This window comes from Paenibacillus sp. LX16 (assembly GCF_036252815.1).
GTDB lineage: Bacteria > Bacillota > Bacilli > Paenibacillales > Paenibacillaceae > Paenibacillus > Paenibacillus polymyxa_B.
Genome location: NZ_CP141152.1, coordinates 1,604,321 through 1,661,991 on the forward strand (window position 1 = coordinate 1,604,321; position 57,671 = coordinate 1,661,991).

A 57,671-nucleotide genomic window follows, 5' to 3' on the forward strand; every position below is an offset into this window, starting at 1 on the left:
CCATGTGAAGAAGGTGGAGCAATCATTTCATACGCATCTTTATCTGGATGGAGAGAGCGGAGGCTTGCAACTGGCAGAGGGTGTACAAGGGGAAGTTATGCAAGTTGTCACGGAGATCATCGAACGCTTACGCGCTAAGGATGGACTGGCATTTTTATTCGATGAACTGCTGTGGCTACATGGTAGGGGACCCATTGAATTAAACCTTTTCAATAAGAAGGATGAAATGACCCCAAGTGGCAGACAACTTGCTACGAAATAAATGATTCTTATGCTCTATATCATGGAACTTGTAGAAAAAAAATTATGATTTCAGTGAATGTACCAGTTGTTGACTGATGGAAATGAGCGGATATCGAATCAATATGGTCAATTCCAGCATCACAGCATCGGCAGAAGGACTAAAGCCCCAATCACCTCCGAATAAAATGTTTTGCTGCTGCTCTAATATAGGTGACTGAGGTTCTTCCAAGCCATATTGTTCTTTGATTCTCTCTGTCGTTTCATGATCTATGACAAGGTTATCCTGTGCAAAGGTATAGCAGATAGGAACACTTAACTGTATTAAAAGAAGTAATGCAATGGGTATAAGTAATTTTTTGCTTTGCATGGTTAGCTCCTATGATCTCTGTTTTTGACTTCTTAACTTTTGTATCTACCATAAAGAAAACAACTTAAAAATGCAACGAAAGAATGAGGAAATAATCCCTTTACAGGATTTTATGACCAGAATATAATGGTAAATAACAGCATCGATCTACATACACTGGGTTATCGGGGTATAGCGCAGCTAGGTAGCGCGCACCCTTGGGGTGGGTGAGGTCGTGGGTTCGAATCCCGCTACTCCGATTTCAATCAAAATGTCCTGCTGATGCAGCTAATGCGTCTGCCGGGCGTTTTTTTTTGAATATTACATACCCTATCGGTCTTTGTCTCAACTGGATTTTGATGAGCTAGTCGTATGCAACGAATGCATGTACTTGTGGAGCATTTGAGAGGAGATATGATGAAGCCACTTCTGCACTGGATTCGGAGGCAGAAGTGGCAATTCAACAATCACTGGCGGAATGGTCTGCTGTATGACTTTTTTTAATTTGCCTATAAAGATCCCTGAAGGGCCTTAGAAGAAGTGCTGTAATCAGCATAACGGGGAAGCACAATAGTGTAGTATATTCCTACAATAACGGTACAGACCCCAACTAATAAAAACAAGAACTCAATTGAAATAAATGAAGGAAAGCTTATAGCAATGAAACCTAATGTAAGAGATTGGGACAGCATCATTAACGGATTAATCAAGCCTTGCACACGTCCCATCATTTGAGGATCTACAATACGAGGAAGCCATCCTCCTATGCCAATGTTAATGAACGGAAGTATCAGTGCAATGACAAAATTGATAATCAGAAAAGCATAGAGGTGGTTAACAAATCCAAGTATGCACATACCTATTCCGGCTACCAGAACTCCCGCTGCAATCATTTGGTGTAGCTTTAGCTTGGCGGAGATGAGAGAAGCGATTAGGGTACCAAGCAACACACCAGCTCCAAAAATAATACCTGTCCAAACCATATACTGCTCATAGTTGCCTGGAGCTAGCTTATATTTAAGAATAAACATCGGTAAAACGCTAAAACCACCATTTAAAATACCGAACATAAAAAAGCCTGAAACCAACCAAAGCAATAGTCTGTTGCGTAATATGTAAAGAAACCCTTGTTTAAAATCGATCATGACAAGTTTGAATTTTAATTGTTTAAATTGATGTGCCCCGTTCGGAAGGCGTACTTCCTTTGGAATTTTGCAGGAACGAATAAGCAGTGCAGATACAATAAAAGAAATAGCATCAATTAGGATGGCTCCAGTAATTCCAAAGTGCCAGTAAACGACGGCCCCCAGAGTTCCTCCAAATAACATGAAAAGACTCCCCATCATTTGATTGAGGCCTGCGGCAATGGTGTAATCATCTTCGCTTAATATCCCCTGTATAATGGCACTTTCAGCTGGGAAGAAAAATTTGGAGGCAGCACTACGGATAAAGAGGAGGGCAAATATCAAAGGAATCGAATCGATCCAAATAAAAATAAGCAAACATAAGGATAAAAAAGCGCTGATCCAATCACAATTAACAGCAATTTTTTGTCGGTCCATCCGATCTGCCAGCACTCCTACCACGAGAAATACTACCAGCATCGGGAGCGAATACATTAACTCGGCAAGCGTTGCATAGTATGGCTGGTTTGTAAACCGTTTCAACAAATAAAACATGAATGCAGTAACCCCGATAATTCCTCCCATTTGTGAGGCGAAGGTTGCCAGAAAAAACCTGACATAATTCTTGTTTCTGAGTACTTGTTTTAATCCAGTCACAGTTCCATCCCTTTCGCTTTCAAAGCGGTTTTTAGATGCCTAATTAAAATAATAGTGAAAAGTAGGAATATTGTACAGAAAAGTGACTTTAATGTCACTTTAAGTTTGAATTTGCATCGTATCGGACCCTCTGCCTTCTAAATTCTGCTGTTAACGAAAATCATAGCAGGGTGGACTGGGAAGTTGTTTTTAAAATGGTTTAGTGTAGTAGGATGTGCAACATAACTTAAATAACCAGCCGTCAGTTGATATCCGACGGCTGGTTATTTAAGTTGCCAGGTGTTTGATTCCTGACTCACAAATGGGCGTCAGTCTCCAATCAAGCTAAATCCTCGCCATTTGGAGTGATTACCTTTCTATAAGTCAAAGCTTTTCTTCTTTTTGTAGAACGGCTTCTTTTAATTGTCCGATATGTTATCTGAAATAATCCATACGGTAATCGTCTATAATGGGGGGGAGAATTACAGAATGACCCGATTCATCTCATTTACGCATGGATATGTTGAGAAAAAGGAAATGCTCATAGCTAGAAAACTTTATACAATGGAAGAGGAATAAGAACTGTGAAATTCGACTTTTGATGAAGGATTTCATATAATGTGAGCATATTGTGAACAACTTAAATTGAAGATTAATAAAAAAATGAAAATGATTTCCGTCCAGCTATGAATTTCAAAATTTGACGGAGGGAACGAGATGACAATGGAAGAGAGCAGCAGACAGGTACCTTGGCAGGCGTATTACGGACCTAATCTAGGTTATGTGCAGGACCAGTATGAAAAGTATGTAGCGGACCCCGGAACGGTTGACCCGGCTTACCGCGAGCTATTTGATCAATGGGGTGAGCCGCCACAATCCGAATACTCGGCTGCTTCCATGATAGACAACAAATTGCAAGGCCCCCCCACAAGTGCTTTGGGGCACCTTGATTCGAACACATTACAGAAAGCGGTTACAGCGGGGAAAATGGTGTGGAATATCCGTGAATACGGACATTTAGCCGCCCAGATCGATCCGCTAGAACTGGATGCAGAGCAGGATACACGCTTGCTTAATCCAGCATCCTACGGTTTAACTGAACAAGACTTGAAGGCTTTTCCAGCCTCTTTAATATGGGATAACGCTCCTGCGGGAACACTTAACGGATGGGAAGCCATTCAACGGTTACGTGTAGCATACACAGGTCCGATTGCCTATGAATTTAGCCATATTCATAACGAGGAGGAACGCCGCTGGCTGAACAGCTATGCAGAATCCGGCTGGTCCTCCAAGCCACTCACAACACAGGAGCGCAAGTCGTTGCTGGGCAGATTGGTAGAAGTAGAACAGTTCGAAGAGTTTTTGCATAAAACATTCGTCGGACAGAAACGTTTTTCCATCGAGGGTAATGATGTGCTTGTCCCTGTTCTCGACGAGATTATTCGTCTAACGACAAATGCAGGAGCAAGTCATGTCCTGATGGGTATGGCGCATCGCGGCCGTTTGAATGTACTAGCTCATGTGCTGGGCAAGCCTTACAGTAAAATTTTCTCTGAATTTCATCATTCGCCGAATAAGGATTTGATCCCGTCGGAAGGTTCCACAGGAATTAACTACGGCTGGACTGGCGATGTGAAATATCATCTGGGTGCTGATCGTTTTGTAAAAGATGGGGGAGCGGTGCAGGCCCGTCTGACATTGGCGAATAACCCGAGTCACCTGGAATATGTAAATCCGGTGGTACAAGGATTTTCACGAGCTGCACAGGAAGACCGCAGTGAGGCTGGATATCCGAAGCTGGATGTGAGCAAGGCAGCTACCATTATTATGCATGGTGATGCGGCTTTCCCAGGTGAAGGTATCGTGGCAGAATCACTTAATTTCACGAATTTGCGTGGCTTCCGTAATGGCGGAACGGTCCATATTATTGTGAATAATCGTTTGGGCTTTACGACAGAGAGTGTCGATTCGCGTTCGACCCGTTATGCCAGTGATTTGGCTAAAGGCTATGAAATTCCAATTGTGCATGTGAACGCGGATAATCCTGAGGCCTGCATTGCAGCGGCACGTATGGCTGGTGAATATCGCAATCGTTTCAAGAAGGATTTTTTGATTGATCTGATTGGTTACCGTCGTTATGGTCACAATGAATCCGATGACCCGGAAACAACACAACCGCTGGTATATCGTAAGGTGAAGAATCATCCGACGGTGAGCAAATTGTATGCTCAAAAGCTGATGAAGCAGGGGATTGTGGATGAAGCGTTTAGTGCCGACCTCATTGAAAAGGTCCAAAACAGACTGAAGGAAGCGCATGAGCATGTGAAGAATCAACCGGAAAAAGAACCGGAAATGACTCCTGTGAAGGCTAAAAAGAATGAGAGTTCTATGGTACGTACTGCAGTGGAATTGAAAAAACTGCGCCAAATCAATGAAAACTTACTCAAATGGCCACAGGCTTTTCATGTATATCCGAAGCTGGATCGAATTTTACAGCGTAGAAAAACCGCTCTGAACGAAGGGGAAAAGGTAGATTGGAGCTTGGCGGAGACGCTGGCTTTGGCCACCATTCTCGCAGATGGCAAGCCTATTCGTATGACAGGTCAGGATGCGGAGCGAGCTACATTTGCTCACCGTAACCTTGTGCTGCATGAGCCTGAAACAGGCCGTACACATTGCCCGTTGCATACATTGCCGGAAGCACGTGCTTCATTCAGTATTCATAACAGTCCATTGTCTGAGGCATCTGTCCTCGGCTTTGAATACGGTTATAACGTGTATTCTCCTGAAACGTTAGTGATTTGGGAAGCACAATTCGGCGATTTTGCCAACTGTGCACAGGTTATTTTTGACCAATTCATTTCCGCAGGCCGTGCCAAATGGAGACAGAAATCGAGTCTGGTGATGCTGTTACCGCATGGTAGCGAAGGACAAGGACCAGAGCACACGAGCGCACGTCTGGAGCGTTTTCTCCAGTTGTCCGCACAAAATAACTGGACTGTCGCTAATTTGAGCAGTGCCTCACAGTATTTCCATCTGCTGCGCCGTCAGGCTGCATTAAGCGAAAGTGAGGAAGCCCGTCCGCTTGTGATGATGTCGCCGAAGAGCCTGATTCGTAATAATCGTGTCGCTTCGCCTGCTTCTGAATTCAGCGAAGGAGCATTCCGTCCTGTGTTGGAGCAGCCTGGTCTGGGTGCACGTCCAGATCGTGTAGAGCGCATTGTACTATGCAGTGGCAAGATTGCCATTGATCTCGAAGAAGCATTGGAAAAGGATAAGAATGAGGCAGAAGAGCGTCTGCATATTATTCGTGTGGAGCAGTTATACCCTTTCCCAGAAGAGGAAATTCGAAATATTTTCGGCCGCTTCCCGCATGTTAAGGAGTTCGTATGGGCTCAGGAAGAACCTAAAAATATGGGGGCTTGGAGTTACATTGAACCTCGTCTGCGGAATGTAGTGCCACAGGGAGCGGAAATTCGTTACGCAGGCAGACCAGATCTTTCAAGCCCGGCCAGCGGTTATCAGCAAGTACACAGCCTAGAACAACAGCGAATTATTCAATCGGCGTTGAAGCAGGATTCCAAAAACAATATTACACTTGGGAGGTAGCGGCTGTGAGCGATATTATAGTGCCAGCAATGGGAGAATCCATCACGGAAGGAACAATCTCCAAATGGCTTGTGAAGGAAGGGGATTCCGTAGGACAGGGAGATGTTCTACTGGAGCTGGAAACCGATAAGGTCAATCTGGAAATTAGTGCGGAAGAAGCAGGTGTGGTTCAGAAAATCCTTCGTCAGGAGGGAGATACTGTAGTCATCGGTGAAGCTGTTGGCTTGATCGGAAGCGGCAGTGGTGGTGCGGAATCAACCGGTGCTGGAGAAGTAGCAGCGACTCAAGCGCCAGAAGCACCGTCCGTAGCGACTTCACCGTCTTCCGTAGGAGGCGCCCTTAAAGCAGAAGAAAAGTCTGCACCGCCTATTTCATCGAATGGCGACGGGAATGGCCAGACGGCATCACCATCCGCCCGGAAGTTGGCGCGTGAGCGCGGGATTGATCTTGAGCAGGTACAGGGAAAGGACCCGCTCGGACGTGTTTTCCAGGAGGACGTAAAAACGCATAACAGCGCTGAAGTGTCACGTGCAGCATCTGTACCTGCGTCTCCCGCTACTAGCAAGCCTGCGCCTCCGTCTCCAGCACAAACGGAGTACAGCAAGCCTGTGGAACGCCAGCGGATGTCTCGACGCAGAGCGACGATCGCGAAGCGTCTTGTTGAAGCACAGCAAACAGCTGCTATGCTCACCACTTTTAATGAAGTAGATATGACCGCCATTCTCGATGTGCGTAAACGCCGTAAAGATAAATTTAAGGAAAAACATGATGTAGGCTTGGGTTTTATGTCCTTCTTTACAAAGGCAGTGGTTGGCGCACTCAAGCGCTTCCCTACCGTGAATGCAGAAATTAACGGCGATGATATCGTACTGAAAAAATACTATGATATCGGGATCGCTGTATCTGCCAAGGAAGGTTTGGTCGTGCCAGTTGTACGGGATGCCGATCGTCTCGGCTTTGCTGAGATCGAGAAGAGTATTGCAGATTTGGCTGGCAAAGCACGCTCCAATTCGCTTTCTCTGGCCGACTTGCAAGGAGGAACTTTTACCATAACCAATGGAGGTATTTTTGGTTCCCTGCTGTCTACGCCCATTCTCAATACGCCGCAAGTGGGTATTTTGGGAATGCATAAAATCCAACTTCGTCCGATTGCCATCGACGAGGAACGTATGGAAAATCGTCCTATGATGTATATCGCCTTATCCTACGATCACCGGATTATTGACGGTAGCGAGGCGGTTCGTTTCCTGGTAACGGTCAAAGAATTGCTGGAAGATCCAGAATCATTGTTATTGGAAGGATAAAATAAATCGGGCAAAAGCAGACTCTTGCGAGTCTGCTTTTTTTCCTGCATAGTTATAACATAAGGCAACTGATATTATAGGCAGTAGATGTAGAGAAGGGCGGGAACTGTTTTGGACAAAGACTTGCGCTATCCGATAGGATCATTCGTTGTTCCAGACACCATTACAGAAGAACAGCTTATCGCATGGATTCACGACATTGCTGAATTGCCTGCACAGCTGCGTCAGGCGGTCGAAGGACTGAACGAGCAGCAGCTAAATACGCCTTATCGCGAAGGGGGCTGGACGATTCGGCAGGTCGTTCATCATGTGGCAGACAGCCATATGAACAGCTATATCCGTTTTAAGCTGGCGCTGACGGAGGATACACCAACGATCAAGCCATATGATGAGGGGCGTTGGGCCGAAATACCAGACGCCAGGGAGCTTCCACTGGAACCTTCGTTGCAATTGCTGGAAGGACTGCATGAACGGTGGGTGACCGTGTTACGATCGTTGGGAGAGGATCAGCTACACCGAACATTTATTCATCCTGAATCGGGCCAGACGATCCGCCTGGAACGAAACATCGGCATCTATGCTTGGCATGGCAAGCATCACACAGCTCATATTACTTCCCTGAGAGAACGAAATGCATGGTGATTTTTAAAATTATACCCAGATGAATATAACGGAATAGAAAAGAAACCTTTAATCCCACTTTAATCGTGGTTTTAAAGGTTTCTTTTCTTATTTCCTCATAAGGCTGATGACTTGGGCGAGTTTGATTGTCCGGGTGCCTCGGAGTCTCCAGACAATGCGGAAACGGAGGTCACCCCTGTGTTAACATGACGATCGAGCCAGTCTACGATGTCACTCATCACCTCGTCGCGGTTTGTTTCATGAAGCATCTCATGGCGACCGTCAGGGTAGAGGCGATATTCGATGTCCTGAAGCTCTAGGCTTCGATACATTTCCACTAGTGACAACACACCTTTACCGAACAAACCCACTGGATCACGATCCCCGGCAAAAATATAAACTGGCAGTTTGGGATTGATGTGTTTCAGCGAGGAAGGCAAGTGGATTTCTTGCAATAGCCTGAAAAAATCCAGAAAAAAGCCTGTCGTGCAAATAGCTCCGCATAATGGGTCGTGTACGAACTGATCTACTTCCTCAGGATCACGGGACAGCCAGTCAAACGCCGTACGCACCGGACGAAAGGCGCGGTTAAAGCCGCCAAAGACCATAGCGTTAAGAAGCATGCTGCGATGATCCATTCCTTGCAGCTTGGCTTGCAGTAGAGCAACTTGCTCTCCGAGTTTTAGAAGACCACGTCGTCCGTTGGTTCCCGATAAAATAAACCCGTGATACGTCTGCCGATCATCATACATAATTTTCTGGGTTAAAAAGGACCCCATGCTGTGACCCAGCAAAAAACGAGACTGATCAGGGAATTCCTTAGCCGCAATTTCGCCTAGCTCCAGCATGCCGTTTGCCATTCGATTAAACGCATTGGCTCCCGGCCTACCCAGCTTATCAGGATCACCAGCCGTGCGCCCGTGACCGATATGATCGTTGGCATACACACCATAACCGCAAGCTGTAAGCTTTTCGGCCAGTCGGATGTAGCGATAGGACGTCTCGCACATACCATGCGAAATTTGAACAATCCCCTTAATGGGCAAATTCTGATCAGGCAGCCAGCGGTAGGCAAAAAGCTCTGTTCCGTCATTTTCAGCGATGGTGAAGGTGTATTCCCGCATAATTAGACATCACATCCTTTAAGCCTTAAGGAAGATAAGATCTAAGTACGGTCATTCCGCCATTCAGCGTGTAACCGTTCAGGTTAGCCGGCAGCAGGAAGCAATCTCCAGCTTTACAGGAAAGAGACTCCGTATTATGGTTCCATGCTATGGACCCACTGCCTTCACAAATCACGAGAATGGTGAAGCTGTCTTCCGTTGTAGAAAGTGCCCAACTTCCATCTACGATACCCTTTTCCACAATAAAATACTCACAGGCTGCCAGCTGGAGCCATTTTCCAGGCCGTAAGCCGTCCGTTTTCATCGTTGTTGCCCCTGCACCTTCGTAGGAGGTTACATTGAGGGAATCCTCGATATGCAACTCACGAGGCTTGCCATCCAGTCCGGGGCGGTTGTAGTCATATAATCGATAGGTAGTATCCGAATTTTGCTGGATTTCAGCAACGACAACGCCTGCACACAGTGCATGTACGGTTCCAGCGGGGATGAAGAACGTATCGCCTGCTTCGACTGGAACCTGGCGCAAACTGCCGAGGATATCCCCACTTTCAAGAGCTGTGCGCAGACTCTCGCGGGTTACACCTTCGGTCAGACCATAAATAATCTTGGCATCTGGCTTGGCATCAAGCACGTACCACATTTCAGTTTTTCCTAATTCTCCGGCTGGAAGTCCTGCGTAATCATCTGTCGGATGCACCTGAACGGATAAGTCATCATTACAATCCAGTAGTTTGATCAAAAGTGGGAATCGCCCGCCTTTTTCCGATACACCCTTGGCCCCGAGCCAATCTTGCCCGTAGGTCTCGCGGATTTCATCCAGTCCTTTGCCTGCCAGCTCACCATTGATGACCGTTGTTGTTCCGTTTGGATGATCGGCAATCATCCATCCTTCCCCGATATGTCCTTCTGGTGGGGTTAGACCAAATTGCTCTAAGGCCCGTCCTCCCCAAACTCTCTCTTTGAACTCAGGTTGAAATTGCAGCGGGTATGGCTTTAGCATAATTTCTCTCCTCCATAATGAGTAATGAGTGCGACCTAACAGAATAGGGAAATCAATAACGTGCCGCTGGGGCAATAAACTGGGATGAATAGCGCCCAAACGAGCTAAAAAAATGATATATGTAAGGCGGCTAAAAAAGCCGCTCATAACCTGAGTTTAAAATCCAACATTATTTCTTTTCAACTGCCACTACGTAAGGCGAAGCGGCTCGTTGTAATTGACGATAAATAATGCTTTGACCGCTGGAGACCGGGAGAGCAGAAGCCCATTGAAGAACGGCATCTGCTTCTTCAATGCCTCCAGCATGCCCTGGATAGAGTACGGCAGTCAGAATGCCGCGTGGTCGCAGCAATTGTAAGGCAGCATCAAGCGCGACGAGCGTACTGTCCGTATGCGTGATGACCGTAGGATCGGCGCCTTCGGATGGCAAGTAGCCGAGGTTAAACATGACCGCAGCGACTTTGCCATGCAGCATATCCGGAACGGCCTCCCGCATTTGCTCATGACCTTGTAGCAGTAGCGATACTTCTGCTAATGAAGGCGAAGCGTTTTCTTCCAGCCGACGACGGGCGCAATGCAGTGCTTCTTGCTGGATATCGAAGCCGTAGACACGACCCCGTTTGCCAGCGGCTTTTGCCAGAAATAACGTATCTGCTCCTGTGCCGACAGTAGCGTCTATAGCAGTATCGCCAGGCTGGACCCGCGCAGCCACCAATTGATGAGCGTAGCTCAGGACGGATAGGAACCCCATTTAAGGCTGCCTCCAGTATTTTCCTTGCCACGTTTCACGTGACTTCAGTTCATTATCTATGGAGTTAAGCACTTCCCATTTTTTAAGCGACCACATAGGTCCCACTAGCAAATCGCGTGGTGCATCTCCGGTCAGCCGATGAACGATCATTTCGGGAGGTAAAAATTCCAGCGTATCAACAATCAGCTTAATGTATTCGTCCTTTTCGAGAAAGCGTAGCAATCCCGCTTCATACTGCTTGACCATGGGCGTTTTACGCATGAGATGCAGCAGGTGGATTTTGATGCCCTGCACATCCATAGCCGCTACTGCACGCCCCGTATCAAGCATCATTTCATGCGTCTCTTGGGGCAGACCATAAATAATGTGGGCGCATACACGTATATTCCGCTTGCGTAGCTTTTCCACCGCCTCCAGATAGCATTGAGTATCATGAGCGCGGTTAATCAGCTCTGAGGTCGATTCATGGACAGTTTGCAAACCCATTTCGACCCACAAGTACGTGCGTTCGTTTAGCTCGGCAAGGTAATCCACTACATCGTCAGGCAGGCAATCAGGACGTGTAGCGATGGACAGACCGACAACACCAGGCTGCTCCAAAATAACCTCAAAGTATTCTCGCAGTTCCTCAACTGGGGCATACGTATTCGTGTAGGCTTGAAAATAGCCAATATATTTGGCGTTTGGCCATTTTAGATGCTGCCGATCCCGAATCGTATTGAACTGGGTGACCAGATCATCACGACGACGCCCGGCAAAATCACCCGATCCGCGTGCGCTACAAAAGGTGCAACCCCCTTTAGCGATGGAGCCATCGCGATTCGGACAGGTAAAACCCGCATCCAACATGACTTTGAACACTTTATTTTGAAATTGCTCACGCATTTCGTAATTCCAAGTATGGAACCGTTTATCTCCCCACAGGAGAGGAGCAGGCAATAAATCTGTTTTCATGGGTGTACTCCTTTTTTTACGATCATCCTATTGTAACAAAAATCAGTCTTCATTGGGAATCATTTGACCGAACAAGTCAATAAAATGTGCGGATTTTATGGCGTTGCGGATTGAAAAAGGTTACACAATGTGTTATATTGTAAGCGGTACCAGACATACAATAAAAGGACTGTTTTCGATCCTGAAGATAAAAGTTATCCGTGCTAATGACTATTCTTCAGGGAGGCAGCTATGCTGTTTCTATCGCCTGTTTTAGGGTAAGTGCACGTCGGTTCCATCACAAATAACCCGTGAGGTGATCTTTTATGAATGCGCAGGATAAGACGCGTATGGATAAAGTTACTGTTGAGTTAACCTTTGATGAGGCGTTGGCATTGACTGGTGTCCGTTTTGGGCAGGATCGTCAGATTGGAACGACCGCACGTCAAAAAATCAGAGCGGCTTGCCAAAAGACAATTGATTTTTCACCTGCTGATGGGGTAGACTATGAACAATTAAATTAGTTGGACCCCAATCCAAATATATTGAAAAAGGAATTTCATTTCCGTATCTTCAAGCGGGGGTGAAATTCCTTTTTCCTTGATAACAGAGTATATGGAGGAGTAACATGCGTTTACGCGGAAGAAAAGGAATTCGTGAAAGTCTGGAAGAACAGCAGGACCTAGTCATCTTAGAGCCAGCACAGTATAAGGGGAAATGGCAGCAGCTTTTTGGTAATGATCGTCCCATTCATGTAGAGTTCGGTATGGGTAAAGGGCAATTTATAAGCCAAATGAGCTTCCGGAATCCGGAGGTTAACTATATTGGCTTTGATATGTATGATGAGTTGGTTCGCCGTGCAACAGAAAAGTCTCGTCTGGCCTGGAGTAATTCAGAGGTTGATACGCCACCTAATATTAAATTGGCGCTGGCAAACATTGAACAGATTGAGAATGTTTTTGAACCAGGAGAAATTGAACGCATTTATCTGAATTTTAGTGATCCCTGGCCTAAAGCCAAGCATGCACGTCGTCGTTTGACGCATCCGCGTTTTTTGGACAAGTATCGTCAGCTTTTGAACAGCAAAGGACAAATTCATTTTAAGACCGATTCGGAGACACTGTTTGAGTTTTCTTTGAATTCGTTTGCCGATAGTGGTTTGCAGATGACGAATATTTCGTTAAACCTTCATCGTGAGGGGATTAACGAGGAGCATGTCATGACGGAATACGAACAAAAGTTCATGGGCAAGGGTATGAATATTCATCGAGTCGAGGTGCTGATCGGCAACGATACTTTGGAAGAGTACGGAAAAACACGCCTTGAAAAGTACGGGAAATAAAAAACAGATCAAATGGATAAAATAAGACAGGGTGCTTCCTTTTAGGAAAGCACCCTGTTCGGTTCCAGTATATCCAAAATACTCTGTGCGCTCTGAAGAGGATAATATCGCGCTACATTATGAACGTGCTCCTGTCGCTTGCGGACGATTTCTGGAAAATCGTGTAGCAGTCGGTTCATCCATTTCACGACAACATCCAGCGAAGTAATCGGTTCTCCGTAGCCTTGAGCCGTAAAGTATTGACAATTTTCCTCCTCCTGTCCAGGGAGAGGTTTGTGAAACAGCATCGGAATCCCTTTGGCCAATCCCTCGGTGCATGTCATTCCGCCAGGTTTGGTGATGAGCAGATTCGATACCTCCATTAATTTGTCGATTTCCCGTGTAAATCCGAAGATATGAATATTTGGATGATTAAACCTGGGATCCACCTGCATTTTACGACGAATTTTATCATTATGCCCCAAACAAAAAATAAATTGAATGTTATCTCTCCACTGAGTAAGCGAACGATGTATGACTTCGTCATTCATGAGGCCCCAGCCGCCACCCATAACGAGTACGGTCGGGATGGGTTTAAGTCCAAATTGTTCTCTAATTTCATCGTGCCCAGGATGTTCCCAAAAATTTGGATGAACGGGAATGCCGGTCACCTGGATTTTCGAGACGGGTACTCCGCGTGCGCGCAGCTTACGCATGACTTCAGGCGTAGATACAAAGTACCGGTCAACCTCGGGACTAATCCATGTTCCATGTGCATCGTAGTCTGTAATGACAGTACAAAGCGGAACATGTAAGCCTAAGCGCTTCAAACGTGAAATTACCGCGCTTGGGATGGGGTGAGTACATACCACCAAATCGGGACGAAGCTGCCGGAGAATGTTTCGGGTCTGCGTGTAGAACAGACGGTGCAAAGCGAGCGTTGTAAGACGGTTTAATGATTTTTTGTACTGATGACGGTAAACCAATCCGACTAGGCGAGGCTGCGATACAACAGTCTTCTTGTATGCTGTAATAATAAGCGGGGCCATTCTTGGATTCAAAAAACTCCCCAGCTCCAGCACTCTTGTCTGCACATTCGGAGAAAGCTTCCGCAAACTGCTTGAGAGCGCGTAGGCAGCTTGAGTATGTCCGGCACCGAAACCTTCCGATAATAATAACACTCGTTTTTTAGCCACTCTCATTTCACCTGTTCCTGCTGGGATGTTCTCAATCATACCATATCGGCTTTAAGGCCAGAATGCAACCGTTCCTATTGCTGCAGACGTTCCGATGACCGCTCCTGCGAGTACATCCGTTGGGTAGTGAAGACCCAGATAAATCCGAGAAAAACCTACAATTGTCGCTACAGGCAACAGCAGCAATGTTAGCATCGGTGATTGTAGCATAAAAGGCACGGTAGCTGAAAAAATAGCGGTCGTGTGCCCTGAGGGAAAAGAATGGTCCGACAAGGGGTTGCGGAATGTATTTGTACCTGGTAGCGCTAAATACGGGCGAATCCGCGGGTACAGCTTTTTAACGATAGCTACGGGGATGTGACTGACCCCGAGAGCGATGGCTCCCTTCATACTGGAATCTTTCCACGGATTCGGAGCGAGCCACCAAATAAGGAGTGTAGAGGCTATAGTAAAGGTAGCCCCGCCTAAATGTGTGAGATAATAAAGCCAGAAGTTCAAAAAACGGTTGTGTAAGCGTCCGTTGATCCATTTGAACAACTGCTGCTCCAGATTTACAAGTTTTACGACTAGACGTTGCATTTGGTTTCCTCCGGTTGCCGGTTCAGGTCAGTCGGCAAATATTTTGAGTCATTTTGACATAATCAGACCATAAGTAATTATTCTCTTGCTCTCATCATATTTTTAAACGCTGTTCATTTCAAGAATCACTAAAGATTCATAACTTACTTGGTTCAATTCTACACAAAAATGTTAATGGAATATAAGCTGAATTGTATAACTTTCTTTGCGTTCATCCGTCTAATAAGATAGAGTGTTTAGAAGTGGTTGCTAATTGGCCCACAAAAAGGAGGGACCAAAGAAATAAAAAGTTAGCAAATGGATGAAAATAAGACCTAAGCGTCATGAATGAGAAGTCCAGCGCCGCATTCTCGGTTCAAACGGGAGTTTGTTGTGTTTTTTTGCTGCTGAGACCGATTTAAGGGCTTTGACAAAAGATTGAAAACCAACGAAAATCGTAATGGCATTCCTGTGTCAGCCAAAAGGGGCTGCGCACAGCCAATGAAGAAAGCAAGGGTCGGGTCAAAAACTACAGAAAAGGCGCGCAAAGCGCCGCAACTTGCGCTACACAGATAGAAAACAAACAAACGCAAGATTTTAAGGGGTATAAAAAGGGGGTAACAAGAGATCATGTTAGACGCTATTTTCGTGACGCTCCAGATCATACTGGCGGTGATCGCAGTCTATCAGTTTGCATTCTCCTTGTTCGGATTGGTTCGCAAGAAAAGGAAAGAGCACGCGGCTCCAGAAAAAACATTTGCCATTTTAGTCGCTGCCCACAATGAAGAACAGGTTGTCGGAGCATTGATGGAGAATTTGAAGCAACTTGATTATCCGAAGGAACTTTACGATGTGTTCGTAATCTGTGATAACTGTACAGATAAGACTGCGGACATTGTTCGCGCTCACGGCATGAATGCTTGTGAACGTACGAATCCGAATCTGCGTGGTAAAGGCTACGCTATTGAGTGGATGCTCAAGGAACTATGGGCTATGCCGCGTCAATATGATGCCATTGTCATGTTTGATGCTGACAATTTGGCGCATACCAATTTCTTGAGTGAAATGAACAATGATCTGTGTACAGGTGCCCGTGTTATCCAAGGGTACATTGATACTAAGAATCCTGAGGATTCTTGGATTACAGCGGCATACGGGGTATCTTATTGGTACATCAACCGTTTGTGGCAACTGTCACGTCACAATTTGAACATGGCTAATTTCCTCGGTGGTACAGGCATGTGCTTTGAAACAAATCTGCTTAAGGAAATGGGCTGGGGTGCGACAAGTCTGGTAGAGGATCTGGAATTCACCATGCGCTGCACACAGCGCAACGTATATCCAAGATTTAATTACGATGCCAAGGTATATGATGAAAAGCCGTTGACATTCAAGGCCTCGTCAAGACAGCGTCTGCGCTGGATGCAAGGTCACTTTACGGTCGCTCGTCGTTATTTCTTCCCGTTGCTGTGGCAAAGTATCAAGCATAGAAGCCTGATTAAATTCGATATGGCTCTTTACGGTCTGAACGTGTACATCGTACTGTTCACCTTCTTGATGACAGCAGCAATGTGGGTAGATATCGCCTTCTTTGGTGGACCTAATATCGAGAACATTTATGTACAGTTACCAGCTTGGACCGGTGTTATAGCTGTTGGTCTGAATATTGCTACGTTTGTGATCGCGATGATTTTGGAAAAGGTCACATTCAAAAAAGTCTATCTGTACCTATTGCTGTTCCCGGTCTATCTGATTTCATGGTATCCGATTACGTTCTATGCGTTCTTTACACAGAACAATAAGCAATGGAGCCATACCCAGCATACGCGTGTCGTTCGCTTGGAAGAGGTTCAGAGTAAGCAAGGCTAATTGGACGGTGAATAGACTGAAGATCGGTGCCATCGATTTTTATTAAAGTGTTGACACCTCGATTACACCGTGATAAGATATTTGAGTATGTTAATTGAAAAGTATGGATTAACAAGTAGAAGGTCCGACTTCTCACCTGCCCGGTATTGCCGGCTGGTCATGATCCAATGATTTGTGAATTGAACTTTCATGATGAATTGAGTATCAGACAGGGATGTCGGCTGTATAGTCGTCATCCCTTTTTTGTGCTTAAACACAATACAACAATAACAGGTTCTGGAGGTGGAGGGTTATTAGTAAGGAACATATGATCAATGATGAGATTCGGGTGAGAGAAGTACGTCTAGTTGGTGCGAATGGGGAACAAATCGGGATTACACCGACGCGTGAAGCTTTGCAAATGGCGATTGACGCAAACTTGGATCTCGTAAACGTGGCGCCTCAAGCGAAGCCGCCCGTGTGTCGGATTATGGATTACGGTAAATTCCGCTATGAGCAACAGAAGAAAGAAAAGGAAGCCCGTAAAAACCAGAAGATCGTTGACATCAAAGAGGTATGGTTCCGTTCCAACATCGAGGAACATGACTACCAAACCAAGTTTCGTAATGTGGTAAAGTTCCTGAATGAAGGGGACAAGGTGAAATGCTCCGTTCGTTTCCGCGGTCGTGAAATTACCCATGCTAATGTGGGTCAAAAAATTCTCGAACGTGTGAAATTGGAAGTTGCTGATCTTTGTACCGTGGAGCGCCAACCCAAGCTCGAAGGACGCAGCATGATTATGATATTGGCTCCAAAGAGTCAATGACAAATTAAGGAGGAAGTTCAATGCCTAAAATGAAAACACATAGCAGCCTTAAAGGCCGCTTCAAAATTACCGGTACTGGTAAAGTAATGCGTTACAAAGCTTACAAAAACCATTTGCTTTCCCACAAATCCAAACGTGCAAAACGCGTTCTGGGTACTAACCCTGAGATGGCACCTGGGGACGTTAAGCGTCTGAAACAAGGTCTTGCTAACCTGAAATAGCACTAGCACTGCAATGAATGAAGTATAAACATTATTTGGGAGGTCTATTGATATGGCAAGAGTAAAGGGCGGATTCGTCGTTCGTCGTCGTCATAAAAAAGTATTGAAGCTTGCTAAAGGTTATTTTGGTTCCAAACACCGCATTTTTAAAACAGCTAACGAGCAGGTAATGAAATCGCTTGTTTACGCATACCGTGACCGTCGTCAGACGAAACGTAACTTCCGCAGACTGTGGATCGTGCGTATCAACGCAGCAGCTCGTTTGAACGGTTTGTCTTACAGCAAATTGATGCACGGCCTGAAATTGGCTGGTGTGGACATTAACCGCAAAATCTTGGCTGATCTTGCAGTCAATGATATTAATGCATTCAACTCTTTGGCAACTGTTGCTAAAGGCAAAATCAACGCTTAATTATTAATAATGAAGGCGTGGAAACCGCGAAAGCGGTAAAAAAGGTATCCCAAGCAGTACGCTGTGTAGGGATGCCTTTTTTTGTACATACTCAATGTTACGGAAAAGACTTCGTTTTCTCCAAAATACGAATAAATATGACGCGAGATGGAAGAATGTATGTTTTTTTTGATTTTGTAGCGCTTACATTGATGAAATTTCAAAAAAAAATTGACCCAAGGTTATTAATTGTCTAGATTTTAGCCGATCATAATTGTATAATCTCTAAAGTAAGTCTTCTGTACGATCTGTCTCGTCAGTAAATGACATGCATGAGCATGTACATGTTCAAAGAAAAGAGACAGTCCAGGGATCTAACACTAAGGGGGAACAGTATCAGCATGAAGAAAATGTTCAGTATGTCTTTGGTTATGCTGCTGGCGATCTCGGTCATTCTCGCAGGCTGCGGTAACAAAAATCAAGGTGCGTCCAACGCAAATGGTGGAGACACAGGTGGTTCTGCCAAAACATCGAATGTCCAAATCGGCATGGTTACAGATGTGGGTGGAGTAAACGACAAATCGTTTAACCAATCTGCTTGGGAGGCACTACAAGCCACTGAGAAAGAATCGGGCGTTAAAGTTAAATACCTGCAAAGTAAATCTGATCAAGATTATATTCCTAACCTGAACCAATTTGTTAAGGGTGATTTTAACCTGACTTGGGGAATCGGTTTTAATCTGGCGAATGCGATTGGACAAGTAGCGAAAGACAACCCAAGCAAGAATTTGGCGATCATTGACAGTGTCGTGGATGCGCCTAACGTAAAATCGGTTGTTTTTGCTGAAAATGAAGGTTCCTTCTTGGTGGGGGTTGTAGCTGGTAAGCTTACCAAAACAAACAAAATTGGTTTTGTGGGTGGACAAGACAGCCCGTTGATCAAACGTTTTGAAAAAGGATTCGAAGCAGGAATTAAAGCTGTAAATCCAAATGCAAAATTGGAAGTTAACTACACAGGTGCATTTGATAAGCCGGACCTGGGTAAAGCAGCAGCTGCGACGATCTATAACAGCGGTGCGGATATTATTTTCCATGCAGCTGGCGGATCTGGTACAGGTGTCTTTAACGAAGCACTCGCACGTAAGCAACAAGGTCAGCAAGTATGGGTTATTGGCGTAGATAAAGACCAATCGCTTGAGTTTGGTGACGACGTAACATTGACTTCGATGGTAAAACGTGTAGATGAAGCTGTAAAACGCGTATCTAAAGAAGTAATTGACGGTAAATTTAAGGGCGGTGTCGAAACACTGGCTTTGAAGGATAATGGAATTGGTTTGGCAGACACATCAACGAAAAACGTGCCTAAAGACGTGCTTGATCTTGTAGAACAATACAAGCAAAAAATTATTAAGGGCGAAATTACAGTTCCTTCGAAATAAGTTTGGCTTGAAGAACATATAGGTGGCGACAAGGCTGGTTCATAAGACTAGCCTTGTTCTTACGTCTGGAGTTATATCGATTATAACGGGCAAAATCAGCTCATTGGAGCACATACTATAAAGTGTATAAGGGTGATCTCATGGATGCAGCGACCCCCGTCGTTGAGTTAAAGCAAATTACAAAACGATTCCCCGGCATCGTTGCCAACGACTCCATCAGCATCAAGCTGCATAAGGGAGAAATTCATGCCCTTTTGGGTGAGAATGGCGCGGGTAAATCTACGCTTATGAATATTCTTTTCGGACTGTATCAGCCGGATGAAGGGACCATTGAAATCGGAGGTAAACCCGTACAGATTGATAGCCCTAATAAGGCGATTGATCTGGGGATTGGCATGGTGCATCAGCATTTTAAACTCGTACAGCCGTTTACCGTTACCGAAAATATTGTCCTGGGCTCGGAGCCACGTAAGGGTCTGAAAATCAATTATAAAAAGGCTGCCGCAGAAGTACAGCGGTTGTCTGAGCAGTACGGTCTTCAGGTAAATCCGAATGCCAAAATTGAGGATATATCTGTTGGTATGCAGCAACGTGTAGAAATTATCAAAACGCTCTATCGTGGTGCAGATATTCTGATTTTCGATGAGCCTACAGCTGTGCTGACACCACAGGAGATCACTGAGTTGCTGGACATTATGAAGCGCTTGGTCGCTGAAGGCAAATCAATTATTCTTATTACTCATAAACTTAAAGAAATCATGCAAATTGCAGATACGGTTACGATCATTCGCCGAGGTCAGGTTATTGATACGGTCAAGACGTCTGAAACAACACCAAATGAACTGGCTGAGAAAATGGTAGGCCGTCGTGTGTCCTTTAAAGTGGACAAGCAGCTTGCGCAACCAGGACAAACGGTACTAGAAATGAACAATGTAATTTCTAAAAACAAGGATGGCATTAACGTTCTAAATGAGTTGAACCTGCAGGTCAAGGCGGGCGAGATTTTGGGGATTGCCGGAGTAGATGGCAATGGACAGAGTGAACTGATCGAAGCTTTGACAGGCTTACGCAAGGTGGATGGCGGGAGCATTCGTTTGCTCGGACAAGAGGTGGCCAATCAGTCACCACGCAAAATTTCCGAGGCAGGCGTTTCACATATACCGGAGGACCGTCATAAGCATGGGTTGGTGCTCGATTTTTCTATGAGTGAAAATATGGTGCTGGAGACGTATTACCAGGCGCCTTACAGTAAAAATGGCTTCTTGAACAAAGATGCTATAGAGAAACAGGCCAAAAGTCTTATCGAAAAGTTTGATGTAAGAACACCGGATATTCACACGAAGGCAAGAGCATTATCTGGTGGGAACCAGCAGAAGGCTATCATTGCGCGCGAAATTGATAAAAATCCAGACCTTCTCATTGCAGCACAGCCTACACGCGGTCTGGATGTCGGAGCTATTGAATTTGTCCAGAAACAACTGATTGCCCAACGGGACCAAGGTAAAGCTGTGTTGCTCATATCTTTTGAACTGGATGAGATTATGAATGTATCCGACCGAATTGCTGTCATCTATGAGGGCAAGATTGTCGGGGAAGTGCTGCCAGAAGAAACGAATGACCAGGAACTGGGACTGATGATGGCAGGAAGTGCAGTGAAGAAAGGAGTAGAGAATGGCTAATCTATTGAAAATATTCACAAAAGACTCCTTTGTACTGGCGCTGGTCTCTATTATTTTGGGTCTCCTTCTGGGTGCTATTGTGATGCTGATTGGCGGGTATGACCCTATTGTGGCCTATTCTGCTTTGTTTAGCCGTGTATACGGAGATTCTTATAACTTTGGAGAGGCTATCCGTGAGATGACTCCGCTGGTTTTAACGGGGTTGGCATTTGCTTTTGCGGCCCGCGCCGGATTGTTTAATATCGGCGGCGAAGGTCAGTTTCTGGTAGGTATGACAGCTGCTTCGATTGTGGGCATTAAACTCCATGGGTTGCCAGCTATCATTCATGCACCGTTGGCTGTGATTGCAGGTGCAGTTTTCGGAGGTCTGTGGGCTGCAATTGCTGGCTATTTGAAGGCCAAACGAGGCGTGAATGAAGTTATTACATGTATTATGATGAACTGGATTGGTCTGTATTTGGCTAATTTGGTGATCAATCAGTTCGCACTTATGGATGGTGAAAATCGTTCTGTGGATATTCAGCCTTCTGCTTCAATTTCCATCGAATGGCTGTCCCAGATGATGGGGAATGCTCGGGTACATTGGGGCACAGTTATTGCTGTGCTGGCGGCAGTCTTTTTCTACATTTTCATGTGGAAAACAAAGCAGGGCTATGAGCTTCGGGCTGTCGGATTTAATCAGGATGCATCCCGCTATGCAGGTATGAATGTAAATCGTAATATCATAAAAGCGATGTTCATTAGTGGGGTTTTTGCCGGATTGGCAGGCGCCTTTGAAGTGCTGGGAGTATTCCATTATCAATCTGTCATGGCAGGATCACCGGGAACCGGCTTTGATGGTATCGCTGTAGCTCTGATTGGGATGAATAACCCATTCGGTGTGCTGCTCGGTTCTGTTTTGTTCGGAACGCTTACGTATGGTTCTGCGGGGATGAGCTTTAGCGCAGATGTACCGCCCGAAATTATCCGGGTTGTCATTGGCTCGATTATTTTCTTCATTGCGGCCCAAGGTATTGTACGTTGGGTTGTGAAGCCGCTCTACTCCAAGCGGAAGAAAGAGAAGGTGTTGTAAAATGAGTTGGTTAACACTTGGTGAATTAATCCATACAACGCTCGTTTTTGCGACGGCGATTATTTTTGCGTCTCTCGGCGGAGTTTTTTCGGAAAAATCCGGTGTAACGAACCTCGGGTTGGAAGGGCTTATGGTATTTGGAGCGTTTGCAGCGGGTGTTGGCGGATTTTATGCCGAGCAAGCTGGACTAGGAGGCACCTCTGCGGCTTGGGTAGGTGTGCTTTCAGCTGCAGTGTTCGGTATTTTGGTTTCGCTAATTCATGCTGTAGCCTCTATTACATTTAAAGCCGATCAGGTAATAAGCGGTATAGTTATTAACTTTCTGGCAGCAGGTAGTACACTGTACATGGTCAAGCTTTTATTTGAGGGTGATGGTGACACGGGTCGGATTCAGGGTTTCAACGAAATATCCATCCCTTACCTTGTGGATATCCCGATTGCAGGAAAAGCCTTTTTCCAAGCCTACCCAACGACATACTTAGCCATTCTATTAGTTATTATTGGCTATTTTACTTTGTATAAAACACCGTTTGGCTTGCGTTTGCGTTCCGTTGGGGAGCATCCAGGAGCGGCCGATACAGTGGGTATTAAAGTAAATCGCCTTCGTTATATTGGTGTTATGATCAGTGGGGCGTTGGCTGGTATTGGTGGAGCTACAATCACTCTGACTACAACCAACATGTTCTCGCACAATACAGTTTCGGGGCAGGGGTATATTGCTATTGCCGCTATGATTTTCGGTAAATGGAATCCGCTCGGCGCTTTTGGCGCAGCAGTGTTTTTTGGTTTTTCACAAGCGATTCGCAACTATGTGCAGCTGTTCGCATGGTCGCAAAGTATTCCCCAGGAAATTATTTTTATGTTGCCGTATCTCCTGACGATTATTGTACTGGTAGCGGCTGTCGGACGTTCACGTGCTCCAGCCGCTTTGGGTCAACTTTATGATCCAAGCAAGCGTTAAAATTTATAAACAGCTGATGTGTATGTTTTGAAAATGTACATTGGTGTATAAAATCTGGTATCTGCATGTGCAGGTACCAGATTTTTTTATATTGTGCAGGCATTTAAACATACGCCACTGGCATGAATGGAATAGACTGTGCTATGCAGATTGGACGGGACGCTCGGCCCCTGTCAGCTCCGGTCTATTTTGTGGTGGTGATGAGCTATCAAGGAGCCGTTCAATCTGTCCATCCGTTGAGAAAGAAGGAGGAAATACGATGAAACAGGCAGTAACCAGAAAGCAGGTGGAGAAGCTTGTCGGCAAAGTCATCTTTGCTACTCGCAAGGATGGTTCCCAGGTCAGCGGCAAGCTGATTCGCATTTCGGGTAACCGACTGGTTCTTCAACCAAACCGCAAGAAAAAAGTAAACACGAAGGCGATTATTCCTCTGGTGCTGTTTGACTTGCTTGCCATCGGCACAGCTCCATACATTGGTGCCTATGGTGGGGGATATGGGGGCTACGGTCCGGGTTATGGAGGACCAGGATATGGTCCGCAGCCAGGCCCGTATACAGACGGGGGGTACCCCGGAGTAGGATATCCGTATTACCCTAATTTATTTTAGTCATACAAAATCTTGAGCTCGAAAAAGATACTTATTACAGTGACTTTTCGAGTTCGTGGCATCGGCTCAGAGCTACGTATCGCAGCATTTGATATTGATGACGCAGATAAAAATGGATCCCCCTGATATTGTCTTCGTCCACCATAACTTTAGCCCGCTTGCAGCGACGCAGTCGTCCGTAGTGTTCGGCATGCTCCAGCAGTTTTTTTCCGTATCGCATACCTTGATGAGCCGAAGAGATTGCGATCAAATCAATGTATAATAGTTCGCCATGCAGCATAACATGAATGAAGCCAACAACCTGTGCATTATCCGGTCTGCAAGCTACAAAAGTGATGCCCCGGTTTAAGCGCCGGGGTAATTCTTTGCGTATTTGCTCCATTTCTTGGGCACTTAAATGCGATAGGGGGACAAGCTCTTGCTCGATGAGACGAAAGATGATGGTGTCATCTTGAGAGCTGCGTTTTCGAATCATAAACGGGCCTCCTTTTTTACCCTTTTAACAAGATAAGACGTGGCTTTGGAGGAGTGCACTGTCTCACCGTGTGGTCTTTTTTATAATATGCGGGTACCTCTTACAAGCGTGCGACTCTGAGGTGCTTCAGAAAAGAAACATAAATTTTTATGAAATATGGGTATTGACTATCCCAGATGGGAGACATATAATGTGTCTAAACATTTGAAAGAATGACATGAACTCAACGGCAATGAAGAGGACGAAGTGATTAGGGCTCTTTTGTTCAGAGAGTGAGGCATTAGCTGCAAGCTTCACCAAAATCCCTTTTTAACGAGCTCACCTTGGAGCTGTTTTCCTGAAAAGTATTTGGGCCCGATGATATTAACACGGTGCGCTGAATCACCTATTAGGGAAAATCGTACGGTCTACGTTACAGACGCCAGATATGGAGATCCTTTGTGATTTCTGTACCTGCCAAGGTTCGATATTGCGAAATATCGGGCAAACACGGGTGGTACCACGGAAGCTACAGCCTTTCGTCCCTCAGTAACAGCAAGTCTGTTCTAGGGATGAAAGGTTTTTTTGTTTTTACAAATGTCAGATGTATGTAAATTTTGTAAAGGAGGATGACCAATGAGTGCACAAATTCCTGAAGTTAGGTCAACCAATGAATTACGTGAAAAGTGGATGAAGCCTGAAGTGATTACAGGTTCGGAAATTTTACTCCGTAGCCTGTTGCTGGAGGGAGTAGATTGTGTCTTCGGATATCCTGGTGGTGCAGTGCTTTATATCTATGATGCCATGTATGGCTTTAAGGATTTCAAGCATGTCCTCACTCGTCACGAGCAGGGAGCTATTCATGCGGCAGATGGTTATGCACGGGCGAGCGGTAAAGTGGGCGTATGTATCGCGACTTCCGGACCTGGAGCGACAAACCTGGTAACTGGTATTGCGACGGCTTTTATGGATTCGGTGCCGTTGGTGGTCATCACGGGTAACGTTATATCTTCCCTGATCGGTACGGATGCTTTCCAAGAAGCCGATATCACGGGAATTACAATGCCGATTACGAAGCACAGCTATCTGGTAAGAGATGTAGAGGATCTGCCGCGAATCATCCATGAAGCATTTCATATTGCCAACACAGGGCGGAAGGGACCGGTGCTGATTGATATTCCGAAGGATATTTCCGCAGCCCAGACGTTGTTCGTTCCACAAACGGGACCAGTGACCATGCGGGGTTATAACCCGAAAGTGCTGCCCAACAAAATTCAACTAGACAAGCTAACTCAAGCTATTTCCGAAGCAGAACGTCCATTCATTCTGGCAGGTGGAGGAGTTGTATACTCCGGTGGACATGAAGCACTTTACGAGTTTGTTCGTAAAACGGAAATTCCTATTACGACAACATTGCTCGGATTGGGTGGTTTCCCAAGTGGACATGAGCTGTGGACGGGGATGCCGGGGATGCATGGAACATACACCTCCAATCAGGCGATTCAACAGTCAGATCTGTTGATCTGTATCGGAGCCCGCTTCGATGATCGGGTAACAGGCAAGTTGGATGGGTTTGCTCCTCAAGCTAAAATCGTCCACATTGATATCGACCCTGCTGAGATTGGAAAAAATGTTGCAGCAGATATTCCTATCGTGGGTGACGTGAAGGCAGTGCTGGAATTGCTGAATCAGGATGTGAAACGCGCGGATCGAGCTGATGCATGGAGAGCACAAATTCAGCATTGGAAGAATGAGAAACCTTATTCTTATAAGGATTCTGAAACGGTGCTTAAACCACAATGGGTTGTTGAGTTGTTGGATGAAACGACCAAGGGCGGCGCAATCGTAACGACGGATGTGGGACAGCATCAAATGTGGGCAGCGCAGTATTACAAATTCAATCAGCCACGCTCCTGGGTCACCTCTGGTGGACTCGGTACGATGGGATTTGGTTTCCCTTCTGCAATCGGTGCTCAGATGGCCAATCCTGACAGATTGGTAATATCGATTAACGGGGACGGCGGTATGCAGATGTGTTCGCAGGAATTAGCCATCTGTGCAATCAATAACATTCCGGTTAAAATCGTTATTATCAACAACCAGGTGCTTGGAATGGTTCGCCAATGGCAGGAATTGATCTATGACAATCGGTATAGTCACATTGACCTGGCTGGAAGTCCGGATTTTGTGAAACTTGCCGAAGCATACGGAGTCAAAGGACTGCGTGCTACGAATAAGGAAGAGGCACGTCGGGCTTGGCAGGAGGCGCTTGATACACCCGGACCGGTCGTTGTCGAGTTTGTAGTCAGCAAGGAAGAGAATGTATATCCGATGGTGACGCAAGGTTCGACAATTGATCAAATGCTGATGGGGGACGAGTAAAATGACAACAAAAAATACCATTGCTGTACTGGTAAATGATCAACCCGGCGTTTTGCAACGTGTGTCCGGCCTGTTCGGTCGCCGAGGCTTTAACATTGAGAGCATAACTGTGGGACAATCGGAAGAAGCTGGATTATCCCGTATGGTCATTGTGACTGTAGGGGATGAGAACAACCTGGAGCAAATTGAAAAGCAGCTTTACAAGCTGGTTGATGTGATCAAGGTCATTGATCTCAGTTCCAAGCCGATGGTAGCTCGGGAATTGGCGATGATAAAGGTAAAGGCAGAACCGCCTCAACGGCCAGAGATCATGGGCGTGGTAGAAACATTCAGAGCAGCTGTAATTGATGTTGGAACGACGAGCTTGATCGTACAGGTCATTGGCGATACAGAAAAAATTGATGCCATGATCGAGTTGTTGAAGCCTTACGGTATTCGGGAGTTGACTCGAACCGGGGTTACAGCTATGATACGTGGCAATGCTTAATATGGAGCTTTAACGAATTACCGCTTATAGCGCATTACATCAATAAAGAACCGCCCGCATAAGAGCGGGGGCTCGAAGAGATTTTAGATACTAATCACGAGGGAAAGTCTCTTGGAGTACCCGCTCATTATGAAGGGTCCAATTAAAAGGAGGAAATTAACCATGGCAGTTACAACGTACTACGAAAAAGATGCAGAACTCAGCGTATTGAAAGGAAAGACAGTGGCCGTTATTGGTTACGGTAGCCAAGGACATGCTCAAGCACAAAACTTGCGTGACAGTGGTGTGAATGTTGTTATTGGTTTGCGTGAAGGCAAATCAGCTGATGTCGCAAGAAACGACGGTTTTGAAGTTCTGAACGTAGCTGATGCAACAAGCCGTGCAGACGTGGTTCAAATTTTGTTACCTGATGAAACTCAAGCTTCTGTGTACAAAAATGAAATTGAACCTAACCTGAAAAAAGGCGCAGCTCTTTTGTTCTCCCATGGTTTCAACGTTCATTTTGGACAAATCGTAGCTCCTAAAGATAGCGATGTATTGCTGGTTGCTCCAAAATCCCCAGGACATATGGTACGTCGTACCTATGTAGAAGGGTTTGGGGTACCGGGGTTGATCGCAATTGAGCAGGACGCAACGGGTCAAGCCAAAGAAATCGGTCTTGCTTACGCAAAAGGCATTGGCTGTACACGTGCGGGCGTAATTGAAACCTCCTTCCGTGAAGAAACGGAGACGGATCTGTTCGGTGAGCAGGCGGTATTGTGTGGCGGCGTGAGCGCACTTGTAAAAGCGGGCTTTGAAACATTGACTGAAGCAGGTTATGCTCCTGAGATGGCATACTTTGAATGCTTGCATGAGCTTAAGCTGATCGTTGACCTGATGTATGAAGGTGGATTGGCAACGATGCGTGATTCCATCAGTAATACAGCGGAATATGGCGATTATGTAACTGGACCACGCGTGGTAACGGAAGATACGAAGAAAGCCATGAAGGATGTATTGACTGACATTCAACAAGGTAAATTTGCTCGTGACTTCATCCTTGAAAATCAATCTGGACGTGCATTCCTGACGGCTACTCGTCGTAATGAAGCTAACCATCCGATTGAAGTGGTGGGCGGACAATTGCGTGAAATGATGCATTGGATCAAAAAGTAATAATTTTTTGTACTATGAACTCGACAACATGAATTATTTATAAATATTAATTACAATGCGGCCCTGCTTATTGCGTGAGCCGCATTGTAATTTAAGGGTCCTAATCCTGAGGAGGTGCGTTAGGTTGCGCAAAATATATATATTTGACACAACGTTGAGAGACGGAGAACAGTCACCTGGCGTGAACTTGAACACTCGTGAGAAAGTGGAGATCGCTCATCAGTTGGAGAAGCTGGGCATCGATCGTATGGAGGCTGGGTTCCCGGCTGCTTCTCCGGGTGATCTGGCTGCTGTTAATGCAGTAGCAAAAGCTGTGAAAAATTCGACGGTTATTGGTCTTTCGCGTGCAAGGGAACAGGATATTGATGCGGTCCGCGAGGCACTCAAGGGAGCTCAGGACCCGTGTATCCATATCTTCTTGGCAACTTCTCCTATTCACCGGCAGCATAAGCTGCGGATGGAGAAGGCACAGGTATTGGAAACTGCTCGTGCTGCCATACGCTATGGGTTGAAATATTTGCCTAAAGTGGAGTTTTCTTTGGAGGATGCAGGTCGTACAGAGCTTGATTTTGTGGTTGAAATGGTCACCATGGCTGTACAAGAAGGGGCTTCTGTCGTCAACATTCCAGATACGGTAGGTTACTTGACACCATACGAGTATGGAAATATATTCAAACACGTTAAGGAAAATGTGGTCGATGTGGAGAAGATTCAATTGAGTGCACATTGCCACAATGATCTGGGAATGGCTACGGCCAATACACTTGCTGCCATCCTGAACGGGGCGGATCAGATCGAGGGAACCATTAACGGTATTGGTGAACGCGCTGGAAACACGGCCATTGAGGAAATCGCCATGGCACTGGAGACGAGACAGGAATTTTTTCAGGCCAAAACGTCTCTGCAATTGTCTGAAATTGCGCGCACGAGCCGTTTGGTTAGCCGTTTGACGGGGATGGTAGTGCCGGGCAACAAGGCGATTGTTGGGGCCAATGCTTTTGCGCACGAATCAGGTATTCATCAAGACGGTATGCTGAAAGAGAAAACGACCTATGAAATCATGACACCAGAAAGTATCGGTCTGAAAGAAAGCAAGCTGGTACTCGGTAAGCACTCAGGTCGTCATGCTTTCCGTGAGCGTTTGATCGAGTTGGGCTACGAATTGAACGAAGAAGATCTGAATCGCGCTTTTGGGCAGTTCAAGGATTTGGCTGATAAGAAGAAGGAAGTTTCGGACGATGATATTTTGGCATTGCTGGAAGAAAAATTGGCCGATGCACCTGAAGTCTTCAAGCTGGAAACCATTTTTGTTACCTACGGGAACAAGGCTACGCCTTCCGCACAAGTACGTCTGGTTAACGATGAAGGTCAGGTTATCGAGACAGAAGCTGAAGGAAATGGTTCAGTCGATGCGATCTATAATTCGATTGACCAAGCCAGCGGCGAGAGCGTTGTACTTTCAGATTACTCCATCAAGTCTGTTACCCATGGCAAGGACGCTCTGGGTGAAGTCCATGTAGTGCTGACGCAAAACGGACTGTCTGTGCAGGGGCGCGGGGTAAGTACCGATATTCTGGAAGCAAGTGCTCGGGCTTACGTAGATGCGCTAAATGGTTTGATCGACAAGCGTAAAAATTACAGTAACCGCGTAGATTATAAATCTTAATTTTATGCGGACTTAAGAGTTGGATATATACAGGATCGGATGTTTCCGGTCCTGTTTTCTTTTTCTCTGATGAAAAAATCAGCTTATAGGCTGTGCCTATTGAATTGATAGATTCTATATCTTGGTCAAAGCCCTGCCATGTATGTTACAAAGAAGGTATGAAAAATACGGTTGTATAGCTGTATAACAAGAGGAGTGTACGTGATGGCAGACGTTAAAAAGATTGCGGTAATAGCGGGAGATGGAATTGGACCTGAAGTGGTCGCAGAGGCAGAGAAAATTTTGAAACGTACGGAAGAAGTGTTCGGCCTTTCATTTGAAACGGAGCATGCGCTGTTCGGCGGGATTGCCATTGATAAGAAAGGCACACCATTGCCGGAAGAAACACTGGCAGTATGTCAATCTGCAGATGCCGTTCTGCTGGGAGCGGTAGGAGGACCACAATGGGACAACAATCCAAAGGAACTTCGTCCTGAAACCGGACTGCTGGGCATTCGTAAAGAGCTCGGTCTGTTTTCGAATCTTCGTCCTGCTGTCGTCTTTGACTGTCTCAAGGACGCGTCTACATTGAAACCGGAAGTTTTGGAAGGAACGGACCTGATCGTGGTGCGCGAACTGACGGGCGGCATTTATTTCGGCGAGAAGTTCAGACGAGAAAGTCCTCAGGGTGAGGAAGCAGTCGATACTTGTGCATATAATGTAACAGAAGTAGAGCGTATAGTGCGCCAATCTTTCGAAATTGCACAAAAACGTCGCAAGAAACTTGCATCGGTGGATAAGGCTAATGTACTGGAAACCTCTCGTTTATGGCGTGAAGTAGTGAACCGGGTTGCTGTAGACTACCCAGATGTCGAGCTGGAGCATGTATTGGTTGATAACTGCGCCATGCAATTGCTGCGTCGTCCATCTAGCTTTGACGTCATCGTGACGGAAAATATGTTTGGTGACATTCTCAGTGATGAAGCGGCTATGCTGACCGGATCCATCGGCATGCTCTCCTCCGCATCACTTGGAGAAGGCAGCTTCGGCCTATACGAGCCGGTACATGGCTCGGCGCCTGACATTGCAGGTCAAGGGCTGGCGAATCCCATTGCAACGATTTTGTCCGTTGCTTTGATGTTCCGTCTCACCTTTGGATACGAGAAGGCAGCTGATGCCATTGAGAAAGCGGTAGCTGAGGTATTGGATGCAGGGCACCGTACGGCGGATATTGCGGTGGATAAATCTCAAGCGATCTCGACAACTCAAATGGGCGATCTGATCGCAGCAGCTATTCGTTAAAAGCTCCGTAAATCACCTGTTCTAAAAAAAAGCTTCCTATTATATAGTAAGGTTATACAGTACAGCCTTTTCGACAAATGTTTAGCACAGTAGCTCCTGAGCAATCAGGAGCTACTTGTATATTCGAAAGTTCAAAATGTGAATAAACTGTGAATTTTTAAGCTAGTTTAAAATAATTATAAAAAAGTAATGGTTACAATATTGACTTTGATTTCAGCGAATGATAACATTTATCAAGTAAGTTGTTCATTACAATACAGATGATTGAGGAAAGCACATTCGGTGTTTTTCTTACATATTTTAAAGGAGGATTTCATTATTATGGCAGAAAGATTGGTAGGAAGACCCGCCCCTGATTTTGCATTGGAAACAGTGACTGGAGATGGTCAAGAATTCGGTTCGGTGAAGCTTTCCGATTACCGTGGCAAGTGGCTCGTATTTTTCTTCTATCCACTGGATTTCACTTTTGTGTGCCCTACGGAAATTACAGCGTTGAGCGATGCTGCTGACCAATTCAAAGAGCTGGATACTGAAATTCTGGGTATCAGTGTAGACTCCGTGCACAGCCACAAAGCATGGATTAACACAGCTAAAGAAAACAACGGTCTGGGCAAACTGAACTTCCCATTGGCTTCTGACATCACGAAAAAAACAGCAAGCGATTATGGCGTTCTGATCGAAGAAGAAGGCGTTGCATTGCGCGGCTTGTTCATCATTGATCCAGAAGGCGAATTGAAATATCAAGTGGTTAACCACAACGACGTAGGCCGCAGTGTGGAAGAAACTTTGCGTGTACTGCAAGCTTTGCAATCCGGTGGCTTGTGCCCAATGAACTGGAAACCAGGCGATCAAAATCTGTAATATAAGCTTCACAAGTTGAAATTAATCAAGCAAGCCCCCAACTAGCGGTTACTCTACCGTTATTGGGGGCTTGCTTGCCTGCTCTGTGCAGCGCAAGATGTGAGGATATCCTGTTTAAATGAGGCAATATAGAGTGAAGTAACAAATAATTATGGAAATGTTGTTGTGTTCTGGAGGAATTTTGCCTGATGAAAGCGAATAAGGTATTGTAGAAGATAAACAAGGCAGAACAGGTTTTGTTCAGAGGAGGCTGAGCCCGGATGAGTTATTGCTGTGGAGCAAGCATGGTAGGAACCAAGGGAACGCTGAAGCATTACCGCACCCAAGTTCATAATGTTCCTTTGCTGTTTTGCCCGGTATGTCGTCGCATTGAAGTTCATTATAAAGTCGAAAATGAGTATGAAATTCTGGCTGAATATGCACATGGAGATGGGGCAACCGAGATTGATTTTCAGGATTATGTCATGGAAGACGATGATACGATATTTGAAAATTGTGTGAATCGTGAAAGTGAAGATGCCTTTGAAATTGTGAAGCGTCAAATTGATATATCCCTGGATTTATTGATGGTAGCCAAACAGATGAATGATGAAAAATGGCAGGGAGAGCTTAAGAGAAGACTGGCCGTTATGAGCCAAAGACGATCCCGGCTTCAACATAATAAGAGCGGCAGTTGACATCCTACACACCAAAGAAGCTCTCAATTCTGGAGAGCTTCTTTGGTGTGTAGGGCGCTTGTCCCTAACGTAATCCTTCATTTTGGTAATGTTGCGCAGATATTATGACGAAAGAAAACAGGATAAAAATTTGGATTCGACACTTTTTCCGATTGACTGCGATCCTTAATCTTGTCTATCATAAAATAAGACTCGAATTGGAAAGAGATGGTCGGATTTCTGTGAAACTGTTTTCTACACCATTGAAAGGTAGTCGATAGATGCCTTTCTCTTCTTCAAGATTATTACGCGTCCGAAACGGCCAGTTTGTCATTCCGAAACAAGGGGGAAGCCTGGCATGATCAGTGAATTCCAAGAAGCCTTGCTTGATACCGTGGGAGCTTGTCCTTCCACACAGATCGCCAATAACAAGTATGAAAATGTGCTGGAGAACCTGGATAGTGGTATCATGCTGTTTGACAGTGACGGGGTACTGACCTTTATTAACGTGCAAATGGCGAAATTGCTGGAGCTACCACGGAGTTCGCTAGCAGGTCGCAATTTGATGCAAATTTTGCATCATCCTGAGTTAAGTCGGTTTAAGAAGAAGAAAATCATGCGGATTTATAAAGAAACTATCTTTCATAGAAAGCGCTATCATGAGTTGATTGATGAGTATGGTCGGCATTGGTTGATAACAGTGACCTATGGTGATCAGATGGATGGGGATTTTTTGTTTAGCGTCAAGGATGTGTCGGATTATAAGCAGATTGAGCAGACGGCGTATCAAAATGATAAGCTGGCGATGCTGGGACGCATCTCGGCTTCTATCGCCCATGAAATCCGTAACCCGCTTACCGCAATTCGGGGCTTTATTCAATTGCTTCGGCCACATTTGGTGGAGTTGGGCAGGGATGAGTATGCCCGCATTATATTAACAGAAATTGATCGTGCGAACGACATTATTTATGAGTTCTTAAATTCGTCCAAGCCTTCGGCTCCGCAAAAAACGGCTGTATCTGTGATGGGGCTGCTGAAAGAGGTAGTGATGCTGACAGAAAGCGAAGCATTAATGAAGGGTTGCCAGATTGCATTGGACGAAAATGATGAGCTCATGAAGGTTTCCATTGATGTGAAGCAGATTAAGCAGGTTATCCTCAATATGATTAAAAATGCGATGGATGCCATTGAAAGCATCGGTGGGGAACGAGAGGGCTGCATCGATATCCATACAGTGCTTGAGGGTAATTATGTCCACATTTGCATTGAAGATAACGGATTAGGTATGGATCACAATACATTGGCGCGTTTATTTGATCCTTTTTTTACAACAAAAGAAAGTGGAACCGGATTGGGATTGGCTGTGAGCTATCGAATTATCAAAAATCACGGAGGCTTCATACATGTAGACAGTAAACATGGAAGTGGCACACAATTCAAAATCACACTTCCTGTAGTTTAATATGGGAGTTTTTCGCAGAGGGGTCCTGTACATACTTATTTCTTTTATGTTGTGCAGCGTTGGGGTATAGGTATCACCTTTTTGGAAAAGGTTATCTGAAGCGCATAATCTGACAAGATGATGCGCTTTTTTGGTGCTGTAAGCTCGGTTATTTGCGTAAATGCGAAAATGAATTCATGAATTTAAGACAAAAAAATGATTCACCTTTCACAGATTAAATGCTATTATATACCAGAATACAACATTATTTTTGATACTATAGACTTAAACAACGGCTTCCAAAGCTGTCAAACGTCTTAGATAATCGGAATCTCCGATATGCAGGGGGCTGAAGAGGCTGAATGAGTATACGGCTGGAAGTAAAAAAAACGATAGGTATCGGCATTGCTTCGATAGTTTTGTTTGTCTTGGTTCAGTTATTTCACGTAACTTTGAATAAGATATACTCCCATAATGTTTTTTTCTTGTTATATCCGATTATAGGGTTTTCCTGTGCAGCGATTTGTTTTTCTATTTTTTATCAATCCTGGTCCGTTTTGCTGGAACAGTTATCCTTGCAGAGACTTCTTATTGCCCCTACGTTTTTGGTGGCTGGTCTGCTTTACCTTGTTCATATTGTTTCGTTTAGTTTCGTAAGCCTGACGGACTTTGCTTTGTCTCCGGGCATTTCGTTATGGCTGCTATTTATAAATCGTGCCTTTACTTCTGTCTTGCTCTTATGTGTTTGTTTCCTTCCGTTTAGAAAGACGAAGTCTGAATACAAGACAGTGGCTTTGTGGGCAGGGATAGGCTGCACTTTGCTGATTCTAGGAGTTATTAAGACATTTGGTGCAGGTTTACCTGATCTACGTATACGATACGAAATAGGCAACCTGGGCTGGACGTTAAATTTGGCTGTCATGTTACTACTTGTGTTCACTTTTATTTTCGGGGTGCGAAAATATCGGAAAGCCCTCCCGGCGGAGTTGGGCATGTTACTTATTGTTCATGGGATTGGGCTATGTGTTGTGAGTCAGTTGTTCTATTTATTTTCTGAGCAAATGAGCGATATTAATCACCTTTTGGGACTTTTGACCAACGCGGTAGCATTTTATAACATGTTGAGCGGTCTGGTCCGGCTGATGGTACTGGTTCCTTATCGCGAAAAGCAGGCAGCAGAATCTGAGTTTAATCACATTGCTTATAATGATGATATAACAGGACTCCCCAATCGTCGCCGCCTTTCCCAACGCTTAGATAAAATATTGCGCAAATCATTGAAATCGGATGAGACAGTAGCACTTTTAGTACTAAATATTGATCGTTTCAAGGCGATTAATGATTCGCTTGGACATACGGCAGGGAATTATTTGCTGTATGCAGTAGGTGAACGCTTAGGGCATTTTAGCCATGAAGGGGAAGCTGTCTTTAGCATGGGCGGAGATGAATTTGCCTTTCTTCTAACGGGATACGAAGATACAGATGCTATGAGAAATCGTATTGATGATATGGTGAAGCTGTTCGATCAGCCTTTCGATATTAATGGTGAGTCTTATCATGTGACGGTGAGCGTTGGTATAGCTTTGTACCCGTTGGATGCGAATCAGAGTGAACAGCTTATTCAGCAGGCGGATACGGCTGTCCATAGTGCCAAAGAGCAGGGAGTGAATTTTCAGCGGTATGCTAGTGCGATGCAGATGCGAGCGCATGAAAGACTCCAGCTGGAAAACGATCTGCGGCGAGCACTTGAAAATGAGGAATTTTCATTGGTATATCAACCACGTGTCCACCTGCAAAGTGGCGAGCTAACGAGTTTGGAGGCGCTGGTGCGATGGAATCATCCTCATCGTGGGATGGTGATGCCGGGCGATTTTATTCCGGTGGCTGAAGAAAGTGGTTTAATTGTGCCCTTGGGGGAATGGGTGTTAAGGGAGGCCTGTCTGCAAAATAAGCAGTGGCAGGAGCTCGGGTACCCACCAATCCCGATTTCGGTCAATTTATCCATGCGCCAATTTCAGCAAAAAAAGCTGGTGGATGTCATTCGGGGCATTTTGACCTATACGGAACTTGAAGCCCGCTATCTAGAGCTGGAAATTACCGAGAGTATGACTTTTGATAAGGATCGGGCTTTTGAACAGTTGAAAAAAATAAAGGCTATTGGTGTTGCAATCAGTATTGATGATTTTGGAACTGGCTATAGCTCATTGCATTATTTGAAGAATCTCCCGATTGATCGTCTAAAAATTGACCGTTCCTTTGTAAATGAGGTACTGGTTGACAGCAAAAATGCGGCAATTGTATCTACTATTGCCTCCATGGCTCACCATTTGAAGCTGAAGGTTACGGCTGAAGGGGTGGAAAATGAGGAGCAGCTTCATTTTTTGCAGGCACAGGATTGTCATGAGGGTCAGGGATATTACTTTAGTCGCCCTATTCCTGCAGAAGTCTTTGAAAAATTGTTTTTACGTAAACCTATGAATTGGCTGGCTCAGGATAGTATGTAGTATGCTTGCATTTTGCTGAAAGGTAAGTTATACTAAATAACATCCTGATTCAGCTGGTTGACGATATGTTAAGCGTGTCATACATAAGAATCGAGATGTTATAAAATGCGGGTGTAGTTCAATGGTAGAACTTCAGCCTTCCAAGCTGATAGCGTGGGTTCGATTCCCATCACCCGCTTACTGTTTTAAGAAGTTCGAAACCCTTGTACGCAAGGGTTTTTGTTTTGTGTGGAACTAGAAAATTACATTTTAGCCGGGGTGCCAATGGGGTATCACGGCTTTTTGCGTTCTTACGAACCATTTTTACATTGATGCACAAAATAAAATGTAAAATATTTAGCTTAGATGCTATAAATAAACAGATAAAAAGAACTATTTACCATTTAGATAAAAAATAAGTATAGTCTCCTTATTGGGATTTAACATAAAAAAGGATGGTGTAGCTGCAATGATGAAAATTTCTTTTCTTTTTTTAGCATTAACTTTTATGCTGTTTACTTTTCCAGCAAGTTCTACGTCCGCCGCTGCTGATTTTCCAAATACGTCGACGAATGGAATGATTGGTTTTGCCGGAAAGGCTAAAAGCGAAAACGGAGCTTCCAAACCTGCCACAACCGGGGGGAAAAACGGTCAGGTTATCTATATCAATAATCTAAATGATTTGAAAAACCAATTAGGGGATTCAACTCCTAAAATTCTGGTAATCGAAAAAAATATTTCTGCCTCCTCTAAAACCGTGGTTAACATTGGTTCCAACAAATCACTCATTGGTTCTTACGCGCAAAACAAGCTGGTGAACATTCATTTGAAAACAACGAATAATTCAGGAAATGTGATCTTTCAAAATTTAACTTTTGAGCACAGTGCCAACATTAACGGTAACGATGACATCCAACTTTATCTTACTGCGGGCACAAATTATTGGATTGATCATGTTACGTTTGCAGGTCACACTTATAATGCGAATGGCTCGGATCTGGACAAACTTTTGTACATAGGTCAATCAGCTGATTATGTAACCATTAGTAACTCTAAATTTGCTAATCATAAATATGGTCTCATTTTGGGGTACCCTGATGATGGCAATAAAAATTATGATGGCATGCCTCATATCACGATCGCCAATAATTATTTTGAAAACCTACTTGTACGTGGCCCAGGACTCATGAGATATGGATATTTTCATGTTAAAAATAATTATATTAATAATTTCCAGCTTGCTTACACCATTGCTACGAATGCAAGAATCTATTCTGAGTACAACTACTTTGGAAAAGGTAGTGAAAAGGGCGGTATTCTTGATGATAAAGCCAATGGCGAGTTTAAAGATGTGGGGAGTTTTCCCGCCATCAACAACCAAAAATCGCGTGTAACCAGCTGGAATCCAAGCAAAAACTATAGCTATCAGGTTCAGACTCCTGAATATACTAAAGAGTTTGTAACGAAATATGCAGGTTCGTCCAATACGACTTTGGTATTTGGAAAATAACGCGGGTTATTTGCAAAAATGTTGTGATCTGCTATACTGACTGCAAGTAAGTATCCCATGAAAAGGAAGGTAACCATACGTCCGATGAAGTAAGCACACTGATTTTCCCACTTAACTGCACAGTTACTGGCAGGCGGCTGTAAGCTGCAACGGGAGAAGTGTGTCTGAAAATGAATGTAGGGACGTATGCGTTTATTCCGGAACGGGATTTGGCTTATTCGTTTACGGTGTTATTTTTCATAAGCGTATGTTCTGAAACGATTCATAACAGTCATTCTATATTCCTTGTATGCAAGCCGCAGCCTTCTGCGGCTTTTTTTATTGCTTCCGGGATCAAAAAACCGGACTGGGAAAGGATGATCGGTATGAGAACGATTTTGCGTATTCGCAATGTAGTAAAGGATTGGAACGGGACATCTTTATTTGAGAATGTGTCGTTGGATGTGATGGAAGGAGAACGGCTCGCACTGTTTGGAAGAAATGGAGCAGGTAAAACGACGCTATTGCGAATATTGCTGGGAGATGAAGCGCCAACCTCTGGTCAAGTAGAGCATGATTTGCCACTGGAAGAGCGGGGCTGGCTGAAGCAGCAGGATACGGTGGATTGGTCTCGAACCGCACTGGAGGCCGCACAGCAGGCCAGCCCTCGGCATTGGCTCCTCAAGCAAGCGTTGGGACAGCTGGAAGCTGACCTAGCCGATGCTGGGAAGGATATGGAGCATCATTTGGAGCGTTACGGCGAGCTGATGGATGAATACGAACGCCTGCAAGGCTTTGCCTGGGAGTCTGAGGTGGAAAAGGCGCTCACTCGAATGGGAATGCCTGCCCAGACGTGGTCCATTGCTTATGGTGACCTGAGTGGCGGACAGAAGACGAGAGTGCGGTTAGCCGGACTGATGGTCAGGCAGCCGAAGCTGCTGGTGCTGGATGAGCCGACCAACCATTTGGATGCCGAAAGCTTGCTTTGGCTGGAGCAGTGGCTGTCCACGTATCCAGGAACGTTGCTGTTTGTGTCGCATGACAGAGCCTTTTTGGATCGGGTGGCTACAAGTATAGTTGAGCTCACATCGACGGGTATTGGGCGCTATAAAGGCGGTTATAAGGAATATAAAGCACAAAAGGAGCGGGAACTGCGGGAGCAGGAAGCCAGCTATCGCAAGCAAGAGCTGGCGAAACAGGCGCTGGAGGAAACGATTCGAAATTACAGGGAATGGTTTCATCAGGCGCATCGTGGCGCATCCAAGGTTGAGATGGCCGTTACGCAGAGCTTTTATAAGGCCAAGGCTAAAAAAAATATTTCCCGTTACCATGCGAAGGAGAAGGAACTGGAGCGACTGGAGGCCAACAGAGTAGAGCAACCGCGTGAGGCTGCGTCTTTGCACATGAAATTAAGTGACAGCGGGTTTCAGGCAAAATATTTGCTGCGTGCTGAGCAGGTTGGTTTTAATTACGACGACCGAGTCATTGTAGAGGGTCTCAATTTGAACATTGTACGTGGAGACCGCCTCGCTGTTCGAGGACCGAATGGAATTGGCAAGACAACGCTGCTTCGGTTATTAACGGGTCAACTGGAACCGCAGACAGGAAAGATCACAGCCAACCCACAGTTAAACATCGGATATTTTTCACAGGAGCTGGAGCAGCTTCCGGAGGATCAAACGTTGCTGGACAGTCTGCTTGCACTCCCGACGATGACTCAAACAGAAGCGAGAACGGTGTTGGGCTGCTTTCTTTTTGCGAAAGAGGACGTGTTTAAAAGGATCGGGACACTCAGTATGGGAGAAAAATGCAGGGTAGCTTTTCTGCGTCTGTACTTTAGTGGAGCCAACCTGCTGGTGCTGGATGAACCCACGAATTATTTTGACATTGAAACCCGTGAAATTGTAGAGGATTCTTTACGCAACTATGATGGAGCACTGGTGCTCGTCTCACATGATCGGGAGCTGGTGAGGTGCACGGCAACCCGGTTACTAGATATGAAGCCGGGAGGCGGATATGAAATTTATGAGGGGACAGCCGACGAAAAGCAGGAAGATGAGCAGAGCCGCCAACGGGAGCCAGAAGATCAGGAGCTGCGTGAGGAACGGCTTCGATTACAATTGCGTCTTACAGAGTTGATGGGAGTGACGGGCACGAATGACGAAAATGAGAAGTTGTTGAACGAAATCAGGTGCATTCGTGCAAATCTGGAGCGGTTGGATGATCTCGATATCTAAAGGAATGAAACGTATGCCCTGCTTGCCAAAGCGCGGTAGTTTGCATATAATAATGAACAATAGTTCGAATTTTTGAAAATGTCTTGATGGAGAAGAGTAGACAGTGTCCGATTGAACAGGGAGGAAGCGCCGTAGGATTGAGAGCGTTTCTGCAAATACTGGGCTGTTGAAGTTCGCTCCGGAGCAGTTCCTTGAACCTCAGGCGCCATGTGAATGGCGAATGTGCAAGTAGGGGATACCGGTTCACGACCGTTACAACGTGCAGAGCGAGACGATGATGCACAGCATGAACAATCACCTGTAACTAGTGCCGTAAGGCAGAACGCCAGGTGAGCTGAGCTTATTGTCTAACGAGGGTGGTACCACGGTCTTTTCGTCCCTTACCGGGAGAAAAGACCTTTTTTTGTTGTCTGAAAAGCTGGATATGAAGAAAGGGGACTGAACAGGCGATGAGCGAAACCATCCAAATGAAGGAACATTTGCTGGCCTTGAAGGAAGAAGCACTGGAAGTATTGGAGAAGGTGGCAACACCCAAGGAGCTGGCTGATCTACGGGTCAAATACTCGGGGAAAAAGGGCGCATTGACTGAAATTTTGCGCGGTATGGGCAAGCTGAGCGCGGAAGAGCGTCCGGTTGTTGGACAGGTCGCCAATGAGGTGCGCGAGGCGATTGAAGAAGTCGTTAACCGTAAGCAGGACGAGTTCACGAAAGCAGAAACGAATGAGCGTTTGCAAGCGGAAAAGATCGACGTTACACTGCCTGGACGCGCGTTGCCGCAAGGTGGACTGCACCCGCTCAACAAAGTGATTGAGCAAATCGAGGATATTTTTACAGGTATGGGCTATCGAGTGGCTGAGGGCCCACAGGCAGAGACGGATTATTATAACTTCGAAGCATTGAATCTGCCTAAAAATCACCCCGCACGGGATATGCAGGATTCATTTTACCTGACCGAGGATCTGTTGATGCGTACCCATACGTCACCAGTTCAGATTCGTGCGATGGAAGCGATGAAGGGCGAAACGCCTATTAAGGTTATCTGTCCGGGTACGGTTTTCCGACGTGATGATGACGATGCAACGCATTCTTTTCAATTCCACCAAATTGAAGGGCTTGTCATTGGAAAAGACATTCGTATGAGTGATTTGAAAGGAACCTTACTTCAATTTGCACGCGAAATGTTCGGAGAATCAACCGAAATCCGTTTGCGCCCAAGCTTCTTTCCGTTCACAGAGCCGAGTGCTGAAGTAGACGTGACTTTTGTGAAGAAAAATGGCGAACGCGTATGGATTGAAATTTTAGGCTGTGGCATGGTCCATCCGAAAGTGCTGGAGATGGGCGGTTTTGATCCCGAGGTGTACAGCGGCTTTGCATTCGGTATGGGTGTAGAGCGGATTGCTATATTGAAATACGGTATCGACGATATTCGTCATTTTTATAACAGTGACCTGTCGTTCCTGAAACAGTTTGCGCGTCAATAAACAACTATATCAAGGGAAGTGAACCCATATGAAAGTATCATTCGAGTGGCTGTCCGAGTATGTATCGCTGGATCAGGTAAGCGCGGAGGATCTAGCAGAGAAAATCACCCGTTCGGGCATAGAAATTGATGAGGTCGAGCAGCGCAATCAAGGGATTACTGGCGTCGTTGTCGGCTATGTTAAAAGCAAGGAAAAGCATCCAGATGCTGATAAGCTGAATGTATGTATTGTCGATGCAGGTCAAGAGGAAGATCTGCAAATCGTGTGTGGTGCCAAAAACGTGGATGCAGGTCAAAAGGTTCCTGTTGCAGTTGTAGGTGCCAAGTTGCCGGGAGATTTCCACATTAAAAAGGCCAAGCTACGTGGTGTTGTATCCATGGGCATGATCTGCTCGGCCAAAGAACTGGGCATGAATGATAAGCTGCTTCCAAAGGAATTGCAAGAAGGTATTTTGGTGCTGCCTGAGGATGCTGAAATTGGTATGTCAATTACGAAGCTGCTGGCGCTGGATGATCAGGTGCTGGATTTTGATCTCACACCCAACCGTTCGGATTGCCTGAGCATGCATGGAGCAGCATATGAAGTGAGTGCGATTCTGGGACGTGACATTTCGCTGGCTGACCCGGCTAAGGATCTGGTGGAAATTAGCGATGCAGCGGCAGATCATCTGTCTGTGAAGGTAGATACTCCTGAACTGTGCACGCACTATGCGGCCCGTTATATCACAGGTGTAAAAGTGGGGGCTTCCCCGTTATGGATTCAAAACCGTCTGATGGCGGCAGGTGTTCGTCCGATCAACAACATCGTAGATATTACGAACTACGTTATGCTGGAATACGGTCAGCCGTTGCATGCTTTTGATGCGGATAAGCTGGAAAATGGAAATATTGAAGTTCGACTCGCTCGTGCAGGCGAAACATTGATTACACTTGACGATCAGGAGCGTAAATTGGAGCCGCATATGCTGCTGATTACAGACGGTGTGAAACCCATTGCATTAGCAGGCGTGATGGGTGGAGCCAACTCCGAGGTTACGGATGCGACGGTCAGCATTGCGCTGGAATCTGCGAAGTTTGACGGCGGTACAGTTCGCAAAACATCCCGTCAACTTGGACTGCGTTCAGAAGCAAGTCTGCGTTTTGAAAAAGAGGTTGATCCAGGCGCTGTTGTGCCTGCTGTGAATCGTGCAGCTGCGCTGATTCAGCGTTATGCGGGAGGCACTGTACATCAGGGCATCGTAGAATCAGCGTCTGCAAAAGCTGAAAACCGCATTATCAAGCTGTCGCTAGATAAAATAAACCGATATTTGGGAACCGAACTGTCGCTGCTTGAGGTGAAAACGATTTTCGGTAGACTTCATTTTGGATGTGGCGACGCAGAGCAAGGGGTACTGGAAGTTCAAGTTCCTACACGCCGTGGAGATATTACCATTGACGTGGACTTAATCGAAGAGGTAGCTCGTCTGTATGGTTACGACAATATCCCGACCACGCCGATTGAAGGTCCTACAACTCCGGGAGCTTTGACAGCATCGCAATCATTGCGCCGCTCCCTGCGCAGATTGCTGGCTCATGGTGGTTGGCAGGAGACGATCAGCTACTCTTTTGTACATCCGCAAAGTACGGGGTTATTTAATGCCCTGACAGAAGGTAGCCATCCGGTACGTTTGGCTATGCCTATGAGCGAAGACCGTAGTGTTTTGCGTACGAGTATCATTCCACAGATGCTGGATACAGCGGTGTACAACATGAATCGCAAGCAAGACAATCTGGCGATTTTTGAGATGGGAACGGTATTTTATACAGAGGAACAAACATTAACCCGTCAGCCGCAGGAAATTCAAGTGCTTAGTCTACTACTGACTGGGGTACGCCGTGAAAAACAATGGAATATTGGTGCTGAAAAGGTTGATTTCTTTGATATTAAAGGCGCGCTTGAAACGGTGTTTGACTATTTCGGATTGAGTGCCAGCATTCGTTATGTGGCTGACCAACCGCAAAGCTACCACCCGGGCCGTTCCGCTTCAATATGGCTGGATGTGAATGGAAACTCTCAACGGATCGGTACCATTGGGCAGATACATCCAGAGCTGCAACAATCTTATGGGTTGAACGATACGTATGTAGCGGAAATTGCGTTACAACAGGTCGTTGAACACGCAAACTCTCATATTCAGTTCAGAGAGCTGGCTCGCTTCCCATCCGTGGAACGTGACATTGCCCTCGTGGTGAATAAAGACGTTGAGGCAGGTGAACTGCTTCGTGTTATTCACGCTGCAGGCGGAGAGCTGTTGCAGGATGCACGAGTGTTTGATGTATTTACAGGCAGTAAGCTTGGTGAAGATAAGAAGAGCGTAGCTATCTCTCTGACCTATCGTCATTGGGAACATACGTTGACGGATGAAGAGATCAATGCGGCGCATACTCCTGTCGTTACGTCTCTGGAACAAACTTTTGGAGCGGAATTGAGAAAGTAGCAGGAAATGCGGGAAGCCGTATCGAATCTTAGTGACAGAGGTTCGATACGGCTTTTTGGCCTATCATCATAGAAGCTCTCTTACTCTGATATTTACCCGCTGCGGGGAAGCCGGACTAATAAGGTTGAACGCTTCACGGAAGGCGGGTTACCATAGTACCGGACACACCTTAGAATCAACATACAGTAGTATTGAAGGAGGGCATAATTGTGACTACACCAGATCGTACTCGCGTCACTGTAGAGATCTACGGTACTTCTTATAAACTCGTCGGCAGCAATACCGATTATATGAAGCAGGTTGCCAATTACGTGGATGAACGTATGCACAGCATTTCTCAAGCTCATTCGCGTCTGGATATGCCCCGAATTGCCGTGCTGGCTGCGGTTCATATGGCAGAAGAAGCTGTACAAATCCAGGAAATTCAGAGTCATATGAACCGCTTAGCAGCGGAACGAGCAGAGCTCCGGGGAGATCTGGCGCAACTCCAGACGGCTCTGGGGGAACAGCAGCAAAAAAATACAGATATGCATCAATCTCTTATTCAACTAAAGGAAGAAAAGGAAGCAACGCAGAAGAAGCTGATGGAAACCGAATCTGTATCAGCCAAGGAGATTGCCCAATTGAAGGCAAAGCTGGAACAGCAGGAGAAAAAAGCGGCTGAACTTGAAAATGGACAAAAACAAGCTAAACGTGAATTGGAGGAGTCTCGCCAAGAAGCTTCTCGCAAGCTGAAAGAGCAGCAGGAGGCGGCTAATGCCCGTATCCGGCAGATAGAAGAGCAGATGAAGAAGGAAGTAGCTGAAGCGGCTAAACAGGCTGAAGCCAAGCTGTCAGCTGCAGAGAAGACTCATCAGGAGCAAAAGCGTACAGAACTGGACAAGCTGCGATCTGCTTTGCAGCAAGAGCATAGTAAGAAGGTAAGCGAATGGCAGACCAAGTGCTCAGGGCTGAATGAGCAGCTGGAGCAGGAACGTAAACAGGCTGAATTAGCGTTAAATGAAGAAAAGCTCCAGCATCAGGAAGCGCAGAAACGAGCTGATGAAGCTGCACTGGAGCAGGAGATTCGGGTTGAGGAGCTTCAGGAACAATTAGAACAAGTACAGGCAGGCAGTACAGAGCTTGCTTCTCGTCTGGGAGAGGCTCAAGAACAAGCAAGAGTACTGAAGCAACAACAGTCCGAGCTGGAGTCTGTGCTGGAAACACAGCGACAGGCTGGGATAGAGCGAGAGCAGGCAGATACGCTTGCGCGTGAAAAACTGCAAAGCCGATATGATCAATTAGAAGCTGAAGCCAAGGCTACACAGCAGCAGACGGCTAAGCTGGAGGAAGAACAGCGGCGGATGCAGAAGCTGCTGGAGCAAGCTCACGTATCTTCTCGCAAGCTACAAAGTGAGCTGGCTGCGCTAGCTGAAAGCGAGAAGTCATGGAAGAAACTTGCAGAAAAACGCCAGTTGGCAGTTGATGAGCTAGAGCTCTCCCTGCTGGAAGCACGTGAACAGAAGGAAGCGATACAGGAGCAATTACAGCACGCAGCGGCTGAGCTCGAAGCTATTAATGATAAATTTGCTTCACAACAGCAACGGCTAGTTCAACTCGAAGCGAGAATCAAGGAGCTTTCACCTGAGCTGATTCGCGTTCAGGATGAGCTTGAGAAAGCCAAAGTCCGTGAGCAAGAGGGAGCTAAGGCGTATCAATCGCTTCAGGAGCAATATGGAAGCATGAAGAGCCGAGCTGGACAGCTGGAGCAAAATATCAAGCAGCTTCAACAGGAAGATCACGAACGACGGAGTAAACTGGAACGTGCTGAGGAAGAATCTCTAGAGTGGCAACTTAAATACGATCAGTTGAAGGCAGAAGCGGAACGTCTGGAAGCTGAAGATGCTGCCCGTAAAGAAGAATTTGCATCTTGGGAACGGGAAATAGCGGCAACCGTTGAACAAAAGGAACAGCTTCAGGAGGAGACTCGTTTGGCGGTTGAAGCTGCCAAAACGGCGAAAGCTGAACAGCAGTCCATAGAGCAGGAACGAATGGCCTTGCAGTCTGAATTGGACGAAGTGGGTCAAAAATATGAAATGGCGGCGCATCAGCTTCGTCTGTTGCAAGTACAACAGAACGTAGATCGGGAAAATACGGAGAAGATTTCTACGGAATTACGTCAATTACAGGAAGAATACACCAAGCTTCAAACAGAGTATAATGAATGGATTGAACTTATCGAACAGGATCAGTAGATACGGATTATAATTGTAAGGCAATCCCCGGCTGCTCATCGCCGGGGATTGTTTGTTTATTGTATCTACTCAGAGGTGTAAATGACAAAAAGCTGTCCTTTGGCAGATGAATTCTGCTTCGGGACAGCTTTGCCAGAAGCGATTACTGAAATTAATTCCCGTTTTTGCGACCGGCTTCAAACGGTGTCGATACCGGAATGAACAGGTCGATAATCCCAATAACCAATGCAGCGAGCAATGCGCCCAGAACGGAAACACTGACATGAGCGACGACATATTGAGCGATCCAGATCACCAGAGCGCTCACAAGAAAACCTACGATACCGCGTCCAAATGGAGAAACGCGTCGGCCGAACACTGCCTCGATGATGTAACCAACCAAGGCAATGACAATGGCAAGAATCAGTGCGCTCCAAAAGCCGCCTACACTAAATCCGGGAACGATCCAGCTTACGACCATCAGCACCAGAGCAGCAACGATGAAACGTACAATGTGCCCGAGAATGCTCACGGAATAACCTCCTTTGTTTTTTGAATTTACAGGGTTAGACAAAGGTTAGTGTGTGGCATGAAGAGCTTTCTTATGTGTAAAACAGAGTTGGCAAATAGCGTAAGTTTGCTGCTTTCGGTATAATATAGATATATGTGAAAGGAGTAGTGAAGTTGGACTCTAAAATTTTCAAAACCCTTGAATATCAAAAAATTCTAAATAAACTAAGTCACTATGCCCAAACGGCAACGGGACAACAGACAGCCCTTCGACTACAGCCAAGCGATGATTTGGAGCATATCAAGAAAATGCTGAAAGGCACGGATGAGGCCTATGCTGCTGATCGACTCAAAGGAGTGCCTTCATTTAACGGAGTAGTGGATATCACTCCGGCGGTGAAGCGTGCTCGTATTGGCGGAACGTTAAGCCCGCAGGAGTTGCTGGGCATTCGGACAACAGTTCAGGCCGCACGCCGTATACAGGTATACGTGACAAGTTTGCATGAAGAAAATCCTGTCGAAACATTGCTGTATTGGAGCGAGCAGCTTTCAGAGCAGAGAGGTTTAGAAAACTCCATTAAAGGCTGTATTGACGAAAATGCAGAGGTGCTGGATTCTGCCAGCACAGAGCTTTCGCAAATCCGTCGGGAGCTGCGTTCGGGAGAAGTGCGTATTCGTGAAAAGCTGGATTCCATGATTCGTTCCTCAACTGTATCTAAAATGCTTCAAGATCAGTTAATTACGATTCGTGGAGATCGGTTTGTGATCCCGGTTAAAGCCGAATACCGTTCATATTTTGGCGGAATTGTTCATGATCAATCCGGGTCTGGTGCAACATTGTTTATCGAGCCTGAATCCATCGTAGCCATGAACAATAAGCTGAGGGAAACAAGGCTGAGAGAAGAGCGTGAAATTGAAGTCATTTTACAAAAGTTGACCGCACTTGTCGCAGAACAAGCAGATATGTTGCTGTATGATGTGGACATATTGGGCAATCTTGATTTTATTTTTGCAAAAGCGCGTCTCGCCCGTGAAATGAAGGCAACCTTGCCTTTAATGAATGACCGCGGGTACTTGAAGCTGAAAAAGGGCAGGCATCCCCTAATTCCGTTGGAGCAGGTTGTTCCCATTGATGTGGAGTTGGGCAATTCATACACCTCCATTATCGTTACCGGGCCGAACACAGGGGGGAAAACTGTTACTCTGAAAACCATCGGTCTACTTAGTTTGATGGCGATGTCTGGACTGTTTGTACCTGTTGAGGATGAAAGTCAGCTGTGTGTATTTGATGCAATCTATGCCGATATTGGTGACGAGCAGAGCATTGAGCAAAACTTGAGTACATTTTCCAGTCACATGACCAATATCATTAGCATCCTGAAAAATATGACGCCCAAAAGTCTTGTATTGCTTGACGAAGTGGGAGCAGGAACGGATCCCGCGGAAGGCTCGGCTCTAGCTGTATCCATTTTGGAGCATATACATGCCATGGGTTGCCGTATGGTTGCCACGACTCACTATAGTGAATTGAAGGCGTATGCCTATGAGCGTAAAGGAATTATTAATGCAAGCATGGAGTTTGATGTCGCTACATTAAGCCCGACTTACCGCCTTCTGGTCGGTGTTCCCGGACGAAGTAATGCATTTGCTATTGCCGAACGATTGGGATTGCCAGGGCGTATTTTAGACTATGCCCGTGGTGAGGTAACGGAAGAAGACCAGCGCGTTGAGCACATGATTGCGTCACTGGAGCAGAATCGTTTGACAGCTGAGCAAGAACGGGAAAAAGCGGAGCAGCTGCGTAAGGAAATGGAAGCATTGCGTAGCCGTCATCAGACGGAGTTGGATAAGCTCGAGTCCCAACGGGACCGTATGCTGGAAAAAGCTGAGGACGAAGCAAGAGTTCTCGTGGATAAGGCTCGTAGTGAAGCAGAGAAAATCATTACTGATTTGCGTAAATTGGCTCAGGAAGAAGGGGCCTCGGTTAAGGAGCATAAGCTGATTGCAGCTCGCAGAGAACTGGATGAGGCTGAACCGAAGCAACGCAAGAAAAGTACCGTCAAACGCCCGGCCGCTACGCGTACTCGTTCTATCATGGCTGGCGATGAAGTATCCGTTCACAGTCTGAATAAAAAAGGCCACGTGGTTGAACTGTCCGGTACCAAGGAAGCTGTGGTTCAACTGGGGATCATGAAGATGAAAGTCAGTCTGGATGATCTGGAACTACTGCAACCTGCCCAAACAACGACTCCAAGAGTTCAAAAACCAGTGACTGGCGTTAAGCGGACACGGGATGATAACGTACGAAGTGAACTTGATCTTCGGGGGGCGAACGTGGAGGAAGCCTTGATGGAAGTGGACCGCTTCATGGATGAAGCGTTTCTGGCCAATCTGGGTCAGGTACACATTATTCATGGCAAAGGTACGGGTGTCCTGAGAACTGGTATTCAGGAGTACCTTCGCAAGCATAAACATGTGAAAAGCTACCGTATCGGTAATTACAATGAAGGCGGCACAGGGGTAACAGTTGCTGAATTGGAATAGCTATGGGTTGCCGGCTTTGCCGGGGAACGCTTGGTAGAACGGGAGGGACGAAGTGAAGATGGCGATTGATGAATTGCTGTCACATCCGTTGGGGATGATGCTGGGTTATTTCTCGGTGGCCGTGCTGGAGCTAATTGTATTTTTGTCGTGTTTTGAGCTGGTAACCCGCTATAAATGCTGGGAAGAGATCAAGCGCGGCAATGTTTCGGTAGCCATGGCTACGGGAGGGAAAATGTTCGGTATTTGCAACGTGCTCCGCTTTGCGATGGAAGCCAAATCCAGTGTGTATGATACGATGATTTGGTCGTTCGTTGGCTTTTTACTGCTACTTGCGGCGTACTTTCTTTTTGAGTTTCTGACACCGGTATTTTCTATCGATGAACAGATTAAAGAGGATAACCGTGCTGTCGGCTTGTTCTCCATGATTATTTCAATATCGTTATCTTATGTGATCGGTGCCAGTGTAACTTGACACATCCTGTATACTAGAGCTTGGTATACGCTTGGAACGGAAGGATGATAAAGCTTGGAAATGACTATTTGCCCATGGTGTAACATGGAAATTATTTGGGATGAAGAATTGGGACCTGAGGAAGAGTGTCCTTATTGCCATAATGATCTGAAAGGGTACTCTGACATCACTGATGATGAAGATGAGTCTGTTTCTCCACCTGTTCATAGACATGCCGATGAGCATGGACATGAAGAGATGAAACATGATCATGTGATTTCTGTAACCCCGGCGCCCCACTCTCATGGAAAAGAAGACCTGAAGGGTTATCGTACATTGAGTATTCAGCTCGGTGATGATGAGGAGCAGGATATTTTATATGAGGCAGAGGATGAAATCGTAGTTGAAAAACCGGTTGATGCACCGTTGTTGCAGGATAATGAGCTTCATAAGCTGCCTGTGCTGCATACTTTGCAAAAATTTGAAGAAAGCGGTGCGGATCTGATGGCTTATGAACAAGGCGCTGAACAAATACTCGACAGACAAGATGAGGTTCTTGAATGTTCCCAATGTGGAGAGTACATGCTGCATGCGGGTTCGCAAACCGTTACCAGAGAAGGCTTTGAACCGTCGATGTCGCCAGCGCTTGGCAAGCCTGTTCTGGATTTGCCGTTCGTCTTGAATGTTTATGTGTGTCCTAGCTGCTTCCATGTACAGCAGACACTGTCAGAGAATGACCGACTGCGGATGCTGGAGAAGCTCAGCGGTATTTCCAACAATTAAATAGCAATCCCCCGGATAGGCCCAAGCTCAATACGGGCATCTTAAATCGAAGAAATCTTTGAACAAGCTGGCTTGAAATAAGCTGATTGGTGATTTTTCGGTTAGGGGGAACTGCATTGAAATCAAACCTGAACGGACAATCCATTCTGCTATTAAGCTTGAATGGATTGTTTGTGTTTGCAGCAGCATTGTCAGGCACATTTCTTAACGTGTATTTGTGGAAAAGCAGGCAGGATTACGCGATGATCGGTTGGTTTAATGTCAGTCAACAAATTGCACTGGGAATTATGGTCTGGGTGGCTGGAAAGTGGGTCAAGGAACATAATAAAATGAATGCCCTGCGCGTGGGGACCGCATTATCCGGCCTATTTTATCTGATCGTGTTATATACGGGACCGCAGGCTGTGAACTACATATGGCCGCTCGGGATGTTGTTGGGTGCAGCATTAGGTTTATTCTGGCTGGCATTTAATGTAATTTTTTTCGAAGTCACAGATCAGGCAAGCCGCGATCATTTTAACGGATGGGTCGGTCTGCTGGGGTCGTTTTCCGGTATAGTGGGTCCTTGGCTGTCCGGTTGGATTATTGCCCGTATGGAGGATGACGCAGGTTACCGCGTCATATTCAGTATTTCCTTGGCCTTTTATGTCGTAGGAGTGGTGCTTAGTTTCTTTCTTCGCAAGCGTAAGCCGACAGGAAATTACAATTGGAAGGAGCCCAAGCAGCGATTGTCGCAAAAAGGGAGTATGTGGCGTCCGTTGTCGTTATCGCTTGTTGCCCAGGGTATCCGTGAAGGGGTTTTTGCCTTTCTGATTACACTGCTCGTGTATGTAGCTACTCAACAGGAATGGAAGCTGGCGCAGTTTTCACTTATTACATCTGCGGTTTCATTTTTCAGCTTTTGGGCTGTCGGAAAATGGCTCAAGCCACACTATCGTTCGGCGGGTATGCTGTTGGGTGCCGTATTGTTGGTGATCGCGCTTTTACCGTTATTGTGGCGTATGGAGTATAACACACTACTGATTATGGGGATCGGCACCGCTTTATTTATGCCCTTGTATTTAATTCCCATGATTTCTGCCAGCTTTGATTTAATGGGTACGAGTAAAGGAGATGCCAATCAGAGAGTGGAATTGGTTGTACTGCGCGAACTATGCTTAATGGTAGGCCGACTAACCGGAACACTCATTTTCTTGGGTGTCCTAAGTATCAGCAAGGCTCCCACGGCGATGATCTGGTTGTTGATTGGACTGGCATTGATGCCAGTGCTCGGATGGTTTTTTATGCGAAGTGTGCTGAAAATGGAACAAAAGACAAAGCAGAGCAAGTCTCATTCCCACGCACAACGCTGGCACAAGCAAACCGAATAGTTTAAAATACATTAAAAAAAGACCTCCAGACCCACTTATAGGGGAAGGAGGTTCTTTTTGTATGCCCTAGTTAAACCATCGGTTCCGTTGTTTCGGGCGAGGGCTTGGTAGTACGGGTCAGAGAATAAAGCTCCATTTCAGGTCGGTGTGTGCCCGTCAGTTCATCAGCCAAAAGTTGTGCGGCCATCATACTCGTGACTGCTCCATTTCCCCCGTAACCCTCTAAAAAGTAGCAGTTGGGAAAACGCGGATGTGGACCAATATACGGCAAGCCGTCATGAGAGGAGCCGAATACAGCAGCCCATGCAAAGTCGATCTGAAATGATATACCCGGAAAAAATTCCTGTAACGTTTGTAGCAGCTTTTGCTGTTGGTGCAGCAGCCTGATTTCACGTTGATTGGCGTCCAGTACAGGTTCGTCTAAACCACCAATAATAATGCGTCCTTCCGGTGTGGAGCGCATGTATAGATAAGGACGAGCAGTTTCCCAGATGAGACACTGTTCATGCCACAAGGGAGTATCTCCGATTGGATTGGTGGCGATAGCATATGAGCTTTCCAGAACGGCTCCACGGTCTGTTTTAATCTCTTGTGTTTCATAGCCCGTTGCAAAAATGATTTTTTTTGCTCGGATAATGCCACCGCTGGTATGACAAACAACTTCATTTTCGTTAAATTCAAAATGCTTGGCTTCCGTATGCTCATATAAGCATACACCGAGACGGCTGGCGGATCGCAGCATTTCTTGGGCAAACAAAAATGGATTAACCTCGGCATCTTCGTGTGTGTATAAGGCTGCTGGTTTTCGGAAAGGAAATCGGGCAGCAATCTGTTGATCATCCCAGTATTCGACAGGAAATCCAAACCGAGTTAGCTGTTTGTACTCTTCCTGAAGTGTCTGCACATCCTCCGATGTACTTGCATAGTACAGGCTACTTCGGCGTATAAAAGACGGATCAGTTTCCAGCGTGGTAGACAGTTTTTCCAACTGATCCAGAGCATCTTTGCACATACGGTAAAACAGTACACCGTTCGTTTCACCAAACGTATTGATGAAGGAGGTTAAGGTCTTATCATTGCTATATTGCAGCAGTCCGGTATTGGCCGAAGAACTTCCATGTACTAGCTTGCGTTTGTCAATAACCACGGTGTCTACCTGTCGTTCTCCCAACAGTCGGGAGCAGATCGATCCACCCATCCCGCCACCGATGATCAATACATCACAATTTAAATCCTCTGCCAAAGGCGGGAAATCCAATGTTTTCTCCAAGGTACTCGGCCAATATGTATTCCCGCTTATTAATTCCATATAAATAGCACTCCTCATAAGGTAATATGTAGTATTTCTTATGTGTACATAGTATTTCGCCAAAAGGACAAGATAACCAGCGTGCAACAAAACATTCAAGGAGGCACAGAGATTATGCAATCTACGAACATGCAACCCTTGTCAGGCAAAGAGCTGGAGTACATCGTGGACTCCATTTCCAATGAAGAACTACTACTCAAACAAAGTGCGGCGACAGCGGCTTCTATTCAGCACCCAGCCGTCCAACAAGCCTGTTTGCAACTGGCAAGAACTCATGAGCACCACTTGAATCTGCTTTCTAATGCTCTTCAACAGCATCAGCAGCTTGCCCCAATGCAACCGCAGCAGTAATTTGGATTTACAATAAAGGAGGTTTGACAGAATGTATTCACAAAACAATATGTCATTTATGCCCGAAGAAGATTTGCTCTATACCATTCTTGCTGATATGAAACGTACGGTGCGCGAGTACACAACGGCGACGACAGAATCCAATTGTCCGTCCGTGCGTCAGATGTTCACCGACCTTACGAATGATACATTGCGTCTGCAAGGTGATTTGTATCATCTGATGAGCCAAAACAATATGTACGCCACTCCAACTAAAGCACTGCGCATCGATTTGGACAAACAGATTCAAGAAGCTCGCAAGACCCAACAAGAATGCCAACAGTTCATTCAGCAAAAGTCGGCATCCGCGGGAGTATATGGTCAATCTATGCACCAGCAAGGCCAGTCTACGCATCAAAACAACCCTTATTATATGTAAACGGGATTTTCCGTTTTTGAAGCAGATTCCCATAACAGCCGTCCACCTGCCGGGTTTACCGGAGTGGACGGTTTTTCTTTGCAGGTTTAAAGTGCGTATTGTATGATGTATAGTAATCTCTTTGATGGAGGCCTTATGTAGAATGACAGAGCTGAATGAATTGAAATTAAAAGTACTGGAATTGTTAAAAGAAGATGCTAGAAGAACACCGACTCTATTGGCTACTATGCTGGGGGTTGACGAGCAGGATGTTCGCACCTCAATTAAAGAGCTCGAAGACCAACATGTGATCGTCAAATACGCCGCTGTAGTCAATTGGGACAAAGTCGATGACGAAAAGGTTACCGCTTTGATCGAAGTACAGATTACACCCGAGCGTGGAAGAGGCTTTGAAGGGATTGCAGAACGGATTTATTTGTATCCGCAAGTTAAATCGGTCTATCTCATGTCCGGAGCATACGATTTGCTGGTAGAGGTTGAAGGCCGCAATCTCCGTGAGGTCGCTAATTTTGTGTCGGAAAAACTGTCGCCTATTGATTCGGTCTTGTCTACCAAGACTAATTTTACGCTTAAAAAATACAAGCAGGACGGAATTATCTTTGAGGACCATCAGGAAGATAATCGTCTGATGATTTCGCCGTAAAGGAAGATCATGATGAATCTCAAAACAGAAACATTTACCGACAGTAACAAAGCTATGAGTTCCTATTTGTCCCCGTTGGTGCGCGAGATCCCATCTTCGGGTATTCGTAAGTTTTTTGACTTGGTGGGTGGCAACAAGGATATTATTACCCTTGGTGTAGGCGAACCGGATTTTACAACCCCTTGGCATATGCGGGAAGCCTGTGTCTATTCATTGGAGCGAGGTTTTACCAGCTACACGTCTAATGCGGGAACGCCAGAACTGCGTGAAGCGATTAGTGATTATCTGAATGAGCAATTTGAAGTCCGTTATGATCCCAAAAATGAGATTATCGTAACCGTTGGGGGAAGCGAGGCGATTGATCTTGCTTTGCGTGCGTTAATTGTACCTGGCGACGAAATTCTCGTGCCCGAGCCGTGCTACATTTCATATTCTCCAATCACTGCAATTGGAGGCGGGATTCCGGTAGGTATTGAAACATTTGCTAAGGATGAATTCAAGCTGACGGCGGAGGCGCTGGAGGCAAAAATCACACCTAAATCCAAGGTGCTGATTTTATGCTATCCGAGCAATCCGACTGGGGCTACGATGACTTATGAAGATTGGCTTCCGATTGCCGAAGTCGTGGAAAAACATGATTTGATCGTCATTTCTGATGAAATTTATGCTGAGTTGAATTATGGAGAGAAGCATGTCAGTTTTGCCGCTATGCCTGGTATGATGGATCGTACGATTCTCGTCAGTGGTTTTTCCAAAGCCTTCGCCATGACAGGCTGGCGTATTGGATATACATGCGGACATCCAGATCTGATTGCCGCTATGCTCAAAATCCATCAGTACACCGTAATGTGTGCGCCTTCTATGGGGCAAGTTGCAGCACTGGAAGGCTTGCGGAATGGTTTGGGTGAGAAGGATCGTATGGTAGAAGCCTATAATCAGCGTCGCCGTCTGATGGTTGAAGGGTTCCGGGAAATCGGCCTGGAGTGCCATGAGCCAAGAGGGGCTTTTTACGTTTTCCCTAGTATTCAAAGCACGGGACTCAGCTCAGATGAGTTTGCACAGCGTCTTTTGGCAGAGGCTAAAGTTGCGGCTGTACCGGGTAATGTGTTCGGTTTGGGAGGCGAAGGCTATCTTCGTTGCTCATACGCGACTTCTGTTGCTCAGCTGACGGAGGCACTGGATCGGATTGGTCATTTTGTAGAAAAAGTAAGAAAAGAAGGTTAAAATTATTTTTTTTATGGGTAATTCATAAAAAATAGTATTTTATTTCTAAATTTCTATGCTATAATTTGAAATCGGAAGCAGGAAGTTCAATTTTTCAATTGTAGGAGGAATGCTCATGTCATATGTTGGATATAATTCGTCTAGTTCAATAGGATACGACATTTCCCTGGAAGATGAAATTTTGTTCCTGCGCAATGAGATGATGCGGACGTTTCAGGAAGAGCAGTCCTTCACCTCCGATCTTGTTATCCAGATCAGTTGCAAGCTCGATTTGAAAATCAATGAATATATGAAGCTGTATGGTACGGAATGCAAGGTATAACCGTGTGAAGTCAGCCAAATGTAAGGAGAAGGCCGTAGGGCCTTCTTTTTTTGCGTTCACAACTTATGATATATTAATGGCATGGAAGAGGGGGCGTACATATGAGAGCAGGGCTAAAAAGGCTAGCGCCATGGATCATCGGAATGCTGGCACTTGTATTATTGGCTGGATGTGGGGGACGGGACAAGGACAGCTTCTCCATTTTTATTATGGATAAAGGGGATGCTTCAGTCATCCGTGAAGATCTGGCACAAAAGCTTAAGGATAAGCTGGGCGAACAGGCTCCGACTATTGAAATTTCAGTCAGTCCGCTGTATAACCAGCAGAAGCTGGTTGTAGAATATGCGGCCGGGGAGCATGATCTGTTTCTTTTGCCGGAAGAAGACATGAAGCTGTATGGACAGAATGGCTCGAATCTGCCGTTAGATGATGCTTTTGACAAGAAGACGTACGCTCGGGGCGTGTTCGAGGGCGGCGTATTTAAGAAGAAGGGGCAGGAGGAAGAAGGATCAGATGTAAGCAAGGAAACTCATTTGTTCGGAATTCCGGTGGAGCAGATGAAGATGTTTAAGGAGCTAAAATATAACTCCAAAACATTATTTGCTACCGTGCCGCCTCGTACAAGCAATAAGGAAGAAGCCATCAAGGTGCTGAAAGCACTTACGGAATGATAAAGGAGATAGAATAAAATGGGGATTTATACCAGAACAGGTGATGAAGGACAAACTTCTGTGATCGGCGGGCGAGTGTCCAAAGATGATGATCGTGTGGAGGCATACGGTACAATTGACGAGCTGAACAGCTTTGTAGGACAAGCGATCAGCTTTGCCGAAGGGGAAGAGTTTGCGGATATTCGGACTCAATTGGAAGAAATACAGCAGGAGCTGTTTGATTGTGGTTCGGATTTGGCGTTTGTTAAAATTAATGAAAGCAAATATAAGGTGAAAGACGAACTGGCAGAACGGCTGGAAGGCTGGATTGATGCATGTCAGGAGGAAAATCCGAAGGTGGAGCGTTTTATTATACCGGGTGGTAGCACATTATCCTCAACGCTTCATGTTTGCCGTACAGTTTGCCGACGCGCGGAACGCCGTGCTGTTACACTAGGTAAACATACAGACATCAATCCGGCGGTACGTCGGTATTTGAACCGTCTTTCTGATTATTTCTTTGC

General features: G+C 45.7%; 51 protein-coding genes, 2 tRNA genes and 1 pseudogene (2 of these 54 running past the window's edge). 43 read left to right on the top strand and 11 right to left on the bottom strand.

Annotation, left to right across the window (positions count from 1 at the left end; genetic code table 11):
* A pseudogene (locus T3H97_RS07350) lies at window positions 1-262 on the top strand (hypothetical protein) (its annotated part extends 23 nt beyond the left edge of the window); the annotation flags it as partial.
* A 42-nt stretch (window positions 263-304) separates the two neighbouring features.
* On the opposite strand, the gene T3H97_RS07355 reads toward T3H97_RS07350, so the two are convergent.
* Window positions 305-610, bottom strand: a complete 306-nt coding sequence (locus T3H97_RS07355) for a hypothetical protein (RefSeq protein ID WP_272640194.1) — start codon at window positions 608-610, stop codon at window positions 305-307.
* 165 nt (window positions 611-775) lie between these two features.
* Between T3H97_RS07355 and T3H97_RS07360 the strand changes: the two genes are divergently transcribed.
* Both T3H97_RS07360 and T3H97_RS07365 read left to right on the top strand, forming a co-directional pair.
* Window positions 776-849, top strand: a tRNA-Pro gene (locus tag T3H97_RS07360).
* A gap of 112 nt (window positions 850-961) precedes the next feature.
* Window positions 962-1,093 (top strand): hypothetical protein, encoded by a 132-nt coding sequence (locus T3H97_RS07365; protein WP_328802146.1) that lies wholly within the window; start codon window positions 962-964, stop codon window positions 1,091-1,093.
* Window positions 1,094-1,098: 5 nt separating this feature from the next.
* Here T3H97_RS07365 and T3H97_RS07370 read toward each other — a convergent pair whose 3' ends face one another.
* A complete protein-coding gene (locus T3H97_RS07370; RefSeq protein WP_328802147.1) occupies window positions 1,099-2,370 on the bottom strand; it encodes an MFS transporter in 1,272 nt (423 codons plus the stop codon).
* Between the two features lie 696 nt (window positions 2,371-3,066).
* On the opposite strand from T3H97_RS07370, the gene T3H97_RS07375 reads away from it, so the two are divergent.
* The 3 genes from T3H97_RS07375 to T3H97_RS07385 all read left to right on the top strand — a co-directional run bounded on the left by T3H97_RS07375 (window position 3,067) and on the right by T3H97_RS07385 (window position 7,904).
* On the top strand, window positions 3,067-5,958 hold the full coding sequence (locus T3H97_RS07375) for a 2-oxoglutarate dehydrogenase E1 component (RefSeq protein ID WP_328802148.1): 2,892 nt from the start codon (window positions 3,067-3,069) through the stop codon (window positions 5,956-5,958).
* Between the two features lie 5 nt (window positions 5,959-5,963).
* The gene (gene odhB, locus T3H97_RS07380; protein WP_328802149.1) at window positions 5,964-7,262 is read left to right on the top strand and encodes a 2-oxoglutarate dehydrogenase complex dihydrolipoyllysine-residue succinyltransferase; all 1,299 of its coding nucleotides are present in this window, start codon (window positions 5,964-5,966) and stop codon (window positions 7,260-7,262) included.
* Between the two features lie 111 nt (window positions 7,263-7,373).
* On the top strand, window positions 7,374-7,904 hold the full coding sequence (locus tag T3H97_RS07385; RefSeq protein WP_165176181.1) for a YfiT family bacillithiol transferase: 531 nt from the start codon (window positions 7,374-7,376) through the stop codon (window positions 7,902-7,904).
* Between the two features lie 95 nt (window positions 7,905-7,999).
* On the opposite strand, the gene T3H97_RS07390 is transcribed toward T3H97_RS07385, so the two are convergent.
* The 4 genes from T3H97_RS07390 to T3H97_RS07405 form a co-directional block, all read right to left on the bottom strand.
* Window positions 8,000-9,007 carry an alpha/beta fold hydrolase gene (locus T3H97_RS07390; protein ID WP_328802150.1) on the bottom strand — a complete coding sequence of 336 codons (1,008 nt, stop codon included), beginning with the start codon at window positions 9,005-9,007 and terminating at the stop codon, window positions 8,000-8,002.
* Between the two features lie 25 nt (window positions 9,008-9,032).
* The gene (locus T3H97_RS07395) at window positions 9,033-10,007 is read right to left on the bottom strand and encodes a type I phosphomannose isomerase catalytic subunit (protein ID WP_328802151.1); all 975 of its coding nucleotides are present in this window, start codon (window positions 10,005-10,007) and stop codon (window positions 9,033-9,035) included.
* Window positions 10,008-10,176: 169 nt separating this feature from the next.
* Window positions 10,177-10,758, bottom strand: coding sequence for a tRNA 5-(aminomethyl)-2-thiouridylate-methyltransferase MnmM (locus tag T3H97_RS07400; RefSeq protein WP_160789009.1), 582 nt, complete (start codon window positions 10,756-10,758; stop codon window positions 10,177-10,179).
* Window positions 10,759-11,712 (bottom strand): tRNA modification radical SAM protein MnmL/YtqA, encoded by a 954-nt coding sequence (locus tag T3H97_RS07405; RefSeq protein ID WP_250244001.1) that lies wholly within the window; start codon window positions 11,710-11,712, stop codon window positions 10,759-10,761.
* 305 nt (window positions 11,713-12,017) lie between these two features.
* Between T3H97_RS07405 and T3H97_RS07410 the strand changes: the two genes are divergently transcribed.
* Window positions 12,018-12,215, top strand: coding sequence for a hypothetical protein (locus T3H97_RS07410; protein WP_013309373.1), 198 nt, complete (start codon window positions 12,018-12,020; stop codon window positions 12,213-12,215).
* Window positions 12,216-12,319: 104 nt separating this feature from the next.
* On the top strand, window positions 12,320-13,033 hold the full coding sequence (gene trmB / locus T3H97_RS07415) for a tRNA (guanosine(46)-N7)-methyltransferase TrmB (RefSeq protein WP_250244004.1): 714 nt from the start codon (window positions 12,320-12,322) through the stop codon (window positions 13,031-13,033).
* 41 nt (window positions 13,034-13,074) lie between these two features.
* On the opposite strand, the gene T3H97_RS07420 is transcribed toward trmB, so the two are convergent.
* Window positions 13,075-14,208: an MGDG synthase family glycosyltransferase gene (locus T3H97_RS07420; RefSeq protein ID WP_442955637.1), complete on the bottom strand. Its 1,134-nt coding sequence runs from the start codon at window positions 14,206-14,208 to the stop codon at window positions 13,075-13,077.
* Window positions 14,209-14,259: 51 nt separating this feature from the next.
* Window positions 14,260-14,787: a phosphatase PAP2 family protein gene (locus T3H97_RS07425; protein WP_328802153.1), complete on the bottom strand. Its 528-nt coding sequence runs from the start codon at window positions 14,785-14,787 to the stop codon at window positions 14,260-14,262.
* 609 nt (window positions 14,788-15,396) lie between these two features.
* On the opposite strand from T3H97_RS07425, the gene T3H97_RS07430 reads away from it, so the two are divergent.
* The 9 genes from T3H97_RS07430 (at window position 15,397) to T3H97_RS07470 (ending at window position 23,810) form a co-directional block, all read left to right on the top strand.
* Window positions 15,397-16,635: a glycosyltransferase family 2 protein gene (locus T3H97_RS07430; protein WP_328802154.1), complete on the top strand. Its 1,239-nt coding sequence runs from the start codon at window positions 15,397-15,399 to the stop codon at window positions 16,633-16,635.
* Between the two features lie 307 nt (window positions 16,636-16,942).
* Window positions 16,943-17,440 (top strand): translation initiation factor IF-3, encoded by a 498-nt coding sequence (gene infC, locus T3H97_RS07435; RefSeq protein ID WP_013309378.1) that lies wholly within the window; start codon window positions 16,943-16,945, stop codon window positions 17,438-17,440.
* A 20-nt stretch (window positions 17,441-17,460) separates the two neighbouring features.
* Window positions 17,461-17,661: a 50S ribosomal protein L35 gene (rpmI, locus tag T3H97_RS07440; RefSeq protein ID WP_013309379.1), complete on the top strand. Its 201-nt coding sequence runs from the start codon at window positions 17,461-17,463 to the stop codon at window positions 17,659-17,661.
* A 52-nt stretch (window positions 17,662-17,713) separates the two neighbouring features.
* Window positions 17,714-18,073 (top strand): 50S ribosomal protein L20, encoded by a 360-nt coding sequence (rplT, locus tag T3H97_RS07445; RefSeq protein ID WP_007429517.1) that lies wholly within the window; start codon window positions 17,714-17,716, stop codon window positions 18,071-18,073.
* Window positions 18,074-18,453: 380 nt separating this feature from the next.
* Window positions 18,454-19,491 carry a BMP family lipoprotein gene (locus tag T3H97_RS07450; RefSeq protein WP_061829124.1) on the top strand — a complete coding sequence of 346 codons (1,038 nt, stop codon included), beginning with the start codon at window positions 18,454-18,456 and terminating at the stop codon, window positions 19,489-19,491.
* A 140-nt stretch (window positions 19,492-19,631) separates the two neighbouring features.
* A complete protein-coding gene (locus tag T3H97_RS07455; protein WP_328802155.1) occupies window positions 19,632-21,170 on the top strand; it encodes an ABC transporter ATP-binding protein in 1,539 nt (512 codons plus the stop codon).
* A complete protein-coding gene (locus T3H97_RS07460) occupies window positions 21,163-22,242 on the top strand; it encodes an ABC transporter permease (protein WP_039269736.1) in 1,080 nt (359 codons plus the stop codon). The genes T3H97_RS07455 and T3H97_RS07460 overlap by 8 nt, the downstream gene beginning before the upstream one ends.
* A gap of 1 nt (window position 22,243) precedes the next feature.
* Entirely contained in the window at window positions 22,244-23,203 is a 960-nt protein-coding gene (locus tag T3H97_RS07465) for an ABC transporter permease (RefSeq protein ID WP_010349245.1), read from the top strand.
* Between the two features lie 259 nt (window positions 23,204-23,462).
* Window positions 23,463-23,810, top strand: a complete 348-nt coding sequence (locus T3H97_RS07470) for a hypothetical protein (RefSeq protein ID WP_023987757.1) — start codon at window positions 23,463-23,465, stop codon at window positions 23,808-23,810.
* Window positions 23,811-23,844: 34 nt separating this feature from the next.
* Here T3H97_RS07470 and T3H97_RS07475 read toward each other — a convergent pair whose 3' ends face one another.
* Window positions 23,845-24,285 (bottom strand): GNAT family N-acetyltransferase, encoded by a 441-nt coding sequence (locus T3H97_RS07475; protein WP_025724102.1) that lies wholly within the window; start codon window positions 24,283-24,285, stop codon window positions 23,845-23,847.
* A 615-nt stretch (window positions 24,286-24,900) separates the two neighbouring features.
* On the opposite strand from T3H97_RS07475, the gene ilvB reads away from it, so the two are divergent.
* The 15 genes from ilvB (at window position 24,901) to zapA (ending at window position 46,593) form a co-directional block, all read left to right on the top strand.
* Window positions 24,901-26,646: a biosynthetic-type acetolactate synthase large subunit gene (ilvB, locus tag T3H97_RS07480; RefSeq protein ID WP_023987759.1), complete on the top strand. Its 1,746-nt coding sequence runs from the start codon at window positions 24,901-24,903 to the stop codon at window positions 26,644-26,646.
* A gap of 1 nt (window position 26,647) precedes the next feature.
* Window positions 26,648-27,133: an acetolactate synthase small subunit gene (gene ilvN, locus T3H97_RS07485; RefSeq protein ID WP_328802156.1), complete on the top strand. Its 486-nt coding sequence runs from the start codon at window positions 26,648-26,650 to the stop codon at window positions 27,131-27,133.
* A gap of 162 nt (window positions 27,134-27,295) precedes the next feature.
* A complete protein-coding gene (ilvC, locus tag T3H97_RS07490) occupies window positions 27,296-28,288 on the top strand; it encodes a ketol-acid reductoisomerase (protein ID WP_013309387.1) in 993 nt (330 codons plus the stop codon).
* 124 nt (window positions 28,289-28,412) lie between these two features.
* Complete coding sequence (locus tag T3H97_RS07495; RefSeq protein ID WP_328802157.1) at window positions 28,413-29,954, top strand: 2-isopropylmalate synthase; 1,542 nt, start codon at window positions 28,413-28,415, stop codon at window positions 29,952-29,954.
* A 204-nt stretch (window positions 29,955-30,158) separates the two neighbouring features.
* On the top strand, window positions 30,159-31,235 hold the full coding sequence (gene leuB, locus T3H97_RS07500; RefSeq protein ID WP_076158045.1) for a 3-isopropylmalate dehydrogenase: 1,077 nt from the start codon (window positions 30,159-30,161) through the stop codon (window positions 31,233-31,235).
* Window positions 31,236-31,556: 321 nt separating this feature from the next.
* A complete protein-coding gene (locus tag T3H97_RS07505; protein WP_023987763.1) occupies window positions 31,557-32,096 on the top strand; it encodes a peroxiredoxin in 540 nt (179 codons plus the stop codon).
* 260 nt (window positions 32,097-32,356) lie between these two features.
* The gene (locus T3H97_RS07510) at window positions 32,357-32,773 is read left to right on the top strand and encodes a hypothetical protein (protein WP_013309391.1); all 417 of its coding nucleotides are present in this window, start codon (window positions 32,357-32,359) and stop codon (window positions 32,771-32,773) included.
* A 337-nt stretch (window positions 32,774-33,110) separates the two neighbouring features.
* Complete coding sequence (locus T3H97_RS07515; protein ID WP_023987764.1) at window positions 33,111-34,214, top strand: ATP-binding protein; 1,104 nt, start codon at window positions 33,111-33,113, stop codon at window positions 34,212-34,214.
* 341 nt (window positions 34,215-34,555) lie between these two features.
* Window positions 34,556-36,697, top strand: coding sequence for a bifunctional diguanylate cyclase/phosphodiesterase (locus T3H97_RS07520; protein WP_328802158.1), 2,142 nt, complete (start codon window positions 34,556-34,558; stop codon window positions 36,695-36,697).
* Between the two features lie 107 nt (window positions 36,698-36,804).
* Window positions 36,805-36,875 (top strand) — tRNA-Gly (locus tag T3H97_RS07525).
* A 309-nt stretch (window positions 36,876-37,184) separates the two neighbouring features.
* On the top strand, window positions 37,185-38,186 hold the full coding sequence (locus T3H97_RS07530; RefSeq protein WP_328802798.1) for a polysaccharide lyase family 1 protein: 1,002 nt from the start codon (window positions 37,185-37,187) through the stop codon (window positions 38,184-38,186).
* Window positions 38,187-38,551: 365 nt separating this feature from the next.
* Window positions 38,552-40,402, top strand: coding sequence for a ribosomal protection-like ABC-F family protein (gene abc-f, locus T3H97_RS07535; RefSeq protein ID WP_328802799.1), 1,851 nt, complete (start codon window positions 38,552-38,554; stop codon window positions 40,400-40,402).
* A 449-nt stretch (window positions 40,403-40,851) separates the two neighbouring features.
* A complete protein-coding gene (gene pheS, locus T3H97_RS07540; RefSeq protein WP_269321413.1) occupies window positions 40,852-41,883 on the top strand; it encodes a phenylalanine--tRNA ligase subunit alpha in 1,032 nt (343 codons plus the stop codon).
* Between the two features lie 28 nt (window positions 41,884-41,911).
* Window positions 41,912-44,359, top strand: coding sequence for a phenylalanine--tRNA ligase subunit beta (gene pheT / locus T3H97_RS07545; protein ID WP_328802159.1), 2,448 nt, complete (start codon window positions 41,912-41,914; stop codon window positions 44,357-44,359).
* 209 nt (window positions 44,360-44,568) lie between these two features.
* Window positions 44,569-46,593 (top strand): cell division protein ZapA, encoded by a 2,025-nt coding sequence (zapA, locus tag T3H97_RS07550; protein ID WP_328802160.1) that lies wholly within the window; start codon window positions 44,569-44,571, stop codon window positions 46,591-46,593.
* A 151-nt stretch (window positions 46,594-46,744) separates the two neighbouring features.
* Here zapA and T3H97_RS07555 read toward each other — a convergent pair whose 3' ends face one another.
* Window positions 46,745-47,104 carry a phage holin family protein gene (locus T3H97_RS07555; protein ID WP_104495093.1) on the bottom strand — a complete coding sequence of 120 codons (360 nt, stop codon included), beginning with the start codon at window positions 47,102-47,104 and terminating at the stop codon, window positions 46,745-46,747.
* A 152-nt stretch (window positions 47,105-47,256) separates the two neighbouring features.
* Between T3H97_RS07555 and T3H97_RS07560 the strand changes: the two genes are divergently transcribed.
* The 4 genes from T3H97_RS07560 (at window position 47,257) to T3H97_RS07575 (ending at window position 52,230) form a co-directional block, all read left to right on the top strand.
* Complete coding sequence (locus tag T3H97_RS07560) at window positions 47,257-49,626, top strand: endonuclease MutS2 (protein WP_328802161.1); 2,370 nt, start codon at window positions 47,257-47,259, stop codon at window positions 49,624-49,626.
* Window positions 49,627-49,684: 58 nt separating this feature from the next.
* A complete protein-coding gene (locus tag T3H97_RS07565) occupies window positions 49,685-50,098 on the top strand; it encodes a DUF350 domain-containing protein (RefSeq protein ID WP_103047721.1) in 414 nt (137 codons plus the stop codon).
* Window positions 50,099-50,152: 54 nt separating this feature from the next.
* The gene (locus tag T3H97_RS07570) at window positions 50,153-50,860 is read left to right on the top strand and encodes a hypothetical protein (RefSeq protein ID WP_328802162.1); all 708 of its coding nucleotides are present in this window, start codon (window positions 50,153-50,155) and stop codon (window positions 50,858-50,860) included.
* A 116-nt stretch (window positions 50,861-50,976) separates the two neighbouring features.
* On the top strand, window positions 50,977-52,230 hold the full coding sequence (locus T3H97_RS07575) for an MFS transporter (RefSeq protein ID WP_328802163.1): 1,254 nt from the start codon (window positions 50,977-50,979) through the stop codon (window positions 52,228-52,230).
* Window positions 52,231-52,300: 70 nt separating this feature from the next.
* Here the strand turns inward: T3H97_RS07575 and T3H97_RS07580 are convergent, their stop codons facing one another.
* Window positions 52,301-53,539, bottom strand: a complete 1,239-nt coding sequence (locus T3H97_RS07580; protein ID WP_328802164.1) for an NAD(P)/FAD-dependent oxidoreductase — start codon at window positions 53,537-53,539, stop codon at window positions 52,301-52,303.
* A 114-nt stretch (window positions 53,540-53,653) separates the two neighbouring features.
* Between T3H97_RS07580 and T3H97_RS07585 the strand changes: the two genes are divergently transcribed.
* The 7 genes from T3H97_RS07585 to T3H97_RS07615 all read left to right on the top strand — a co-directional run.
* The gene (locus T3H97_RS07585) at window positions 53,654-53,890 is read left to right on the top strand and encodes a hypothetical protein (RefSeq protein ID WP_029516489.1); all 237 of its coding nucleotides are present in this window, start codon (window positions 53,654-53,656) and stop codon (window positions 53,888-53,890) included.
* Between the two features lie 31 nt (window positions 53,891-53,921).
* Complete coding sequence (locus tag T3H97_RS07590) at window positions 53,922-54,308, top strand: spore coat protein (RefSeq protein WP_029516490.1); 387 nt, start codon at window positions 53,922-53,924, stop codon at window positions 54,306-54,308.
* 142 nt (window positions 54,309-54,450) lie between these two features.
* Window positions 54,451-54,951 carry an Lrp/AsnC family transcriptional regulator gene (locus T3H97_RS07595; protein WP_013370105.1) on the top strand — a complete coding sequence of 167 codons (501 nt, stop codon included), beginning with the start codon at window positions 54,451-54,453 and terminating at the stop codon, window positions 54,949-54,951.
* Between the two features lie 12 nt (window positions 54,952-54,963).
* On the top strand, window positions 54,964-56,175 hold the full coding sequence (locus T3H97_RS07600) for an aminotransferase class I/II-fold pyridoxal phosphate-dependent enzyme (protein ID WP_134903974.1): 1,212 nt from the start codon (window positions 54,964-54,966) through the stop codon (window positions 56,173-56,175).
* Between the two features lie 115 nt (window positions 56,176-56,290).
* Window positions 56,291-56,497, top strand: coding sequence for an aspartyl-phosphate phosphatase Spo0E family protein (locus T3H97_RS07605; RefSeq protein ID WP_061829138.1), 207 nt, complete (start codon window positions 56,291-56,293; stop codon window positions 56,495-56,497).
* A gap of 101 nt (window positions 56,498-56,598) precedes the next feature.
* Window positions 56,599-57,168, top strand: coding sequence for a hypothetical protein (locus T3H97_RS07610; protein ID WP_328802165.1), 570 nt, complete (start codon window positions 56,599-56,601; stop codon window positions 57,166-57,168).
* Window positions 57,169-57,186: 18 nt separating this feature from the next.
* Window positions 57,187-57,671, top strand: the 5' portion of a protein-coding gene (locus T3H97_RS07615; RefSeq protein ID WP_311082193.1) for a cob(I)yrinic acid a,c-diamide adenosyltransferase. The gene runs 79 nt beyond the window's last position; only the first 485 of its 564 coding nucleotides appear in the window; it begins with the start codon at window positions 57,187-57,189; its stop codon lies off the right edge, out of view.

Coding starts and splice junctions, on each gene's coding strand:
- T3H97_RS07355 (WP_272640194.1), bottom strand. CDS start 610: ATGCAAAGCAAAAAATTACTTATACCCATTGCATTACTTCTTTTAATA.
- T3H97_RS07365 (WP_328802146.1), top strand. CDS start 962: ATGCAACGAATGCATGTACTTGTGGAGCATTTGAGAGGAGATATGATG.
- T3H97_RS07375 (WP_328802148.1), top strand. CDS start 3,067: ATGACAATGGAAGAGAGCAGCAGACAGGTACCTTGGCAGGCGTATTAC.
- T3H97_RS07390 (WP_328802150.1), bottom strand. CDS start 9,007: ATGCGGGAATACACCTTCACCATCGCTGAAAATGACGGAACAGAGCTT.
- T3H97_RS07395 (WP_328802151.1), bottom strand. CDS start 10,007: ATGCTAAAGCCATACCCGCTGCAATTTCAACCTGAGTTCAAAGAGAGA.
- T3H97_RS07400 (WP_160789009.1), bottom strand. CDS start 10,758: ATGGGGTTCCTATCCGTCCTGAGCTACGCTCATCAATTGGTGGCTGCG.
- T3H97_RS07405 (WP_250244001.1), bottom strand. CDS start 11,712: ATGAAAACAGATTTATTGCCTGCTCCTCTCCTGTGGGGAGATAAACGG.
- T3H97_RS07410 (WP_013309373.1), top strand. CDS start 12,018: ATGAATGCGCAGGATAAGACGCGTATGGATAAAGTTACTGTTGAGTTA.
- trmB (WP_250244004.1), top strand. CDS start 12,320: ATGCGTTTACGCGGAAGAAAAGGAATTCGTGAAAGTCTGGAAGAACAG.
- T3H97_RS07425 (WP_328802153.1), bottom strand. CDS start 14,787: ATGCAACGTCTAGTCGTAAAACTTGTAAATCTGGAGCAGCAGTTGTTC.
- T3H97_RS07430 (WP_328802154.1), top strand. CDS start 15,397: ATGTTAGACGCTATTTTCGTGACGCTCCAGATCATACTGGCGGTGATC.
- infC (WP_013309378.1), top strand. CDS start 16,943: ATGATCAATGATGAGATTCGGGTGAGAGAAGTACGTCTAGTTGGTGCG.
- rpmI (WP_013309379.1), top strand. CDS start 17,461: ATGCCTAAAATGAAAACACATAGCAGCCTTAAAGGCCGCTTCAAAATT.
- rplT (WP_007429517.1), top strand. CDS start 17,714: ATGGCAAGAGTAAAGGGCGGATTCGTCGTTCGTCGTCGTCATAAAAAA.
- T3H97_RS07450 (WP_061829124.1), top strand. CDS start 18,454: ATGAAGAAAATGTTCAGTATGTCTTTGGTTATGCTGCTGGCGATCTCG.
- T3H97_RS07455 (WP_328802155.1), top strand. CDS start 19,632: ATGGATGCAGCGACCCCCGTCGTTGAGTTAAAGCAAATTACAAAACGA.
- T3H97_RS07460 (WP_039269736.1), top strand. CDS start 21,163: ATGGCTAATCTATTGAAAATATTCACAAAAGACTCCTTTGTACTGGCG.
- T3H97_RS07465 (WP_010349245.1), top strand. CDS start 22,244: ATGAGTTGGTTAACACTTGGTGAATTAATCCATACAACGCTCGTTTTT.
- T3H97_RS07470 (WP_023987757.1), top strand. CDS start 23,463: ATGAAACAGGCAGTAACCAGAAAGCAGGTGGAGAAGCTTGTCGGCAAA.
- T3H97_RS07475 (WP_025724102.1), bottom strand. CDS start 24,285: ATGATTCGAAAACGCAGCTCTCAAGATGACACCATCATCTTTCGTCTC.
- ilvB (WP_023987759.1), top strand. CDS start 24,901: ATGAGTGCACAAATTCCTGAAGTTAGGTCAACCAATGAATTACGTGAA.
- ilvN (WP_328802156.1), top strand. CDS start 26,648: ATGACAACAAAAAATACCATTGCTGTACTGGTAAATGATCAACCCGGC.
- ilvC (WP_013309387.1), top strand. CDS start 27,296: ATGGCAGTTACAACGTACTACGAAAAAGATGCAGAACTCAGCGTATTG.
- leuB (WP_076158045.1), top strand. CDS start 30,159: ATGGCAGACGTTAAAAAGATTGCGGTAATAGCGGGAGATGGAATTGGA.
- T3H97_RS07505 (WP_023987763.1), top strand. CDS start 31,557: ATGGCAGAAAGATTGGTAGGAAGACCCGCCCCTGATTTTGCATTGGAA.
- T3H97_RS07510 (WP_013309391.1), top strand. CDS start 32,357: ATGAGTTATTGCTGTGGAGCAAGCATGGTAGGAACCAAGGGAACGCTG.
- T3H97_RS07515 (WP_023987764.1), top strand. CDS start 33,111: ATGATCAGTGAATTCCAAGAAGCCTTGCTTGATACCGTGGGAGCTTGT.
- T3H97_RS07520 (WP_328802158.1), top strand. CDS start 34,556: ATGAGTATACGGCTGGAAGTAAAAAAAACGATAGGTATCGGCATTGCT.
- T3H97_RS07530 (WP_328802798.1), top strand. CDS start 37,185: ATGCTGTTTACTTTTCCAGCAAGTTCTACGTCCGCCGCTGCTGATTTT.
- abc-f (WP_328802799.1), top strand. CDS start 38,552: ATGAGAACGATTTTGCGTATTCGCAATGTAGTAAAGGATTGGAACGGG.
- pheS (WP_269321413.1), top strand. CDS start 40,852: ATGAGCGAAACCATCCAAATGAAGGAACATTTGCTGGCCTTGAAGGAA.
- pheT (WP_328802159.1), top strand. CDS start 41,912: ATGAAAGTATCATTCGAGTGGCTGTCCGAGTATGTATCGCTGGATCAG.
- T3H97_RS07565 (WP_103047721.1), top strand. CDS start 49,685: ATGGCGATTGATGAATTGCTGTCACATCCGTTGGGGATGATGCTGGGT.
- T3H97_RS07580 (WP_328802164.1), bottom strand. CDS start 53,539: ATGGAATTAATAAGCGGGAATACATATTGGCCGAGTACCTTGGAGAAA.
- T3H97_RS07585 (WP_029516489.1), top strand. CDS start 53,654: ATGCAATCTACGAACATGCAACCCTTGTCAGGCAAAGAGCTGGAGTAC.
- T3H97_RS07590 (WP_029516490.1), top strand. CDS start 53,922: ATGTATTCACAAAACAATATGTCATTTATGCCCGAAGAAGATTTGCTC.
- T3H97_RS07595 (WP_013370105.1), top strand. CDS start 54,451: ATGACAGAGCTGAATGAATTGAAATTAAAAGTACTGGAATTGTTAAAA.
- T3H97_RS07600 (WP_134903974.1), top strand. CDS start 54,964: ATGAATCTCAAAACAGAAACATTTACCGACAGTAACAAAGCTATGAGT.
- T3H97_RS07605 (WP_061829138.1), top strand. CDS start 56,291: ATGTCATATGTTGGATATAATTCGTCTAGTTCAATAGGATACGACATT.
- T3H97_RS07610 (WP_328802165.1), top strand. CDS start 56,599: ATGAGAGCAGGGCTAAAAAGGCTAGCGCCATGGATCATCGGAATGCTG.